This window comes from Streptomyces sp. TAA040, assembly GCF_000424845.1.
Genome location: NZ_AUKR01000027.1, coordinates 1 through 46,814, shown reverse-complemented (window position 1 = coordinate 46,814; position 46,814 = coordinate 1). Strand labels below are relative to the sequence as shown.

General features: G+C 73.8%; 41 protein-coding genes and 2 pseudogenes. 32 read left to right on the top strand and 11 right to left on the bottom strand.

What is annotated here, in order from left to right; translation table 11 throughout:
• Together H300_RS32625 and H300_RS27995 are read left to right on the top strand one after the other, a co-directional pair.
• Window positions 1-370: pseudogene (locus H300_RS32625) on the top strand (hypothetical protein); the annotation flags it as partial.
• A 23-nt stretch (window positions 371-393) separates the two neighbouring features.
• The gene (locus tag H300_RS27995) at window positions 394-1,323 is read left to right on the top strand and encodes a tetratricopeptide repeat protein (protein ID WP_486583952.1); all 930 of its coding nucleotides are present in this window, start codon (window positions 394-396) and stop codon (window positions 1,321-1,323) included.
• Window positions 1,324-1,560: 237 nt separating this feature from the next.
• Here H300_RS27995 and H300_RS0119525 read toward each other — a convergent pair whose 3' ends face one another.
• On the bottom strand, window positions 1,561-2,835 hold the full coding sequence (locus H300_RS0119525; RefSeq protein ID WP_028428759.1) for a DUF1015 domain-containing protein: 1,275 nt from the start codon (window positions 2,833-2,835) through the stop codon (window positions 1,561-1,563).
• Window positions 2,836-2,944: 109 nt separating this feature from the next.
• Between H300_RS0119525 and H300_RS27990 the strand changes: the two genes are divergently transcribed.
• Window positions 2,945-4,015 carry an HAD hydrolase-like protein gene (locus H300_RS27990; protein WP_078516144.1) on the top strand — a complete coding sequence of 357 codons (1,071 nt, stop codon included), beginning with the start codon at window positions 2,945-2,947 and terminating at the stop codon, window positions 4,013-4,015.
• A 36-nt stretch (window positions 4,016-4,051) separates the two neighbouring features.
• Here the strand turns inward: H300_RS27990 and H300_RS0119515 are convergent, their stop codons facing one another.
• A complete protein-coding gene (locus tag H300_RS0119515; protein WP_028428758.1) occupies window positions 4,052-4,918 on the bottom strand; it encodes a siderophore-interacting protein in 867 nt (288 codons plus the stop codon).
• 244 nt (window positions 4,919-5,162) lie between these two features.
• Window positions 5,163-6,200 (bottom strand): ABC transporter substrate-binding protein, encoded by a 1,038-nt coding sequence (locus H300_RS0119510; RefSeq protein ID WP_028428757.1) that lies wholly within the window; start codon window positions 6,198-6,200, stop codon window positions 5,163-5,165.
• A gap of 186 nt (window positions 6,201-6,386) precedes the next feature.
• Here H300_RS0119510 and H300_RS27985 point away from each other — a divergent pair, with 186 nt between their 5' ends.
• The 8 genes from H300_RS27985 (at window position 6,387) to H300_RS0119470 (ending at window position 14,733) form a co-directional block, all read left to right on the top strand.
• Entirely contained in the window at window positions 6,387-7,412 is a 1,026-nt protein-coding gene (locus H300_RS27985) for an iron chelate uptake ABC transporter family permease subunit (protein WP_037981102.1), read from the top strand.
• Window positions 7,409-8,437: an iron chelate uptake ABC transporter family permease subunit gene (locus tag H300_RS0119500; protein WP_028428756.1), complete on the top strand. Its 1,029-nt coding sequence runs from the start codon at window positions 7,409-7,411 to the stop codon at window positions 8,435-8,437. Before H300_RS27985 ends, H300_RS0119500 begins: the two co-directional genes overlap by 4 nt.
• Before the next feature lies 1 nt (window position 8,438).
• Window positions 8,439-9,356, top strand: a complete 918-nt coding sequence (locus H300_RS0119495) for an ABC transporter ATP-binding protein (RefSeq protein ID WP_486583951.1) — start codon at window positions 8,439-8,441, stop codon at window positions 9,354-9,356.
• A gap of 10 nt (window positions 9,357-9,366) precedes the next feature.
• Entirely contained in the window at window positions 9,367-9,633 is a 267-nt protein-coding gene (locus H300_RS0119490) for a hypothetical protein (protein ID WP_028428754.1), read from the top strand.
• A gap of 7 nt (window positions 9,634-9,640) precedes the next feature.
• The gene (locus H300_RS0119485) at window positions 9,641-10,462 is read left to right on the top strand and encodes a TlyA family RNA methyltransferase (protein WP_028428753.1); all 822 of its coding nucleotides are present in this window, start codon (window positions 9,641-9,643) and stop codon (window positions 10,460-10,462) included.
• Complete coding sequence (locus H300_RS0119480) at window positions 10,459-11,373, top strand: NAD kinase (RefSeq protein ID WP_028428752.1); 915 nt, start codon at window positions 10,459-10,461, stop codon at window positions 11,371-11,373. The genes H300_RS0119485 and H300_RS0119480 overlap by 4 nt, the downstream gene beginning before the upstream one ends.
• Before the next feature lie 209 nt (window positions 11,374-11,582).
• Window positions 11,583-13,331: a DNA repair protein RecN gene (gene recN, locus H300_RS0119475; protein WP_028428751.1), complete on the top strand. Its 1,749-nt coding sequence runs from the start codon at window positions 11,583-11,585 to the stop codon at window positions 13,329-13,331.
• Between the two features lie 250 nt (window positions 13,332-13,581).
• Window positions 13,582-14,733 (top strand): glycosyltransferase family 4 protein, encoded by a 1,152-nt coding sequence (locus tag H300_RS0119470; protein ID WP_028428750.1) that lies wholly within the window; start codon window positions 13,582-13,584, stop codon window positions 14,731-14,733.
• Between the two features lie 87 nt (window positions 14,734-14,820).
• Here the strand turns inward: H300_RS0119470 and H300_RS0119465 are convergent, their stop codons facing one another.
• Window positions 14,821-15,849 carry a LacI family DNA-binding transcriptional regulator gene (locus H300_RS0119465; RefSeq protein WP_028428749.1) on the bottom strand — a complete coding sequence of 343 codons (1,029 nt, stop codon included), beginning with the start codon at window positions 15,847-15,849 and terminating at the stop codon, window positions 14,821-14,823.
• Window positions 15,850-16,102: 253 nt separating this feature from the next.
• The gene (locus H300_RS0119460; RefSeq protein ID WP_028428748.1) at window positions 16,103-17,908 is read right to left on the bottom strand and encodes a glycoside hydrolase family 15 protein; all 1,806 of its coding nucleotides are present in this window, start codon (window positions 17,906-17,908) and stop codon (window positions 16,103-16,105) included.
• Window positions 17,909-18,246: 338 nt separating this feature from the next.
• On the opposite strand from H300_RS0119460, the gene pyrG reads away from it, so the two are divergent.
• The 14 genes from pyrG to der all read left to right on the top strand — a co-directional run bounded on the left by pyrG (window position 18,247) and on the right by der (window position 33,716).
• The gene (gene pyrG, locus H300_RS0119455; RefSeq protein ID WP_028428747.1) at window positions 18,247-19,896 is read left to right on the top strand and encodes a CTP synthase; all 1,650 of its coding nucleotides are present in this window, start codon (window positions 18,247-18,249) and stop codon (window positions 19,894-19,896) included.
• Between the two features lie 3 nt (window positions 19,897-19,899).
• A complete protein-coding gene (locus H300_RS0119450) occupies window positions 19,900-20,562 on the top strand; it encodes an NUDIX hydrolase (RefSeq protein WP_028428746.1) in 663 nt (220 codons plus the stop codon).
• 97 nt (window positions 20,563-20,659) lie between these two features.
• The gene (locus H300_RS27980; RefSeq protein WP_051270225.1) at window positions 20,660-22,684 is read left to right on the top strand and encodes a tetratricopeptide repeat protein; all 2,025 of its coding nucleotides are present in this window, start codon (window positions 20,660-20,662) and stop codon (window positions 22,682-22,684) included.
• A gap of 259 nt (window positions 22,685-22,943) precedes the next feature.
• Complete coding sequence (gene ald, locus H300_RS0119440; protein WP_037981096.1) at window positions 22,944-24,059, top strand: alanine dehydrogenase; 1,116 nt, start codon at window positions 22,944-22,946, stop codon at window positions 24,057-24,059.
• Window positions 24,060-24,427: 368 nt separating this feature from the next.
• Complete coding sequence (locus tag H300_RS0119435) at window positions 24,428-25,609, top strand: ParA family protein (RefSeq protein WP_051270224.1); 1,182 nt, start codon at window positions 24,428-24,430, stop codon at window positions 25,607-25,609.
• Window positions 25,606-26,181, top strand: coding sequence for a hypothetical protein (locus H300_RS0119430; RefSeq protein ID WP_028428743.1), 576 nt, complete (start codon window positions 25,606-25,608; stop codon window positions 26,179-26,181). The genes H300_RS0119435 and H300_RS0119430 overlap by 4 nt, the downstream gene beginning before the upstream one ends.
• A 128-nt stretch (window positions 26,182-26,309) precedes the next feature.
• Window positions 26,310-27,446 (top strand): segregation/condensation protein A, encoded by a 1,137-nt coding sequence (locus H300_RS27975; protein ID WP_078516143.1) that lies wholly within the window; start codon window positions 26,310-26,312, stop codon window positions 27,444-27,446.
• The gene (scpB, locus tag H300_RS27970) at window positions 27,443-28,168 is read left to right on the top strand and encodes an SMC-Scp complex subunit ScpB (RefSeq protein ID WP_078516142.1); all 726 of its coding nucleotides are present in this window, start codon (window positions 27,443-27,445) and stop codon (window positions 28,166-28,168) included. Before H300_RS27975 ends, scpB begins: the two co-directional genes overlap by 4 nt.
• Before the next feature lie 12 nt (window positions 28,169-28,180).
• On the top strand, window positions 28,181-29,335 hold the full coding sequence (locus H300_RS0119415; protein WP_028428742.1) for a pseudouridine synthase: 1,155 nt from the start codon (window positions 28,181-28,183) through the stop codon (window positions 29,333-29,335).
• Between the two features lie 97 nt (window positions 29,336-29,432).
• Window positions 29,433-29,636 (top strand): hypothetical protein, encoded by a 204-nt coding sequence (locus tag H300_RS27965; protein ID WP_037981073.1) that lies wholly within the window; start codon window positions 29,433-29,435, stop codon window positions 29,634-29,636.
• A complete protein-coding gene (locus H300_RS0119405) occupies window positions 29,636-30,724 on the top strand; it encodes a prephenate dehydrogenase (protein ID WP_028428741.1) in 1,089 nt (362 codons plus the stop codon). The genes H300_RS27965 and H300_RS0119405 overlap by 1 nt, the downstream gene beginning before the upstream one ends.
• Before the next feature lie 92 nt (window positions 30,725-30,816).
• The gene (cmk, locus tag H300_RS0119400; RefSeq protein WP_028428740.1) at window positions 30,817-31,518 is read left to right on the top strand and encodes a (d)CMP kinase; all 702 of its coding nucleotides are present in this window, start codon (window positions 30,817-30,819) and stop codon (window positions 31,516-31,518) included.
• Window positions 31,476-32,192, top strand: coding sequence for a lysophospholipid acyltransferase family protein (locus H300_RS0119395; protein ID WP_486583950.1), 717 nt, complete (start codon window positions 31,476-31,478; stop codon window positions 32,190-32,192). Before cmk ends, H300_RS0119395 begins: the two co-directional genes overlap by 43 nt.
• A gap of 54 nt (window positions 32,193-32,246) precedes the next feature.
• On the top strand, window positions 32,247-33,716 hold the full coding sequence (der, locus tag H300_RS0119390) for a ribosome biogenesis GTPase Der (protein WP_028428738.1): 1,470 nt from the start codon (window positions 32,247-32,249) through the stop codon (window positions 33,714-33,716).
• 91 nt (window positions 33,717-33,807) lie between these two features.
• Here der and H300_RS0119385 read toward each other — a convergent pair whose 3' ends face one another.
• Together H300_RS0119385 and H300_RS0119380 are read right to left on the bottom strand one after the other, a co-directional pair.
• Window positions 33,808-34,062, bottom strand: a complete 255-nt coding sequence (locus tag H300_RS0119385; protein WP_028428737.1) for a hypothetical protein — start codon at window positions 34,060-34,062, stop codon at window positions 33,808-33,810.
• A gap of 121 nt (window positions 34,063-34,183) precedes the next feature.
• Window positions 34,184-34,975 (bottom strand): hypothetical protein, encoded by a 792-nt coding sequence (locus H300_RS0119380; protein WP_028428736.1) that lies wholly within the window; start codon window positions 34,973-34,975, stop codon window positions 34,184-34,186.
• A 108-nt stretch (window positions 34,976-35,083) separates the two neighbouring features.
• Between H300_RS0119380 and H300_RS31610 the strand changes: the two are divergent.
• From H300_RS31610 to H300_RS0119360, 4 genes and pseudogenes are all read left to right on the top strand, one after another.
• Window positions 35,084-35,542, top strand: a pseudogene (locus tag H300_RS31610) (transglycosylase family protein); the annotation flags it as partial.
• A gap of 493 nt (window positions 35,543-36,035) precedes the next feature.
• A complete protein-coding gene (locus H300_RS27955) occupies window positions 36,036-36,953 on the top strand; it encodes a hypothetical protein (protein ID WP_051270222.1) in 918 nt (305 codons plus the stop codon).
• Window positions 36,954-37,000: 47 nt separating this feature from the next.
• On the top strand, window positions 37,001-37,975 hold the full coding sequence (locus tag H300_RS0119365) for a helix-turn-helix transcriptional regulator (RefSeq protein ID WP_028428735.1): 975 nt from the start codon (window positions 37,001-37,003) through the stop codon (window positions 37,973-37,975).
• 321 nt (window positions 37,976-38,296) lie between these two features.
• Window positions 38,297-38,512, top strand: a complete 216-nt coding sequence (locus tag H300_RS0119360) for an I78 family peptidase inhibitor (protein WP_028428734.1) — start codon at window positions 38,297-38,299, stop codon at window positions 38,510-38,512.
• Between the two features lie 130 nt (window positions 38,513-38,642).
• On the opposite strand, the gene H300_RS27950 is transcribed toward H300_RS0119360, so the two are convergent.
• Together H300_RS27950 and H300_RS0119350 are read right to left on the bottom strand one after the other, a co-directional pair.
• Window positions 38,643-39,644: a phosphatase PAP2 family protein gene (locus tag H300_RS27950; protein WP_486583949.1), complete on the bottom strand. Its 1,002-nt coding sequence runs from the start codon at window positions 39,642-39,644 to the stop codon at window positions 38,643-38,645.
• A 334-nt stretch (window positions 39,645-39,978) separates the two neighbouring features.
• The gene (locus H300_RS0119350) at window positions 39,979-41,274 is read right to left on the bottom strand and encodes a glycosyltransferase family 39 protein (protein WP_028428733.1); all 1,296 of its coding nucleotides are present in this window, start codon (window positions 41,272-41,274) and stop codon (window positions 39,979-39,981) included.
• Between the two features lie 180 nt (window positions 41,275-41,454).
• On the opposite strand from H300_RS0119350, the gene H300_RS27945 reads away from it, so the two are divergent.
• Both H300_RS27945 and H300_RS0119340 read left to right on the top strand, forming a co-directional pair.
• On the top strand, window positions 41,455-43,233 hold the full coding sequence (locus H300_RS27945) for an MFS transporter (RefSeq protein ID WP_051270221.1): 1,779 nt from the start codon (window positions 41,455-41,457) through the stop codon (window positions 43,231-43,233).
• A 44-nt stretch (window positions 43,234-43,277) separates the two neighbouring features.
• Window positions 43,278-44,465, top strand: a complete 1,188-nt coding sequence (locus tag H300_RS0119340; RefSeq protein WP_028428732.1) for an acyl-CoA dehydrogenase family protein — start codon at window positions 43,278-43,280, stop codon at window positions 44,463-44,465.
• Between the two features lie 59 nt (window positions 44,466-44,524).
• Here the strand turns inward: H300_RS0119340 and H300_RS0119335 are convergent, their stop codons facing one another.
• Window positions 44,525-44,971: a cell division protein SepF gene (locus H300_RS0119335; RefSeq protein WP_028428731.1), complete on the bottom strand. Its 447-nt coding sequence runs from the start codon at window positions 44,969-44,971 to the stop codon at window positions 44,525-44,527.
• Window positions 44,972-45,596: 625 nt separating this feature from the next.
• On the opposite strand from H300_RS0119335, the gene H300_RS0119330 reads away from it, so the two are divergent.
• Window positions 45,597-46,511 carry a trypsin-like serine protease gene (locus H300_RS0119330; RefSeq protein ID WP_028428730.1) on the top strand — a complete coding sequence of 305 codons (915 nt, stop codon included), beginning with the start codon at window positions 45,597-45,599 and terminating at the stop codon, window positions 46,509-46,511.
• Between the two features lie 102 nt (window positions 46,512-46,613).
• On the opposite strand, the gene H300_RS0119325 is transcribed toward H300_RS0119330, so the two are convergent.
• Window positions 46,614-46,814 (bottom strand): transposase (locus H300_RS0119325; RefSeq protein WP_028428729.1); only part of this gene is annotated, 201 nt, incomplete at its 5' end.

Here is a 46,814-nt window from a genome sequence, read left to right as displayed (position 1 = left end):
AGCCGTGGTGGTGGGTTCCGTCGGGATGAGCGTGGGTCGTCGCGCGATGATCGTGGTCCGCGGCGTGATGACAGCCGTGGTGGTGGGTTCCGTCGAGACGACCGTGCGCCGTCCCGCGACAGCCGTGGTGGCGGGTTCCGCCGAGACGACCGGGGGCCCAGCCGGGACGACCGGAGCGGGCGTCCCGCCTACGGCGGGCCTCGTCGGGACCGTGACGACCGGGGCCGTTCCGGGGACTTCCGTGGCCGGCGTGACGACCGGTCGGGCGCACGCGGTCCCGGAGGCGGTGGCTACCGGCGGGATGACCGCCAGGACGACCGGCGGATGGATCGTGAGCCGATCCGCCGGCTGCCCATCCCCGATGACGTGACCGGGGAGGAGATCGACAAGGACGTGCGGCAGGAACTGATGAGCCTGCCGAAGACCCTGGCCGACGATGTCGCCCGGAACCTGGTGATGGTGGCCAAGCTGCTGGACGAGGCGCCGGAACAGGCTTACGCCTACGCGAAGGTCGCGCTGCGACTGGCGTCCCGGGTCGCCGCCGTACGGGAATCGGCCGGATTTGCCGCCTACGGGGTGCAGAAGTACGGAGAGGCGCTCGCCGAGTTCCGGGCTGCCCGGCGGATGACAGGCGCCCACTACCTGTGGCCGGTGATGGCCGACTGCGAGCGCGGCCTGGGTCGGCCCGAGAAGGCGCTGGCGATGGCCGGGGAACCGGAGGTCGGCAGGCTCGACAAGGCGGGCCAGGTGGAGATGCGACTCGTGGCCGCCGGAGCCCGGCGCGACATGGGCCAGACCGACGCCGCCGTGGTGACGCTGCAGAGTCCGGAACTGGCCTCCCACTCCGTCCAGCCGTGGTCCGCGCGTCTGCGGTACGCCTACGCTGATGCCCTGTTGGAGATCGGGCGCGAGGACGAGGCCCGCGAGTGGTTCGCCAAGGCGCTGGAAGCGGACCAGGGCGGAACCACCGACGCGTCCGACCGCCTCGCCGAACTGGACGGGATCGAGTTCACCGACGCGCTGGACCCGGAAGCCGAGGACGACGAAGTGGCCGTCGTCTCCGCCGAGCAGGCCGCAACGGTCGCATCCGCCCAGGGCGCGGCGGTCGTGGCCGAGCGCGGGACTGAGGCAGCCAAGGTCGTGGAGGACTCGTCTGCGGGCGACAGCGCCGACGACCCGAAGGGGAGCGCGACGGAGGACGGAGTCCGGGAAGCCGAGGAGCAGCACACTCTCGCGGAGGCCCCGGCCGCAGAGCCCGCGGAGGGGGCGCCCCTCACCGACGGGCCCGCAGACGCGTCGCCGGAGGGTCGCCGCGACAGCTGAGGGGGCGACGGTCCCGGGGCGGCTGCTGCCCGTCCGCAGGTCCGGGGCGGAGAGGTGCCTCCGCCCCGGGGCCTGCGGCGTTCCCTGCCACGGCTTCCCACTGCGCCTCTCGCAGGCGTCCGCTCCACGGCACCCGCCGGTGCACCGACGACCGCCCCGTCGCCGAAGCAGCGTCCGGCTCTGCCTCGCCTCGCTGCCGAAGCCCCACCCGCTGCCGAAGCCGCGCCGCTGGGGCTCTCAGGCCTCGTCGTCGAGGGTGCGCAGCACCAGGCCGGTTGCCGGCTTCGGGCCGAAAGAGGTGGACTTGCGTGGCATCGTGATATGTCGGCGGGCGAGTTCGCGGACGGTCGCCTCCTCGGCCGCCCGCATCAGGACGGCGCTGCCGCCGGTCTGCTGGGCCCGCGAGAGAGCCCCGGCGGCGGAGTGCAGATAGGTGATGGCTCTCGGGTTGTCCGGCACTCCCCAGACCGCGGTGAGCAGTACGGAGTGCAGCACAGTGGCGTCCAGTGCGCGCCAGGCCGCGGGCCGGTCGTGCCGCACGGCCCGCGCCAGCAGCTCCGGATCGGGGCGGTCCAGGAGATGGAACGACCCGTTCCCGGCCGACAGGAGGAAGGCGTTGCCCTCGGCCGCCCCGAGTGCGGCGAGCGCGTCGTCCAGTCTGTCGGCCACCGGCCGGATGCGGAAGGCACCGTCGAGCTCGGCCAGTGCCCGTGCGGGCGGCACCTCGGGCAGCACCCGGTGGATGGCCCGGACCTCCAGCGGGTAGCGGGCCGTGTCCACGAGCAGCACCAGCCCGTGGTTCCACGCCGGACGCTCCGGGTGCTCGGCGCGCAGCCGCAGATAGGTCGCCCAGCGGTGGTGGCCGTCGCCGATCAGCGCGTGCCGGGTGGCCAGGTCGGCGCCCGCAGCGGCCAGCTCGACCGGGTTCGTCACCGCCCAGAGCCGGTGGGTGAGACCGTCCCCGGTGGTGGTGGTCAGCAGCGGTTTCCCGGACGCGGCCCGTTCGACGACTCCGGCGGCCCCGGAGCTGTCCCCGGTTCCGTCCCCGCGGTAGGAGAGCAGCAGGGGTTCGAGGTTGGCGGCTGTCTCCCGCATCAGCGAGAGCCGGTCCTCGACCACCTCCGGCACCACGTCCTCGTGCGGCAGCACTACGCCGTCCTCCGGCGGTGTCAGCTCCAGCGCGCCGATCAGGCCGCGCTGGAGGACGTCGGTGTCCCCGTGGCGCTGCTCGTACACGTACAGGGCGGGCTCCGGGTCGCGTACCAGGACGCCCTCGTCCTGCCAGGCGCGCAGCATGTCCGCGGCCCGGCGGTGACCCGCCGCGGGGTCTGTGGCCGGCGGGAGGATCAGCCGGACGATGTTGTACGGGTCGGAGGTCTCCAGTTGCAGCACTCCGTCTGGTCTGACGACGACGTCGTAGGGCGGCGAGGTCACGGCCGCGAGGCTGCCGACCCGTTCCGGGGCGTAGCGGAGGCCGCGGAAGGGGCGGAGATGGAGGCCGTCGGCATGCATCCCAGAATGCTAAGCCCGCACTCCGGGCGGACCGCGGGGCGGGTGAGAGGATCGCGGTCGGCCCGGAGCGCGGGCAGGGACGACGAAGAGCGCGAGGAGTCGAACAGCGATGCTGCGAACATCCCGGGAACCGCTAGGGCGGGCCTACGACACCGCACTGCTCGACCTCGACGGGGTCGTCTACGCCGGCGGTGCGGCGGTTCCCCACGCGGTGGAGGCCCTGGAGCGGGTGGGGGGCGACGGCATGCGGCTGGCCTATGTGACCAACAACGCGGCCCGCACCCCGCAGACCGTGGCCGACCACCTGGTCCGGCTCGGTGTCCCCGCCGCGGCGGAGGACGTCGTCACCTCCGCGCAGGCGGTGGCCCGGCTGATCGCCGCCCAGGTGCCGTCCGGCGCGCGGGTGCTCTGCGTCGGTGGCGAGGGGTTGCGGGCGGCGCTGGCCGAGCGCGGACTCACCGCGGTCGACTCCGCGGATGACGATCCGGCGGCGGTGGTGCAGGGGTACGGAGGCACCGATCTGCCCTGGGGACGTCTCGCCGAGGCCGCGATCGCGGTGGGGCGCGGCGTGCCGTGGTTCGCCTCGAACGCCGACCTGACCATTCCCAGCGGTCGGGGGATCGCCCCGGGGAACGGGGCGGCTGTCGAGGTGGTGCGGATCGCCACCCGGCACCTGCCCGAGCCGCCGGAGCCGCAGGTGGCGGGCAAGCCCGAGCCGCCCATGCACCGGGAGACGGTGCTGCGCACCGGCGCGCGGCGCCCGCTGGTGGTCGGCGACCGGCTGGACACCGACATCGAGGGCGCGCACCGGGGCGAAGTCGACTCCCTGCTGGTGCTGACCGGGGTGACCGACGCTGTCCAGTTGCTGGCCGCGCCGCCGCTGCACCGTCCGACCTATGTTTCGGCGGACCTGCGCGGGCTGTTGAGCGCCCAGCCTGCTCCCGAGGCGGTCGCCGACGGCTGGGTGTGCGGCGGCTGGACCGTCCGCTCGGGCCCGTCGTCCGGCCCGGAACTCTCCGGCGAAGGTGAGCCGATGGACGGACTGCGGGCGCTGTGTGCGGCGGTCTGGACCGCGGCGGATGCCCCTGCCGGGCGGCCCTCCGGCTCCACTGGTCCCGTGGGCGGGACCGGCGAAGGTGCTCCGCTCGCGGCCCGTGCGCTGCGCCGTCTGGGCCTCTGAGGCCCGAGGAACCGGGCGGCCGGGGCGGACGTCCGGTCAGTCGTCGCGCTCAGCGTCCGCCGTCGCCTGGGCGCGCAGCTCCTCCTCGGTGGCCCCGAGGCGCCAGTAGCCGACGAAGGTCACCGAGCGCCGGTCGAAACCGCGTTCGTCGAGCAGGTGGCGGCGCATCGTGCGTACGCCGCCGGCCTCCCCGGCGAGCCAGGCGTACGGCCGGCCGGCGGGGAAGCGCGTCGCGCGCACCGCGTCGAGCAGCGGCTCGGAGCGGCGGCTTCCTCGTCCGCCGTGCACGAGCCAGACCACCTCGACCTCGGGGTTCCGGGCCAGTTCCCGGCGGTCGGCCGCGTCCGGCACGGTGATCCACACCTTCGCCCGGGTGCCGGCGGGCAACTGGTCGAGGATGCCGCACACCGCCGGCAGTGCCGTCTCGTCGGCGGCCATCAGCACCCAGTCGGTCCGCTCCGGGGGGTGCCAGCAGATGCCCTTGTTCTCGGGAATGACGGGGCCGAGCAGGACGGCGGTGTCGCCTGCAGCCGCCCGGCCGGCCCACCGGGACGCGGGGCCGACGTCGCCGTGCAGGACGAAGTCCACCGCGACCTCGTCGGCGCCGGGGTGCTGAGCGCGCACGGTGTAGGACCGCATCACCGCCCTCACTTCGGGGTCCATGGCCCGCCACTGGGCGTACCAGTCGGGTCCGGCGTCGCGAGGGAGCACCGGCTCGGGCTGCCCCGGGTGCGGGAGGAACAGCGAGAAGCACTGGTCCCGGCCACCGGAGGCGAAGTCGCGGAGCTGCTCCCCGCCGAAGGTGACGCGGACGAGGGAGGGGCTCAGCCGCTCCGTCCGGACGACGCGGACGTCGAAGAAGCTGTAGGTGTCGGTGGCCGGTGTGGCGATCGAGGTGCTCACGGGGTGGGCTCCTTGGCGGGTCGGGCCGAGTGGGTAGAAGGGCCGCCGTGGGGGAGCGGGCGGGAGGGCTGCAGGCGGGGCCGGGCGGGCGTACCGGGAGCGGCGGGCGCCCTGCGGACGCGGTCCGTCCGGGCGGGCCCCGAACCCCGGCCTCGAACCCCGGCCCCGAACTCGGTCCGGGCCGGGAGACCCCGCCCCGGCCGGGGCCGGCCGCCCGGGCCCGGCCGGGTGCCCGCCGGGGCGGTCAGCCGAGCTTCTTGGCGTCCTGGAGCGCCTTGGCCAGGTTCTCCAGCAGCGGTGCGGCGCCCAGGTACGAGAACCGCGGGACCGCGTCCCAGGTGGCCACCTGGGACGCCTTGACGGCCGGCAGGTCGGACCAGGACGGCTTGGAGGTGAGGTCCTTCGGCTGGAGGCTGGTGGTCCGGTTGTCCAGGATGATCAGGTCGGCTTCGTACTTGTCCGCGTTCTCCCAGCTCAGGCTCTCGAAGTAGCCGCCCTCGTCGGTGTTGTCGGGAACGACGATGTCGACGCCGAGTTTCTTGAAGTACATCAGGTCGCCGGAGATCTCGGGGTTGGAGACGTAGAAGGTATCCGCCGCACCGGAGGCCGCGAGCACTCGCAGGCCCGCCGACTTGGCGGTCCTGCGCAGCGTCTCGGCGGCGGCTTCGAAGCGGGCCTTGGCGTCCGTGACCTTCTTGGCGCCGAGGTCCGCACCGAGCGACTCGGCGAGCTCGGCGTAGCGCTTGATCGGTTCGGTCATCGGCACCCGGCCGGTGGTGATCAGGACGCTCGGTGCGAGCTCGAGTATCTTGTCCTTGCTCTCGTCGGGCACGTACCAGTACGCGTCCGGGTCGTACATGTGGGTGACCAGCAGGTCCGGCTTCAGGGCGGCGTACTTCTCCACGCTGAACTCGCCCCAGACGTTGCCGATGACCTCGACCTTGTCCACGTCGAGTTCGCCCGCGGTCGGGTCCGGCTCGCCGTTCTTCTGCTTCGTCTCGCCGAAGACGCCGACCAGTTCGTCGTCCAGTCCGAAGTCGTGCAGCGCGGCGGCGGTACCGGTGAAGGCCACGACGCGCTCCGGGCGTGCGTCCGCCGTGACCTTCTCACCCCGGTCGTCCGTGAACGACCAGGAGTCTTCGCCGCTCCCGCTCCCGCTGTCCGCGCCGTCCGAGCCGCCGTCCTCGCCGCCGCAGGCGGTGACCAGAGCGCCCAGTCCGAGGGCGCCGCCGGCTGCGAGCACTCCGCGGCGGCTGAGACGGAAACTTCCGAGGTGCGACATAACGGTGCCTTCTTCCACTGGTGTTCGGCTTCGGCTGTGGCGGTACGGCGGGGGCCTGTGAGCCCGCCTCGCAGTTAGGTTAACCTAACCAAAGCTGTTGTCCGGCAGCCGGAGTCCCGTCTCCGCACGTCCCCGAGTGGAGCAGAGTCCGTGCCCCTGTTGAAGACCCGGCAGAAGCCGGGGCCGGTGGCCGTAGGGCCGCCCGATCCGGAACGGACGGCCGGACGGTACGCCCTCCGCGCCGTCGGGCTGCTCGCCGCACTGGTGGCGCTGCTGCTTGTCGTGGCGCTGAGCATCGCGGTCGGCGCGAAGCCGATGACGCTCGCCGAGGCGTGGAGCGGGCTGACCGACAGCACCTCCGCCACCTGGACCGTGGTGCACGAGATGCGGCTGCCCCGGACGTATCTCGGCCTGTTGGCGGGGTGCGCGCTCGGCCTGGCCGGCGGCGTGATGCAGGCGCTGACCCGCAACCCGCTGGCGGACCCGGGCCTGCTCGGCATCAACGCCGGGGCCGCCGCCGCGGTCGTCTCCGCGATCTCCTTCCTCGGGGTCACCGACTTCGCCGGCTACGTCTGGTTCGCCTTCGCCGGCGCCGCGACCGTCTCGGTGCTGGTCTACGCGGTCGGTGGCGGACGCGGCGCCACCCCCGCCCGGCTCGCCCTGGCCGGGACCGCGCTCAACGCAGCCCTGTTCTCCTACGTCAACGCCGTGCAACTGCTGGACAAGGCTTCCCTGGACCGGATGCGGTTCTGGACCGTCGGCTCACTGGCCAGCGCCGAGTTCGCCACGGTGGGCAAGCTGCTGCCCTTCGTGCTGACCGGTCTGTTCGTGGCGCTCGCCCTGGCCCGGCCCCTCAACGCGATGGCGCTGGGCGACGACTCCGCACGTTCGCTGGGGGCCGACCCGGCGCGCACCCGGAGGGGAGCCGTTCTCGCGGTGACGCTGTTGTGCGGGGCCGCGACCGCGGCCTGCGGGCCGATCGTCTTCGTAGGGCTGATGGTGCCGCACCTGGTGCGCTCGCTGACCGGTCCCGACCTGCGCTGGATGCTGCCCTACTGCGCCGTGCTGGCGCCGGTGCTGCTCCTCGGCGCCGACGTGCTCGGCAGGCTGCTCGCCAGGCCGGGCGAACTCCAGGTCGGCATCGTCACCGCCGTCCTCGGCGGACCCGTGTTCCTCTATTTCGTACGGCGACGCAGGATGGCAGCGGCATGAGTGTGATCCGGACGGGCGGTGTCTCGCTCCGCCTGCACCCGCGGCCCTTCCTCGTGGGAGCGCTGCTGGCCTGCGCCGCCCTCGCGATGGCGGTGCTCGCCCTCGGCACCGGGGACTACCCGATCGCCGTACCCGACGTGCTGCGCTCGCTGGCGGGCGCCGGCGAGCCGGCGAACGACTTCATCGTGCGCGAGCTCCGGCTGCCGCGCGCCGTCACCGCCCTGCTGGTCGGTGCGGCCCTGGGCCTGTCCGGGGCGGTCTTCCAGTCGCTGGTGCGCAACCCGCTGGCCAGCCCGGACATCCTCGGTTTCACCCACGGCTCCGCCACCGGCGCGCTGCTGGTGATCGTCCTGCTCGGCGGGAACAGCCTGGCCCTCGCCTGCGGCGCGCTCGCGGGCGGCGTCCTCACCGGTCTCGCGGTCTACGTCCTCGCCTGGCGCGGCGGCCTGCACGGCTACCGGCTGATCCTGACCGGCATCGGTCTCGCCGCCATCCTCACCGGTGTCAACGGCTACCTGCTCACCCGCGGCGACATCATCGAGGCCGGCCGCGCGGTGCTGTGGATCACCGGCAGCCTGGACGGCAGGGGGTGGGACGACGCCCTCCCCCTGCTGGGGGCGCTGACGGTACTGCTGCCGGTGGTCTTCCTCGGCTGCGCCCGCGCGCTGCGCATGATGGAGATGGGTGAGGACGCCTCGTACGCCCTCGGCGTGCGCGTGGAGCACGTGCGGCTGACGCTGCTCGCCGCCGCCGTCCTGCTGGCGGCGTTCGCCGCAGCGGCCGCCGGCCCGGTCTCGTTCGTCGCGCTGACCGCGCCGCAGCTCGCCCGGCGGCTCACCCGCGCCCCCGGGCCCAACCTGCTGCCCGCGCTGTGCACGGGCGCCGCGCTGCTGGTCACCGCGGACTGGCTGGCGCAGCGCGCCTTCACCGGCAGCGTCCTGCCGGTCGGTGTGGTCACCGGCGTGCTCGGGGGCTGCTACCTGGTGTGGCTGCTGGCCACCGAACGCAGGACGGGACGGATCTGACATGCGGCACACATCGAGGGACGGGACCGAGGACATGAGCCACTCCGCTGCGGACGGCCTCCGAAAGCCCGGGAACGACCAGGTCGGACGCGGCCCGGGCCCCCGGGACGGGCGGGGCGTTGACGGCGCCGGGCTGCGCGCCGAGGGCCTGACCCTCGCCTACGACCGGCGCACCATCGCCGAGGAACTCAGCGTCGCCATTCCCGACGACTCCTTCACTGTCATCGTCGGTCCGAACGCCTGCGGCAAGTCGACCCTCCTTCGGGCGCTCTCCCGGATGCTGCGCCCGAAGGAGGGGACGGTGCTGCTGGAGGGCGGCGACATCCACCGCACGCCCGCCAAGCAGGTCGCCCGCACCCTCGGCCTGCTCCCGCAGTCCTCCCTGGCACCCGACGGCATCACCGTCGCCGACCTGGTGGCCCGCGGCCGCTACCCGCACCAGGGGCTGCTGCGCCAGTGGTCCGGCGAGGACGAGCGGGTGGTGCAGGAGTCGATGGCCGCGACCGGTGTCGCCGACCTCGGCGACCGGTTCGTGGACGAGCTGTCCGGCGGGCAGCGCCAGCGGGTGTGGATCGCGATGGCCATCGCCCAGCAGACCCGGTTGCTGCTGCTCGACGAGCCCACCACCTTCCTGGACATCCAGCACCAGATCGACGTGCTGGACCTGTGCGCCAGGCTGCACGAGGAGCAGGGCCGCACCATGGTCGCCGTCCTGCACGACCTCAACCACGCGGCCCGCTACGCCACCCACCTGATCGCCATGCGCGAGGGGCGGATCGTCGCCCGGGGCGCCCCGGCGGAGATCGTCACCGCTCCCCTGGTCGAGGAGGTCTTCGGACTGCGCTGCCAGGTGATCGAGGACCCGGAAAGCGGGACACCGCTGGTCGTACCGGCGGCCCGGCGGCGGGTGGCCGTGTAGCGTCGGTCCCATGGACCAGGCAGCATCCGCCGAGGAGCCGGCGGAACCGCGGCAGCCGCCCGAGCAGGGCGCTCCGGAGCAGTCGGACGACGGCACGCCGCGGCCGCTCGGCGTCGGGATTCGGCCCACCGCGCACTCCGGGGTGGACACGGCGCTGCGGAGGCTGGCCGATACCGGCCACCTCGCCGTGCCCGGCCACCTGGAGGTGTACGAGGATGTGCACCGCGGTCTGCGCGACACGCTCACCGCGCTCGACCAGCACGACTCCGGGAGCTGAACCCAAGGTGGCAGGAGCACGACCCCGACGCAGCCGGCTCGACACCGAGCTGGTGCGCCGCAGACTGGCCCGCTCGCGCGAACACGCCGGCACCCTGATCGCCGCCGGCCGCGTCACGGTGCGCGGGAACACCGCCGCGAAGTCCGCCACCCAGGTCGAGACGAGTGCCCCGATCGTGGTGCTCGAGGACGCGGACGATCCGGACTACGTCTCGCGCGGCGGGCACAAACTGGCCGGCGCCCTCAACGCCTTCACTCCGCTCGGTCTCGCCGTCGAGGGCCGCCGCGCTCTCGACGCGGGCGCCTCCACCGGCGGCTTCACCGACGTGCTGCTGCGCGCCGGCGCCCGGCACGTGGTCGCCGCCGACGTCGGCTACGGGCAGCTCGCCTGGCAGCTCCGCGGCGATGAACGGGTCACCGTCAGGGACCGTACCAACGTGCGGGAACTGACAGCCGACACGCTGGGCGGGGAGCTGGTGGAACTCGTCGTGGGCGACCTCTCGTTCATCCCCCTCGGCCTGGTGCTCCCGGCGCTGGTGCGCTGCTGCACCCCGGACGCGGACCTGGTGCTGATGGTCAAACCGCAGTTCGAAGTGGGTCGGGAGAGACTGGGCAGCGGGGGAGTGGTACGCAGCGCGGAGCTGCGCGCCGAGGCGGTGCGGACCGTCGCGGACCGCGCCGCGAGCCACGGACTCGGCGTGCGCGGGGTGACGGCCAGCCCGCTGCCCGGTCCCTCGGGGAACGTCGAGTACTTCCTGTGGCTGCGCGCCGGGGCACCCGCACTCGACCCGGCGGACGTCGACCGTGCCGTGGCGGAGGGACCCCAGTGACCACCGGGAACAGCGAACGAACCGTCTTCCTCCTCGCGCACACCGGCCGTCCGGCCGCCGTCCGCAGCGCGGAGCTGGTCGTGCAGGGCTTCCTGCGCAACGGCATCGGCGTGCGGGTCCTCACCGAGGAGGCCCGCGACCTGCCGCTGCCCGACTCGGTCGAGGTGGTGCCGACCGGTCCGCACATCCTGCGCGGCTGCGAGCTGCTGGTGGTGCTGGGCGGCGACGGCACCCTGCTGCGCGGCGCGGAGTTCGCCCGCGCCTCCGGGGTGCCGATGCTCGGCGTCAACCTGGGCCGGGTCGGCTTCCTCGCCGAGGCCGAGCGCGACGACCTGGAGAAGGTCGTCCACCGTGTGGTGCGGCAGGACTACGAGGTGGAGGAGCGGATGACGCTCGACGTCCTCGTCCGCAACGGAGGGGTGGACGGCGAGCCGCTGCACACCGACTGGGCGCTGAACGAGGCCTCGGTCGAGAAGGCGGCCCGGGAGCGGATGCTGGAGGTGGTGACCGAGGTCGACGGCCGACCGGTCTCGGCCTTCGGGGGCGACGGCGTGGTCTGCGCCACTCCCACCGGCTCCACCGCGTACGCCTTTTCCGCGGGCGGCCCGGTGGTGTGGCCCGAGGTGGAGGCGCTGCTGATGGTGCCGATCAGCGCCCACGCGCTCTTCGCGAAACCGCTGGTGACCGCGCCGGACTCGGTGCTCGCGGTGGAGGTGCAGCCGCAAACCCCCAACGGCGTCCTGTGGTGCGACGGGCGGCGCTCGGTGGAGCTGCCGGCCGGGGCGCGGGTGGAGGTCAGGCGCGGTGCGGTCCCGGTCCGACTCGCCCGGCTGCACCATGCCTCCTTCACCGACCGGCTGGTGGCGAAGTTCGCCCTGCCCGTCACCGGCTGGCGGGGCGCGCCGCACTGAGGCCCGCAGTCGCCGGGACAGCGCGCCACGCGATCGGAGCTGCGCGAACGTCCGCGCGCGCGAGCCGCCGCCGTCCCCCTCCCGCGACCCCGGTGGGGCGGGGGAGGCAGGGGACGCAGGAAGGCCGCGACCGCCCTCCCGCACTCCGGGTGACCGTGACGTCACTCGGTGCGGGAGGCCCGGAGTAGGGAGGGGGCCGATAACCTCGTATGGTCGTATCCGTGTTGGAGGAGATGCGGATTCAAGCCCTGGGCGTGATCGAGGACGCCGCTTTCGAGTTGTCCCCCGGCTTCACCGCGGTGACCGGTGAGACGGGCGCGGGCAAGACGATGGTCGTGACCAGCCTCGGCCTGCTGCTCGGTGGCAGGGCGGACGCCGCCCTGGTGCGGGCCGGCGCCCGGTCCGCCGTCGTGGAGGGACGGATCGCGGTCGCACCGGACGCTCCCGCCGCGGTGCGGGCCGTCGAGGCGGGCGCCGAACTGGACGAGGGCGTGCTGCTGATCAGCCGGACGGTGTCCGCCGAGGGGCGCTCCCGTGCCCACGTCGGCGGCCGCGCCGCACCCGTCGGGCTGCTCGCCGAGCTCAGCGACGACCTGGTCGCCGTGCACGGCCAGACCGACCAGCAGGGCCTGCTGCGCCCCGCCCGGCAGCGGCAGGCGCTGGACCGGTACGCGGGCCGGGCGGTGTCGAAGCCGCTCGCCGCCTACACCGAGGCATACCGGCGACTGCGCGCGCTGGTCGCGGAACTCGACGAGATGACCGTGCGGGCGAAGGAGCGGGCGCAGGAGGCCGACCTGCTGCGGTTCGGCCTGGAGGAGATCGCGGAAGTCGAGCCCCGGGCCGGGGAGGACGTCGGACTGGCCGCCGAGGCCGACCGGCTCGGCCACGCGGAGGCGCTCGCCGCCGCGGCCACCACCGCGCACGCCGCGTTGGCCGGAGACCCCGCCGATCTGGAGAGCGTGGACGCCGCCACCCTGGTCGCGGGCGCGCACCGGGCTCTGGAGGCCGTCCGCTCTCACGACGGCGCGCTGGCGCACCTCGCCGACCGGCTCGGCGAGGTGCACATCCTGCTCGGGGACGTGGGCGGCGAACTCGCGGGCTACGCCGACAACCTGGACGCCGACCCGCTGCGGCTCGCGGCCGTCGAGGAGCGCCGCGCCCAACTGACCCACCTCACGCGCAAGTACGGCGAGGACATCGCCGAGGTGCTCGACTGGTCGGAGCAGAGCGGGGCCCGGCTTGAGGAGCTGGAGGGCGACGACGACCGCATCGGCGCCCTGACCACCGAACGTGACGCGCTCCGTGCGGAACTGGGCGTGCTGGCGACCGCCCTCACCGAGGCCAGGACGGAGGCCGCCGAGCGGTTCGCCGAGGCGGTCACCGCCGAGCTGGGCGAGCTCGCGATGCCGCACGCCCGGGTCACCTTCGCGGTGAAGCAGCACGAGGCGTCCGGCGCCGACGCGGGCCTGGACATCGGGGGCCGTTCCGTCGCCTACGGCCCGCACGGCGTGGACGAGGTGGAACTGCTCCTCGCCCCGCACCCCGGTGCCCCGGCCCGGCCGATCGCGAAGGGCGCCTCCGGGGGCGAGCTGTCGCGGGTGATGCTGGCCGTGGAGGTGGTCTTCGCCGGGACCGACCCGGTGCCCACGTACCTCTTCGACGAGGTGGACGCCGGGGTCGGCGGCCGGGCCGCGGTCGAGGTGGGCCGCCGACTCGCCAGGCTGGCGAGGTCGGCCCAGGTCGTGGTGGTCACCCATCTCCCGCAGGTCGCTGCCTTCGCCGACCGCCACCTGCTGGTGGAGAAGACCGACGACGGTTCGGTGACCCGCAGTGGGGTGCAGGCGCTGACCGGCGAGGCACGGGTGCGGGAGCTGTCCCGGATGCTCGCCGGACAGGACTCGCAGCTCGCCAGGGCGCACGCCGAGGAGCTGCTGGCGGCGGCACGGGCGGACGGCTGACCGGCCCGCGGCCCCCACTCCGCGCCACCCGCGGCCTCTCTTCCTCCCCCCGGCGGGCAGCGGCGTCGGCGGGTGGCGTCAGGCAGCATCCTGTTGTTCACCCGGAAGGGTGAATGCGTGCGGGGCGGCCCCGCACAGCGGCCCACCGGCCGGTGCCCCGGGGCCGCACGCCCTCCGGCGGCTGGCATCCTGGGCGGTGCGGCCCCAGGGGACGCGTCCCGCACACCCGCCCGAGTCCGAGGAGCATTCCGTGCCGAGCAGCAGCCAACCGTCACCGTCCCCGCACGGCCGGACTCCGCTGCACACGGTTCAGATCCTCGGCAGCGGCAACCCCGGCCCGGCCGCCCACGTCCGTTCGCTGGCCGCCGGGCTCGTCGCCCGGGGCGTGCGGGTGACGGTCTGCGCTCCCGCGGAGACCGGACCCGCCCACGACTTCACCGGCGTCGGCGCCCGGTTCGCCCCGCTCCAGGCCCGGACCGAGACGGGGGCGCTGGCCGAGCTCCGCGCCCGCTGCGCGGACGCCGACTTGGTGCATGCCCACGGTGTCCGGGCCGGCGTGCTGGCCACCCTGGTGCTCACCGGCCGCCGCCGGGTCCCGCTCGTCGTCACCTGGCACGCCAGGGCGCACGCCCCCGGCGGGCGCGCCCGGCTGGCAGCTCTGCTGGAGCGCCGGGTGGCCCGGGCGGCCCGGGTCGTCCTCGGGGCCAGCTCCGAGTTGGTCGAGCGCGCCCGCCGGCACGGCGCGCGGGACGCCCGGCTGGCGCCGGTGGCGCTGCCCGCACCGCGCGAGTCCGCGGAGCCCGGCGCCCCTCAGGCCGCGGAGGAGGACGAGCGGCAGAAGGTGCGCGCCGAGCTGGGCGCCGCCGGCCGGCCGCTGGTCCTCACCGCGGGGTGCCTGGAACCCGGGAGGGGCCGGCGCACCCTGCTTACCGCCGCCCGGTCCTGGCGGCACCTGGACCCGCTGCCCCTGGTGGTGGTCGCCGGGGACGGCACCGAGCGGACCGCGCTCCAGCGCCGAATCGACGAGGAGGAGCTGCCGGTACGGCTGCTCGGCTGCCGCTCGGACGTGGCCAGGCTACTGCCGGCCGCCGACCTGGTCCTGCTCACCGCGTACGGGGAGGCCCGTTCCCCGCTCGCCCAGGTGGCGCTGCACGCGGGCGTGCCGCTCGTCGCCGCGGCCTCGGCCGGACCGCACGAGCTGCTCGGGGAAGCCGCGTTCCTCGTGCCGTACGGCGACTCCGACGCCCTGGCGGACGCCGTGCGGACGCTGCTCACCGACCCGGCCCGCCGGGTCCGGCTCGTGGCGGCTGGTCTCGCCCAGGCGGCCACGTGGCCCACCGAGGAGCGCACGGTCACCCAGGTACTCAGCGTCTACGACGAACTGACGCCGGCCGGGAGCTGATCCCGGCCACGTCCGGCCGGCCCTCCCCGTGCCGCGCGGCACACGTCCCGGCCGTCCGGGCCGCCGGGGACCGCCCGCGGGGCCCGGTCAGGTCGAGTCGCGGACGACCAGCTCCGCCGGGGTGACCACCGGCGCCAGCCCGCTGCCGTCGCCGACCACGGCGAGGCGGCGCAGCAGGAGATCCGCCATCATGCCGCCCATCTCCTGCACGTCCTGGCGGACCGTGGTCAGCGCGGGGTCCGCCCAGGCCGCCGGCTCCAGGTCGTCGAAGCCGACCACGGCGACGTCCTGGGGGACCCGCAGGCCGCGCTCGCGCAGGGTCCGCAGCGCACCGGAGGCCATGAGGTCGCTGCCGGCGAAGACCGCGTCCAGGTCGGGCACCCGGTCCATCAGCTCACCCATGGCCCGCTCCCCGCCCTCGGCGGTGAAGTCGCCGTGCACGACGAGCGCCGGGTCGTTCCCGTACGGTTCCAGAACCTCCCGGTAGCCGGCCAGCCGGTCCACGGCGGAGGTCTGGTCGAGGGGGCCGGTGATCACACCGATCCGGCGCCTGCCCCGCTCCAGCAGGTGCTGGACGGCGGCACGGGCACCACCGCGGTTGTCGGTGTCCACATACAGCAGCTCGGTGTCCCCGACGGCGCCCGGCCAGCCGGGCCGGCCCCCGAAGACGGTCGGCAGGGCGGAGGCCGTCGCCATCGCGGGCAGTGGGTCGTCCAGGTGCAGGGAGAACATCAGCGCGCCGTCGACGTGCCCGCCGGACAGGTAACGGCCCACCCGCTCGTGGTCCGCGCGCTGCTCGGACAGCAGCAGGAGGAGCTGGATGTCGTGGCGGGCCAGCTCCCGGCTGATGCCGCGCAACTGCTGGGAGAAGAACGGGTCGGCGAACACCCGGGCCTCCGGCTCGGCGATCACCACGGCCACCGCGCCGGTGCGGCGGGTGACCAGGGAGCGGGCCGCCCGGTTCGGCTCGTAGCCCAGCTCTGCCACCGAGCGCCGCACCCGGTCGCACACCTCCTGGCGCACCCCGGCTCCGCCGTTGACCACGCGGGAGACGGTCGCGCGGGACACTCCCGCGTGGGCGGCGACCGCCTCAAGCGTGGGGCGGGGACCGTGCACGTCGAAACTCCTTCGTCAGGGGGAGACCGACGCTACCGCTGCCACCCGGCACCGTGCAGTCCCCGTGGTGAGAGCGCTCTCCGCACTCCGTGCCCGGTCGAGCCTATTCGATGGAGCGCACACCTAACCTGGTCCCGGGCCGCCCCTTCCGACTGATCACCGCGACGGCGCCGCCCGCCCGGCCCCGCGGGTGGGCGGGACGGGGCGGACGGCGCCGGTGCTTCGGTGTGCGCGGCCTGCGGGCGACGGGCGGTCAGCCGCCGTAGGCGCCGGAAGTGGTCAGGCGCAGGGCGGTGTCGATCAGCGGCACGTGGCTGAAAGCCTGCGGGAAGTTGCCCACCTGGCGCTGGAGGCGCGGGTCCCACTCCTCGGCGAGCAGCCCGAGGTCGTTCCGCAACGCCAGCAGCTTCTCGAACAGGGTGCGGGCCTCGTCGACCCGGCCGATCATCGCCAGGTCGTCCGCCATCCAGAACGAGCAGGCCAGGAACGCGCCCTCCTCGCCCTCCAGGCCGTCCACGCCGGGCGTGTTGCCGGCGCTGGTCGGGTAGCGCAGCACGAAACCGTCCTCGGTGGACAGCTCGCGCTGGATCGCCTCGACGGTGCCGATGACCCGCTTGTCGTCCGGCGGGAGGAAGCCCATCTGCGGGATGAGCAGCAGCGAGGCGTCGAGTTCCTGGGAACCGTAGGACTGGGTGAAGGTGTTGCGCTCCTTGTCGTAGCCCTTCTCGCAGACGTCCCGGTGGATCTCGTCGCGCAGGTCCCGCCAGCGGTCCAGCGGGCCGTCCACCTCACCGGACTCGATCAGTTTGACGGTGCGGTCCACCGCGACCCAGGCCATCACCTTGGAGTGCACGAAGTGCCGCCGCGGGCCGCGGACCTCCCAGATGCCCTCGTCCGGCTCGTCCCAGTGGTCCTCCAGGTAGCCGATCAGTTTCAGCTGGAGGAGGCTGGCGTAGTCGTTGCGGGCCAGGCCGGTCATGTGCGCCAGGTGCAGCGCCTCGGTCACCTCGCCGTACACGTCGAGCTGCAACTGCCCGGCGGCGCCGTTGCCGACCCGGACCGGCCCGGAGTTCTCGTATCCGGGCAGCCAGGTCAGCTCCGTCTCGCCCAGCTCCCGCTCGCCGGCGATCCCGTACATGATCTGGAGGTTCTCCGGGTCGCCCGCCACCGCGCGCAGCAGCCACTCCCGCCAGGCGCGGGCCTCTTCGTGGTACCCGGTCCGCAGCAGCGAGGACAGCGTGATGGCGGCGTCCCGCAGCCAGGTGAAGCGGTAGTCCCAGTTCCGGCTGCCGCCGATCTCCTCGGGCAGCGAGGTGGTGGGGGCCGCGACGATGCCGCCGGTCGGGGCATAGGTGAGGGCCTTGAGGGTGATCAGCGAGCGGACCACCGCCTCCCGGTAGGGGCCGTGGTAGGTGCAGTGGTCCACCCACTCCTGCCAGAAGGCCTCGGTCGCCTCCAGCGCGACCTCCGGATCGGGGCGCGGCGGCGCGTCCTTGTGGGAGGGCTGCCAGCTGATGGTGAAGGCGATCCGGTCGCCGGGGGCGACGGTGAAGTCGGCATAGGTCGTCAGGTCCTCGCCGTAGGTGGCGACATCGGTGTCGAACCAGACCGAGTCGGGCCCGGCGACGGCGACCGTGCGGTCCTCCACCTTGTGCACCCACGGCACCACCCAGCCGTAGCTGAACCGCATCCGCAACGAGGAGCGCATCGGCACCCGGCCGCTGATCCCCTCGACGATGCGGATCAGCTGCGGCGCGCCGTCGCGCGGCGGCATGAAGTCGGTGATCCGCACCGTCCCGCGCCGCGTGTCCCACTCGGACTCCAGGACGAGCGAGTCCCCGCGGTAGCGGCGGCGGTCGGCGTGCTTCGGCGCATCGCCGTCGGAGGGTGCGGGAGCAAGCCGCCAGAAGCCGTGCTCCTCGGTTCCCAGCAGGCCCGCGAAGACCGCGTGGGAGTCGAAGCGGGGTAGACACAGCCAGTTGGCCGTACCGTCCCTGCAGATCAGGGCTGCGGTCTGCATGTCCCCGATGAGTGCGTAATCCTCGATGCGCCCGGCCACGAGCATCTCCAGTCGAACAGCGGTGACGCCCCGCGGGACGTTCGTTCCAAAATTGCCAGTTCTGCCCGGACGATCCTCCGGGCAGGTTACGTCGCGGAAGCAGTGATCCGCTCGGTGGCTACGATAGGCCGCCGCGGTCGCCGACGTGACATCGTTGAGCCATTGACCGTCGGCGAGGTCCGTACACGGACGCGCAGCCTCCCTCCGACCGGCTGATACCCTGGTAGCCCGTGGAGCGGAGGGCGAAATCCCCCGAACCGCAGCGACGACACCCCACTCAACACGGTACGGGGTGCGGAGCTCAACCACCTCGCGACCACGGGAGCCCCCTCTTGGCCATGCCGCCGAAGTCCATGACGACCAAGCACCTCTTCGTCACCGGGGGTGTGGCCTCCTCGCTCGGCAAGGGGCTGACCGCCTCCAGCCTCGGGGCACTGCTGAAGGCCCGGGGCCTGCGGGTGACGATGCAGAAGCTCGACCCGTACCTGAACGTGGACCCGGGCACCATGAACCCGTTCCAGCACGGCGAGGTCTTCGTCACCAACGACGGCGCCGAGACCGACCTCGACATCGGGCACTACGAGCGCTTCCTCGACGTCGACCTGGACGGCTCCGCCAACGTCACCACCGGCCAGGTCTACTCCACGGTCATTGCCAAGGAGCGGCGCGGCGAGTACCTGGGCGACACCGTGCAGGTCATCCCGCACATCACCAATGAGATCAAGCACCGCATCCGCCGGATGGCGACCGACGACGTCGACGTGGTCATTACCGAGGTGGGCGGCACCGTCGGGGACATCGAGTCGCTGCCCTTCCTGGAGGCGGTGCGGCAGGTACGGCACGAAGTCGGCCGGGACAACGTCTTCGTGGTGCACATCTCCCTGCTGCCCTACATCGGCCCTTCCGGCGAGCTGAAGACCAAGCCGACGCAGCACTCGGTCTCCGCGCTGCGCAGCATCGGCATCCAGCCCGACGCCATCGTCCTGCGGGCCGACCGGGAGGTGCCCACCGCGATCAAGCGCAAGATCTCCCTGATGTGCGACGTCGACGACGCGGCCGTGGTGGCGGCGATCGATGCGAAGTCGATCTACGACATCCCCAAGGTGCTGCATGCCGAGGGTCTGGACGCCTACGTGGTGCGCAAGCTGGACCTGCCCTTCCGCGACGTGGACTGGACGCAGTGGGACGATCTCCTCGGCCGGGTGCACCGGCCCGACCACGAGGTGACGGTCGCGCTCGTCGGCAAGTACATCGACCTTCCCGACGCCTACCTCTCCGTGACCGAGGCCATCAGGGCCGGCGGTTTCGCCAACCGCACCCGGGTGCGGATCAAGTGGGTCACCTCCGACGACTGCCGCACCCCCGGCGGCGCGGCCGAGCAGCTCGGTGACGCGGACGCGGTCTGCATCCCCGGCGGCTTCGGCGAGCGTGGCGTGGACGGCAAGGTCGCGGCCATCACGTACGCGCGGGAGAACCGCGTCCCGCTCCTGGGCCTCTGCCTGGGTCTCCAGTGCATCGTCATCGAGGCCGCCCGCAACCTGCTGGGCATCGAGGGCGCCAACTCCACCGAGTTCGACCGGGCCACGGCCGACCCGGTGGTGTCCACCATGGCCGAGCAACTGGACATCGTCGCGGGCGACGGGGACATGGGTGGCACCATGCGGCTGGGCATGTACCCGGCGAAGCTCGCCGAGGACTCCCTGGTCCGCGAGGTCTACGGCGGCGAGCCGTACGTCGAGGAGCGTCACCGGCACCGCTACGAGGTCAACAACGCCTACCGCGGGGAGCTGGAGAAGAAGGCCGGACTCGTGTTCTGCGGTACCTCGCCCGACAACAAGCTCGTCGAGTACGTGGAGTACCCGCGCGAGACGCACCCCTACCTGGTGGCCACCCAGGCCCACCCGGAGCTGCGCTCCCGCCCCACCCGACCGCACCCGCTCTTCGCCGGACTCGTCAAGGCCGCCGTCGAGCGGCAGCAGGAGGCCTGAACCATGACCGGACCGCTGAGCGACACCCCGCAGGAATGGCGCGTGGTCCGCACGGACACCCCGTTCACCGGCAACAAGACCAGCGTGCGCACCGACGACGTCGAGATGCCGGACGGTTCGGTCGTCCGCCGCGACTACCAGGTGCACCCGGGATCGGTCGCGGTGCTGGCCCTGGACGAGCAGGACCGGGTGCTGGTCCTCAAGCAGTACCGGCACCCGGTGCGGCACCGGCTGTGGGAGATCCCCGCTGGGCTGCTGGACGTGCCCGGTGAGCACCCGCTGCCCGCCGCGGAGCGCGAGCTCTACGAGGAGGCGCACGTGAAGGCCGCCGACTGGCGGGTCCTCACCGACGTCTACCCCACCGCGGGCGGTTGCGACGAGGCGGTGCGGATCTTCCTTGCCACCGGCCTCTCCGACGCCGAGGGCGACCGCTTCGAGGTCTCCGAGGAGGAGGCCGACATGGAGATCGCCCGGGTCCCGCTGGGCGAGCTGGTGGACGGAGTGCTCGCCGGGGAGCTGCACAACAACTCCCTGGCCGTCGGCGTGCTCGCGCTGACCGCAGCCCGGTCCCGGACGGGCGGCCCCGGCGCGCTGCGCCCGGCGGACGCCCCCTGGCCGGCGCGTCCCTTCACCCCCGAGGCGGCAGGCGGCACCGCGCAGCGGTGACCCGCCCCGCGGGGGCGAGTCCCCGGCGGGACGCGGCCGGGCACGATGTGGCGTGCTGATCCACGGCGGAACGGGACGCAGCCCTTAGTCTCGGTCTGTGACTGATCAGGCGGTGCAGAGCAGCGACCCGTCGGCGACCGTCGGCGACCGTAACCTTCTCGGCCGCGAGCGTGAGCTGGAGGAGCTGCGCGCCGATCTCGAACGCGTCGGCCTGGACACCCTCGCGGGCAGGTCGGTGCCGCGGTCCCGGGTGCTGCTGATCGCCGGGCAGCCGGGTTCGGGCCGGAGCGCGCTCGCCGAGGAGTGCGTGCGGCAACTGGCGGAGGGCTACCGGGATGGCGTCCTGCGCGCCACCCTGACCGACCCGGACGGCACCCCGGTCCCGATCGGACGCGCCGCCCGGGATCTGCTGGACGGCCTCGGCGTCCCCGGGCCGGCCGGCGCGGGCGAGGAGGAGCTCACCGACGCCCTGCGCACCGCGCTGGAGCGCCGGCGCACGATTCTGCTCCTCGACGACGTGGCCTCCGCGGAGCAACTGGCCGAACTGCTGCCCGAGACCCGCAACTGCCTGGTCGTGGCCACCGGCCAGGGCCCGCTCACCGGCGTGCCGGAGGTGCGGCCGTGCACGCTGGGCGCCCTCGACCCGGCGGCCGCGGTGCGCCTGCTGGCCCGGCGCGCGGGGAGCGAGATCCGGATCACCGTGGACCCTCGGGCGGCCGAGTCGCTCGCGGAGAGCTGCGGTCACCACCCCGCCGCTCTGGCTCTGGCCGGAGGCTGGCTGGCCGCCCACCCGCAGTCCTCCGTCCTCGACGCCGTCCGCGGGCTCGCGGAGTCCGCCGACGAGCCCCGCCCCCTGGTCCGGGCGTTCCGGCTGGCCCACCGTTCGCTGACCCCGGCAGCCGCACGGGGCCTGCGGCTGCTCTGCCTGGCGCCGGGCGGTTTCGTCGACGCGCCACTGCTCTCCGCGCTTGCGGGTTGCGCGGTCCCGGAGGCCGCGCGGATGCTGGAGGACTTCGCCCGGCTCGGGTTGCTGCATCCGCTGGGGGAGGGGGCGTACCGGGTACCGGGCTGCCTGAATCCGCTGCTGCGCGCGCGGGTGGAGGCCGCCGAGCGCCCCTCCGAGACCCGGGTGGCGCGGGCCCGGCTGCTGGAGCGCGAGGTCCGGCTGCTGCACTCCTGCTGGGCGGTCACCCAGCCGGAGGGCGGCGAGGCCCGGCGGGAGCTGTCCGAGCAGCCGCGGTCGCTGCGCTTCGACGGTCCGGCCGACGCGGCGCGGTGGCTCGACTCCCGGCTCCCGGCGCTGATGGCCGCGGCCCGGCTCGCCGTGCTCGACGGCGAACTGGATACGCTGGCGCGCCGGTTCATCGCCGCTCTGGCGCGTGCGCTGAACGCGCACCGGGCGCCGGAACGCGTCGCTCCCGAGCAGTACCGGCTGCATGAACTGGTCCTGGAGGTGGCCGAGCGCCGCAGCCTGCACCGGGAGCGGGCCGCCGCTCTGCTCAACCTCGGCGACCTGGACGCCCGTACCGGGCGGCTGCCGGAGGCGCTGAGCCGCTACCGGGCCGCGCTCGCGGCGTCGCGCGCGGGCGACGCGCCGGACCCGCAGGCCAGAGTGCGGGCGATGGATTCGCTCGGCGGCACGTACGCGGAACTGGAGGACTGGACGCGGGCCGCCGACTGGTACGGCCGGGCGCTGTCGCACTGCCAGACCCACGGCGACGTGGAGGGGGCGGCCCGGCTGCACGGCCGTCTGGGGGCGGTCCTGCTCTACGCGGGCCAGTGGGGGGAGGCGCTGCGGGCCTGGCGGGCGGCGGCCGCGGCACACCGCAGATCGCGGGCGCCGCAGGCGCAGGCCCGGGCGCTGAGCGAGGTGGCCCGTGTGCAGGAGCACGCGGGCCGGCCCCGGGAGGCGGCGGCCACCTGCTTCGACGCGCTCGCGGTGGCCGAGCGGGCCGGTGACCTCCGGTTGCAGGGAGCGCTGCGGTTACGGCTGGCGGACACCTGCGAGCGCCTGGGCGAGACCGGCACCGCAGTGGCGCATCGGGCGGAGGCCGGACGACTGCTGGAGGCAACAGCCGATTCCTCCCCGACAGCTGAGGCGAGCCCCTCGGGGGACCTGTGAATCACATGTCCGGATCGCATCAGATCGACTCTTTGTAAGGCTGGACACGAGCAGATCCTTCATTAGACTGGTCTGGCCGCGGTGATCCTCCATGCTTTCGTAAAGTCTGCGGTACCGGAAATGTCTGCGGTACCGAAAATGTCCACCGTGCCGGCCATGGGGGTTCGCCGGGTCCCGCGCCGTCTCCGTTCCGGAGCGGACGACCGGGCTCCGGCTGCGGTGGCCACCCACACCCTCGAAGTCAAGGACCGTGATCGACGTGAAGGTCGGAATCCCCCGCGAGGTCAAGAACAACGAGTTCCGCGTCGCCATCACCCCGGCCGGAGTGCATGAGCTGGTGCGCCACGGCCATCGGGTCCAGGTCGAAGGCGGGGCCGGTCTCGGCTCGTCGATCACCGACCAGGAGTACGCGGACGCGGGCGCCGACGTCCTCGACACCGCGGACGAGGTGTGGGCGACCGCAGACCTGCTGCTCAAGGTGAAGGAGCCGGTCGCCGAGGAGTACCACCGGCTGCGCAAGGGGCAGACGCTCTTCACCTACCTGCACCTCGCCGCGTCGCGGGAGTGCACCGACGCGCTGCTGGAGTCCGGCACCACGGCCATCGCCTACGAGACGGTCGAGTCGGCCCACCGCGCCCTGCCGCTCCTGGCTCCGATGTCCGAGGTCGCCGGCCGGATCGCCCCGCAGGTGGGCGCGTACCACCTGATGCGCTCCGCGGGCGGCCGCGGGGTGCTGCCGGGAGGCGTCCCCGGGGTGCACGCGGCCCGTGCGGTGGTCATCGGCGGTGGCGTCTCGGGCTGGAACGCCACCCAGATCGCGGTCGGACTCGGCTTCCACGTCACTCTGCTGGACAAGGACATCAACAAGCTCCGCGAGGCGGACCGGATCTTCGGCACCCGGGTCAGGGCGATCTCCTCCAACGCCTTCGAGTTGGAGAAGGCGGTGCTGGAGGCGGACCTGGTCATCGGCGCGGTGCTGATCCCCGGCGCCAAGGCGCCGAAGCTGGTCACCAACGAGCTGGTCTCCCGGATGAAGCCGGGAAGTGTGCTTGTCGACATCGCGATTGATCAAGGCGGCTGCTTCGAGGACTCCCGACCCACCACCCACGCGGAACCGACGTTCCGGGTGCACGGCTCGGTCTTCTACTGCGTCGCCAACATGCCGGGAGCGGTCCCGAGCACCTCGACCCACGCCCTCACGAACGCCACGCTCCCGTACATCGTCGAGCTGGCGAACCGCGGCTGGGCGGAGGCGCTGCGCGGGGACCCCGCGCTGGCCGCTGGCCTCAACACCCATGAAGGCCAGGTCGTCTACGGTCCCGTGGCGCAGGCCCACGGCCTGCCGCTGGCCGAGTCGGCCGCCCTCCTCGGCTGAGCCGCCACGACGCCGTTTGGGCCGGACGTCAAGCGGCTGCGTCAATCGGCGCCACGGCAGCTCACCGGTCGGACCTCGCGCACGGGGTGCCGGCCGGTGAGTTGCCGTGTGTCGGCGGACCGCTCCGCGAAACCCGTCGTCGGCCCGCCGGGAACATCACCTTTCAACCTGTTCGCGGCCCTCGGGAGGCTTGCAGCGGGGCGCCTTTGACCCTTGACAACCCGATGTTCCCTTCCCGACACATCGTGCCGTCTCCGGCGGATTGTGTTGCTGCGGAGCCCCGGCACGCCATAGAGTCGCCAATCGTCGGCATGGTGCACGCTGACCTGTCTAGAAATTTCCTGGTCACCAAGGAGGTAAGACGACTTGTGAATGAGTCGACATTTACTCCCGGGGGTGGTCAACCAGGAGCGCCTGCGCAGGGCCAAGGGTCCGCGGGTCTCGAGGCCGTCGGCTCCGTCGCTGTCCGCACCTTCACCGCCCACCAGGACCACACGAGCATGACAGCCCACCAGAGCACGGACGGACCCCACGTGAACGCCACGGCCGGCGGCCGCCAGGACGGTCCGAGCGACCGCCTCGCCGACTACCAGGACCCGCAGTACGGCGAACTGCCCGAGGGTCAGTTCTACGATCCGGACGCCGAGTTCGAACCGGACCCCGAGTACGCCGCCACGCTGGCCCCCGACGCCGCTCGGCAGCGCCGGGAGCGGGTCGGACCCACGGGGCGGACGCTGCCGTACTTCCCGATCCCGGGACCGGTCTCCCCACCGGGTCCCGCGAAGATCATCGCGATGTGCAACCAGAAGGGCGGGGTCGGCAAGACGACCTCGACCATCAACCTGGGCGCCGCCCTCGCTGAGTACGGACGGCGGGTCCTGCTCGTCGACTTCGACCCGCAGGGAGCCCTCTCGGTGGGGCTCGGGGTCAACCCGATGGAACTGGACCTGACGGTCTACAACCTGCTCATGGAGCGGGGGATGGCCGCGGACGAGGTGCTGCTGAAGACGGCCGTCGCCGGCATGGACCTGCTGCCCAGCAACATCGACCTCTCCGCCGCCGAGGTGCAGTTGGTGAGCGAGGTGGCGCGGGAGTCCACGCTCCAGCGCGCGCTCCAGCCGCTGCTCCCGGACTACGACTTCATCGTGATCGACTGCCAGCCCTCGCTGGGGCTGCTCACGGTCAACGCCCTCACCGCGGCGCACAAGGTGATCGTGCCCCTGGAGTGCGAGTTCTTCGCACTGCGCGGGGTCGCGCTGCTCACCGAGACCATCGAGAAGGTCCAGGAACGGCTCAACCCGGAGCTGGAACTGGACGGTATCCTGGCCACTATGTACGACTCGCGCACCGTGCACAGCCGCGAGGTGCTGGCGCGGGTGGTCGAGGCGTTCGACGAGAACGTCTACCACACGGTGATCGGACGCACTGTCCGCTTCCCCGAGACCACCGTGGCCGGGGAACCGATCACCACCTACGCCTCCAACTCCGTCGGTGCCGCCGCCTACCGCCAGCTCGCCAGGGAGGTGCTCGCCCGGTGCCCCGCCGAGTGAGTCTTCCGGCAGCCGACGAACTGTTCCGCACCACCGGGGGCGCGGCCGTGCAGCCGTCCTCGCCGCAGCAGCCGCCCTCCCAGGCACCCGGCGCCCGGGTTCCCGCCCCCGGCGGCCCCCGGGACGGCTCCGGGTCGAACGACGCGTCCTCCTCCGGCGACGCTCCGGGGACCGGTGCGGAGCACACCGGCCGTCAGGAGCCCCCGCGCGCACCGGGCGCGTCCCCGGATACGGCTCCCGGGCAGGAGCCGGGTACGCAGTCACGCAACGGGCGCGGGAACCAGCAGCAGGTGTCCGCGGCCAGGACCCGGCAGCCGGCGGCCGCTCCGCGCCGCGGCCGCTCCGCACCGCGCCGCCCCAGCGGCAGGGAACGCCACGACGAGAAGATCACCGTCTACGTCTCCGCCGAGGAGCTGATGGACCTGGAGCACGCCCGGCTGGTACTGCGCGGTGAGCACGGCCTCGCCGTGGACCGCGGCCGGATCGTCCGCGAGGCCGTCGCGGTCGTCCTGGCGGACCTGGAGGCGCGGGGAGACGCGAGCATCCTGGTGCGCCGGCTCCGCGGCCGGTAGGCACCCCCGCCCCGGAGAGGCTCCGCGGCGGCCCGCCCACCGCAGTGCAGCGGCGTGCGGACGTCCGGTTCCGCCCGGGGCGGGGCGAAGGGCCGGAACCGGGGGCAAGCGGGGTAATCTGCCCCGCGATGACCGAGACCGAGGCAGCCCACGCGCAGGGGCCCCGGCCCCGCAGGGCGCTGGGGCGCGGCCCCCTGCCCCCGGCTTTCCCGGGCCCCGCCCCCGACCCGCCGGGCCCCGCCCCCGACCCCGGCCCGGCGCCGGCCGCCGGGAGGGGCACCGCGCCGGGTTCGGGGCCGCCGCCCGCGCAGGAGCCGCGAGCGCCCGCCCCCGGCGCTGCCGGGGAGGTGCCCCCGGTCGGGGACCGGTCCGCGACCGAGGAGGCGTGCGCGGCCGACGACGGCCGGTTCACGGTGGTGCTGGACAACTTCGAGGGCCCCTTCGACCTGCTGCTCCAGTTGATCTCCAAGCACAAGCTGGACGTGACGGAGGTCGCGCTCTCCCGGGTGACCGACGAGTTCATGTCCTCTCTGCGCGCCATGGGGCCGGACTGGGACCTGGACCAAACGACCGGGTTCCTCGTCATCGCGGCGACCCTGCTCGACCTGAAGGCCGCCCGCCTGCTGCCCTCCGCCGAGGTGGAGGACGAGGGGGACCTGGCACTGCTGGAGGCGCGGGACCTGCTGTTCGCCCGGTTGCTCCAGTACCGTGCCTACAAGCGGGTCGCGGATATCTTCGCGGAGCGCTGGGCGAGCGAGGCCCGGCGATTTCCGCGGACAGTCGGCCTGGAGCCGCAGCACGCGGCGCTGCTGCCGGAGGTCGTGATCAGTGTCGGGCCGGAGGGCTTCGCGCGGCTGGCGGTGAAGGCGATGCAGCCCAAGCCCGTCCCGCAGGTCTACGTCGACCACATCCACACACCCCTGGTGAGCGTCCGCGAGCAGGCGGAGGTGGTCGTCGCCCGGCTGCGGGAGCGCGGTGAACTGACGTTCCGCGTCCTCACCGAGGACGCGGGGGACACGCTCACCGTCGTCGCGCGCTTCCTCGCCCTGCTGGAGCTCTACCGGGAGCGGGCGGTGCTGCTCGACCAGGAGGAGCCGCTGGGTGAGCTCACGGTTCGCTGGAACGGTGCGGCCGAGTCCGCGCCGCGGGTGACCGGCGAGTTCGACCGCGCCGCCCCGGCCGATCCCGCGACGGCCGTCGGGGCGTCCGGTCCCGGCGACCCGAACGCCGTAGCCGGCCTTCCGACCCACCGGAGCGAATCATGACCCACCCCGCCGGACCCCCCGCCGGCCCGGACGGGCCCGCCGCGCCGCCCGCTGCGGGCGGGCTGCCCGGCCCGCGGGCCGGAGCCCCGGACGTCGGGGAGGGCGCGGACGCCCCGGACGTCGGCACGGTCGCCGAGCTGCCGCTGAAGCCCGCGCTGGAGGCGGTGCTGATGGTGGTCGACGAGCCGGCGACCGAAGCGCACCTGGCCAAGGTGCTCCAGCGCCCGTGTCGGGCCGTTGCGGAGGCGCTCCGCGCGCTCGCGGACGACTGCACCCGGCAGGGCCGGGGGTACGAGCTGCGGTTGGTGGCCGGAGGATGGCGCTTCTACGCCCGCGCGCAGTACGCCGACGCAGTCGAGGCCTTCGTCCTGGACGGCCAGCAGGCGCGTCTCACCCAGGCCGCGCTGGAGACCCTCGCCGTCGTTGCCTACCGCCAGCCGGTGAGCCGCTCGCGGGTCTCCGCGGTGCGCGGCGTGAACTGCGACGGCGTGATGCGGACCCTCCTGCAGCGCGGTCTGGTGGAGGAGGCGGGCACCGAACCCGAAACAGGTGCGATCCTGTATGTGACGACGCACTACTTCCTGGAGCGGATGGGGCTGCGCGGCCTGGACGAGCTGCCGGAGTTGGCGCCCTTCCTGCCCGAAGCGGACGCAGTGGAAGGCGAGAGCCGGGAGGGCGTGCCGTCGTTCGACGTAGACGACAGCGGCGATTCCCAGACCTAAGACGGAACTTTGATGCGAAGCAGCGGCAGTAACAGCAACCGGAACAACCGGGGCGCGGGCAACAGCCGCGACGACAGGCAGCAGCGTTCGTCCGGGCGGCCCCGCCCGGAGGAGCGGCGCCACCGCACCGGCGGCGCCGGCGGGCCCGCCAAGTCCGGCGGGCCCGCCGCGTCAGGCCAGGGCCCCACCAAGTCCGGCGGACCGGCCAAGAGCGGGGGCCCCGCCAAGTCCGGCGGGCCGGCCAGGGGCTCGGGAGGTCCCGCCAAGTCCGGCGGGCCCGCCAAGAGCGGGGGCGGCCCCGCCAAGGGTGCGGGCACGCCCGCGCGCGGCGGGCGCAGGCGTACCGAGCCGAGCCGCCCCCGCGAGCTGGAGGCGCAGATCGAGGAGCGCAACCGCGCCCGCTACGACACCCCGCGTCCGAAGACCCCGAAGACCTTCGGCGACCAGGAGGGCGAGCGGTTGCAGAAGGTGCTCGCCCGGGCCGGCATGGGCTCCCGCCGGGCCTGCGAGGAGATGATCGAGCGGGCCAGGGTCGAGGTCAACGGCCGGATCGTGCGGGAGCAGGGCGTCCGGGTCGACCCGGCCAAGGACGAGATCAAGGTGGACGGGTTGACCGTCGCCACCCAGGCGCACCTCTTCTTCGCCCTGAACAAGCCCGCCGGCGTGGTCTCCTCCATGGAGGACCCGGAGGGACGGCAGTGCCTCGGCGACTACGTGCAGAACCGCGAGACGCGGCTGTTCCACGTGGGTCGGCTCGACACCGAGACGGAGGGGCTGATCCTGCTCACCAACCACGGAGAGCTGGCCCACCGGCTCACCCACCCCCGCTACGGCGTGCAGAAGACCTACCTCGCGGCCATCCAGGGCCCGATCCCGAGGGACCTGGGCAAGCAGCTCAAGGACGGCATCAAACTGGACGACGGCTACGCGAAGGCGGACCACTTCAAGGTGGTGGAGAACACCGGCAAGAACTACCTGGTCGAGGTCACCCTGCACGAGGGCCGCAAGCACATCGTGCGGCGGATGCTGTCGGAGGCGGGCTTCCCCGTCGACCGTCTGGTGCGGACCCGGTTCGGCTCGATCCCGCTCGGCGACCAGAAGTCCGGTTGGCTCCGGCGGCTCACCAACCCGGAGGTCGGCATGCTGATGAAGGACGTCGACCTCTGATCCCCCGGGGAGCGCCGCGGCGAGACCGCCGCGGCCGGGACCGGAGGCCGGGGGCGGGGCCCCTGCCGGGAGTTCCGGCAGAGCACGAGGAGCGGTGATGGCGGTGCGGGCGGTGCGTGGCGCGGTGCGACGGGCGCGGGACGACGCGGAGGAGACGCGCGCCCGGGAACCGGACACCGCGGGCGCGACGCCGCGCGCGGCGCGTATCGTCGCTCCTGTCGAGACCGACCCGACCAAGGCAGCCGTCGACCGAGTGCACCTCGGCGCGGCCACCGCACTCCGCGAGGACCTCACTCCGTAATGCGCACCGCACTCGTCATCGGCACCGGCCTCGTCGGCACCTCCGTCGCGCTGGCCCTGAGCGCCCGCGGTGTGCGGGTGCACCTCGCGGACCGGGACGCGTCCCAGGCGAAGACGGCCGCGGCCATGGGCGCCGGCACCGTGGAACCGCCCCCCGGGCCGGTGGACCTCGCCGTGGTGGCCGTGCCGCCCGCGCACATCGCGGCCACCGTCGCGGACGTGCAGCGGCGCGGTGCGGCCCGGGGCTGCCTGGACGTCGGGAGCGTCAAGGGCGGCCCGCGCCGGGAGCTCGCCGCGCTGGGCTGCGACCCGGCCGGCTACCTCGGAACCCATCCCATGGCCGGCCGCGAGCAGTCCGGTCCGCTCGCGGGGACTGCCGAACTCTTCGAGGGGCGGCCGTGGGTCCTCACCCCGGCCCCGGAGACCGACACCGAGGTCCTCAACCTCGCGCTCGAACTGGTGGCCCTGTGCAGGGCGGTGCCCGTCGTGATGGACGCGGACGCGCACGACCGCGCGGTGGCGCTCGTCTCGCACACCCCGCAGCTGCTCTCCAGCCTCGTCGCCGCGCGTCTGGAGAGCGCCGACGAGACGGCGGTGCGGCTGTGCGGGCAGGGCATCCGGGATGTCACGCGGATCGCGGCCTCCGACCCCGCGATGTGGGTGGACATCCTCGCCGCCAATCCCGGCCCGGTCGCGGACGTGCTGGACGCAGTGGCCGCGGACCTGGACGCGACGGTCCGCGCGCTGCGGGCGCTGGAATCGGCCGACGAGTCCGCGCGTGACAAGGGCGGTGCGGGCATCGTGGACGTGCTGCGCCGGGGCAACGGCGGCCGGGCCCGGGTCCCGGGCAAGCACGGCCAGGCGCCGACCGCCTACCGCACGGTGGCGGTGCTGATCAGCGACCGCCCGGGCGAGCTGGCCCGCATCTTCGCCGATGCAGGACAGGCCGGGGTCAACGTCGAGGACGTCCGCATCGAGCACGCCACCGGGCAGCAGGCCGGCCATGTCCAGCTGATGGTGGAACCGGGTGCGGCGGGCCGCCTCGCCGAGGCGCTGCGCGGCCGGGGCTGGGCGCTCCGGCAGCAGTAGCTTCCCGGTAGCCTGGTGCGGGGCGGCTCCGCTCCGCGACGCCCCGAGTCCCTCGGGGCCCCCTTCCTGGTTCGAGAAAGGTTCCTGTCACCGTGGAAAGCGCTCCGGCACCCGTTGTCGTCGCCATTGACGGCCCCTCCGGCACGGGCAAGTCCAGCACCTCCAAGGCCGTGGCCGCGAAGCTGGGACTGAACTACCTCGACACCGGGGCGCAGTACCGGGCGATCACCTGGTGGATGCTCTCGGCCGGCATCGACGTCGACGACCCCGCCGCCGTCGCCGCGGCCGCCGACAAGCCCGTCATCGTCTCCGGCACCGACCCCGGTTCGCCGACCATCACCGTGGACGGAGCGGACGCCTCAGCGCCGATCCGCACCCCCGAGGTGACGGCGGCTGTCAGCGCGGTCAGCGCCGTCCCGGAGGTCCGGGCCAGGATCACCGGGCTCCAGCGGGCGATCGTGACGGGCGCGTTCCGCGGCATCGTGGTGGAGGGCCGGGACATCGGGACCACGGTCCTTCCGGACGCCGGACTGAAGATCTTCCTCACCGCCTCTCCCGAGGCCAGGGCGGCCCGACGGGGAGGAGAGCTCGGCGCGACCGCCGGAGCGCCCCGGGTGGACCTTGACGCCACGCGGCAGGCGCTGCTCCAGCGGGACCGCGCGGACTCCAGCCGCAAGACCTCGCCGCTGGCCAAGGCCGAGGACGCGGTCGAGGTGGACACCACCGAACTCTCCCTGGAACAGGTCGTCGAGTGCGTGGTCACCCTCGTCGAGGACAGGCAGCGCACCGCGTGAGCCGCGCCATCGCGGTCCCGATCCCCGGGCCGCCCGTCCCCAGCGCCCGTGGGGCCGCGTTCGGGCGCGGCATCGGGATCAGTCTGATGTACGGGTTCTTCCGGCCCCGGCCGCTGGGTGCCTGGCGGATGCCCGCCTCCGGCCCGGTGATCCTGGCCGGCAACCACGCGCACAACATCGACGGGCCGATGATGATCGGCACCTCGCCCCGCCCGCTGCACTTCCTGATCAAGAAGGAAGCCTTCGTCGGCCCGCTGGCCCCGTTCCTGCGCGGCACCGGCCAGGTCCGGGTGGACCGCTCCGCGGCCGACCGGGCGTGCGTCACGCAGGCGCTCTCGGTGCTGTCGGCGGGTGGCGTGCTGGCCATCTTCCCCGAAGGCACCCGGGGCGAGGGGGACTTCGCCTCGCTCCGGTCGGGCCTGGCCTACTTCGCCTTGCGCTCCGGCGCCCCGGTGGTGCCGGTCGCGGTGCTCGGCAGCACCGAGCGCCGGGGACGCCTGATACCGGCGATGCCGCCGCTGCGCAGCCGGGTCGACGTGGTCTACGGGGACCCGTTCGACGCCGCCGACGGCAGTGGCCGGCGGACCGGCAAGGCACTCGACGCCGCGACCGTGCGCATCCAGCGGCGCCTGGGCGACCATCTCACCGAGGCGAAGCGGCTCACCGGCCGCTGAGCCGCCCGCCCGAACACCCGGGTAACCGAGCCACGTACACAAGGACAGGACTTCATGGACGACCAGAACAATTCCGGCGGCGCGCACGGGCACGGTGAGCTCGGCGAAGCCGAGTACTCGGAGTTCATGGAGCTCGCCGCGGAGGAAGGCTTCGACGCCGAGGACATCGAGGGGGCGCTGGCGGAGTCCGGGCACGGACGGCTTCCGGTGCTGGCCGTCGTCGGACGTCCCAACGTGGGGAAGTCCACCCTGGTGAACCGGATTCTGGGCCGCCGCGAGGCAGTGGTCGAGGACCGCCCTGGTGTCACCAGGGACCGGGTCACCTACGAGGCGGAGTGGGCCGGCCGCCGCTTCAAGGTGGTGGACACCGGCGGCTGGGAGCAGGACGTCCTGGGTATCGACGCCTCGGTCGCCGCGCAGGCCGAGTTCGCCATCGAGGCCGCCGACGCCACGGTGTTCGTCGTCGACGCCTCCGTCGGGGCGACCGACACCGACGAGGCCGTGGTGAAGCTGCTGCGCCGGGCGGGGAAGCCCGTGGTGCTCTGCGCCAACAAGGTGGACGGTCCGGCGGGCGAGGCGGACGCGGCGATGCTGTGGTCGCTCGGCCTGGGCGAGCCGCAGCCGGTCTCCGCCCTGCACGGCCGGGGCACCGGCGACATGCTCGACGAGGTGCTGAAGGCGCTCCCGGAGGCGCCGGAGCAGACCTTCGGCACTCCCCTGGGCGGTCCGCGTCGGGTCGCACTGATCGGCCGTCCGAACGTCGGCAAGTCCTCCCTGCTGAACAAGGTCGCCGGGGAGAACCGGGTGGTCGTCGACGCACTCGCCGGCACCACTCGGGACCCGGTGGACGAGCTGATCGAACTCGGCGGCAAGACGTGGAAGTTCGTCGACACCGCGGGCATCCGACGGCGCATCCACCTGATGGAGGGCGCCGACTACTACGCCTCGCTGCGCACCGCGGCCGCGCTGGAGAAGGCGGAGGTCGCCGTGGTGCTGATCGACGTCACCGAGCCGATCAGCGTGCAGGACACCCGGATCATCTCGATGGCGGTGGACGCCGGCCGGGCCCTGGTCATCGCTTACAACAAGTGGGACGACCTCGACGACGAGCGGCGCTTCTACCTGGAGCGGGAGATCGAGCGGGACCTGGTCCAGGTGCAGTGGGCCCCGCGGGTGAACGTCTCGGCCCGGACCGGACGGCACATGGAAAAGCTGGTCCCGGCCGTCGAGACGGCGCTGGCGGGCTGGGAGTCGCGGGTACCGACCGGGCGGCTCAACGCCTTCCTCGGTGAGATCGTGGCCTCGCACCCGCACCCGGTGCGGGGCGGCAAGCAGCCGCGGATCCTGTTCGGCACCCAGGCGGGCACCCGGCCGCCGCGGTTCGTGCTCTTCGCCTCCGGCTTCCTGGAGGCCGGCTACCGGCGGTTCGTCGAGCGCAGGCTCCGTGAGGAGTTCGGCTTCGCCGGCACCCCGGTGCACATCTCGGTGCGGGTCCGGGAGAAGCGCGGCCGCAACAAGAGCTGACCGGCCCGGCTCTCCGCTCGACGGAGACGGGTGGCCCCGCCGCTCGGCGGGGCCACCCGTGGTGCCCGCCGGGCCCCGGCGGGATCAGCGGTCACAGCCCGTGGCGCCGCCGGTCGTCCCCGGGAGCCGGTGGCAGCGCGGGAAGCGCCGCCGGGCGGCCCCGGCGGTCGTCGTACCACGAGGTGGCGACGCCGGTGCCTCGCACCGTGCCGAACCCGTCGAAGCTCAGGCCCTCCTCGCCCGACCGGTCGCCGGGCAGGGCCCGGAAGAGGCGCTGGTACTCGGCGTACAGCGCGTCGTAGATCGGTGTCGCCGACGGGCCGTGACCCTCCTGCGCGGGGCGCATCCCGGGGATCTGACCGTGGCGCGGGTACGAGTGGCGGGCTCGGGGAGATTCGTATGGCTGCACGCTGTTGCCAACGAGGCCGGGGCCCCGCTGGATGCGGGGCCGGGCCGGCCAATGGTGCTCAGGTGCCGGCGAGCGGCATCCGGGCGGCGACCAGCACGCCGCGCTTCGCCGCCTGCTCCAGGGAGTCCCGCAGCATGTCCTCGCGCGGCTGCTGGCCGATGGCACCGGCCGGGGCGGCGTAGACCAGCACGGTGTTGGTCCTGCCCGCCGACTGCCGCCACTCGTCGGTCACCGACAGCGGCTGGTGCGCCTGCCACCAGGAGTTGGACTTGCCGGTCTCCGGCCCGGGCTGGAGCACCGCGTGCAGCTTGCCCATGGCCAGCAGCACCGACCAGCCCTCGATCGGGCCCGGCTGCACGGCGACGTCGGCGACCGGGTGGAAGCCGGCCTCGGTCAGCAGTGGCAGGAACGCGTCCGTGCCGTCGTCGGCGTCGGGACGCGCGATGGGTCCGGTGGGCTCGACGACGATCGCCGGGTGGAGCTGCTCGTCGATGAGCACCTGGCCGCAGGTCACGCCGAGCACCGCCTGGCCGTCCGCCGAGGCCGGTGCGGCGGCGGGCGCCGGGCCCTGGGCCTCGGCGGTGATGGTGCGCACCGCGCCCTGGATCTCGTCCTCGGTGACCTTGACGATCTGCGAGGGGATGCACTGGGCGTGCGCGAAGGCCAGTACGGCCGTCTCGTCGCCCACGAAGAGCACCGTGCTGGTGTGTTCCGTGCCCGTGTCGCCGGGGGTGCGGCACGAGGTGCAGTCGTAGGCGCCGGGGGCGGTCTCGCCGGCCAGCAGCCGCGCCGCTTCTTCTTCGCCGATCTCGGCGCGTACGTCGTTGCTGACGTCGAGCATGGGGGACACAGGGACTCCTGGTGTTCGGTTCTGTTTCGTGTGCACAACGGCGGATCCGCGTCCGCGGTCACGCAAACCGAACGGTCCGTCCGCCGCCGACGGTTGCGCGTGCGGGCCATGCGCCGTTTTCGGTCAGCCGCGGTCGGAAGGCGACCACTGCCGGAAGATTCGGGTGACGTGCCGAACCCGCCGGACGGACTGCATACGGCCGAAACCTCGCGGGACACCTCCCACGACGTCGCTTCCTCCGCGGAGGAAGCGACGGGCGGCTCCTCTCGTGAGGCGATACCAAAGAACCGATGCAGCATCAGCCGGGGGCTGGTCGCGGCCGGGGTCCTCCGGCTTGCGGTGCTGTCCGCGCCCCCGGAGGCCTCCGCGCACCCCCGGCAGGCCCCGAGCGCGTGCTCCTCCGGCGGATCGCCCTGCGACTGCCTGGCCCGGTGTGAGAGCAGCGGCCGCTGGGACATCGACACCGGCAACGGCTTCTACGGCGGCCTCCAGTTCCGGCAGTCGACCTGGGAGGAGTACGGAGGGCGGCAGTTCGCCCGCCGTGCCGACCTCGCGACCCGTGCGGAGCAGGTCACGGTGGCCGAAGGCGTCCTGGCCGGCCAGGACTGGGGCGCTTGGCCCGCCTGCTCGCTGGAGTGCGAACTGACCACCGAGTCCGGAGCCCGGCTGCCGAGGCACGTCGTCCGGCCCGGGGACACGCTCTGGTCCGTGGCACGCCGGCACGCCGGCACGGGGTGCCCGGTGGCTGGGAGGCGCTCCACCGGGCGAACCGCCCGCTCGTCGGACCCGATCCCGACCGGCTCTGCCCGGGGACCGCGCTCCTGCTCCCGTCGACCCCGTCCGCCGCGGGCGGCAAGGACCGGACCGGGGGAGCGGTGCGAACCGAGAAGTTGTGAGACAAGACTCGTTCTTCCGGTCAACCGCGCAGCCCTGAGGAGTGTCCTTCCAGGAGAAGGGCGGAGAGCGGACGCGCTCATCCGCAGGAGCGAGAGATCCGGAGAACGATGTCCACCACCGCCCGACCGGTGCCGTGCCGCGGCGAGCAGGCCGCGGAACCGGCGTGGCTCCGGTGACCGCCGCCGGGGGCCCCTGGAACCACCGTGCCGGAGAGCCGGACCCCCCGCGTGCCGACTGCACCGCCGATTCCGCGGGCGGCCTGACCTTCGACATCGCCGCACCCGGGGCGGAGGAGCGCTGGGACGCCGCGCTGTTGCTGCGCCGCCGGGGCACCGAGCAGCCGGAGACCGTCAGGCTTCCGCTTGTTCCTGCGGGCGCCGGCATGCTCCGGGCCGTGCTGCCCAGTACCGTGCCGCTGGCGGAGGGGCGCTGGAACGCCTACCTGGCGCTGGGGGAGGAGCACCCGCGACGCCTGGTGCCCGGCCGCACCGCGCTCGACCCGCTGATCGGCCGGGTCCCCCGCGCGGGTCGGACCTGGCTCGGGGTGCGCATTCCGTACCGCACCCGGCATGGCAACCTGGCCCTGCGGGCCTGGTTGCGCTGGCCGCACGCCGAGGCGGCCGGGTTCCGTCTGGAGGGCGGAACGGCTCCGGCGCTGGTGCTGCACGGCCGGCTGCACGGTGCGGAGCTCGGCGCGGGCAGCCTGCTGGAAGCCAGATCCACCGAGGCGTCCGCACCCGGTGCCACGGCCCCGGTGCGTGCCGAAGGCGACGGCTTCACCGTCCGGCTCCCGGTCGGCGCGCTGGCCCGCCACGAGCCCGGAACCGAGTGGCAACTGTGGCTGCGCGCCGCATCCGGGGCGGACCCGGTCCGGGTCGCCCGGATCTTCGACGTCGACCCGGACAAGCGCTTCACGGACCGGTGCGCCGGGCTGCCCGCGGGCGGCGGAGCGGTGCTGCGGCCCGCCTTCACGGCGGACAACGACCTCTCGCTGCGGGTCGAGGAGGAGCCTGCCGACCACCGCGGCGCCGCGGCGCCGGCCGACACGGCTTCGCACTGTGCCGGGAGCCCCGAGGCCTGAACCGGGCGGCCCCCGGGCCGTCCCCGCGCCCTGGCAGACTCGGGTGCATGGTGGAGACCTCGGCGCGCCTGCTGCGCCTGCTGTCATTGCTCCAGGCCCAGCCGGAGTGGTCCGGGGCGCGACTGGCAGAGCGCCTGGGAGTGACGGGCCGCACGGTGCGTCGGGACGTCGAACGGCTGCGCGCCCTGGGGTACCCGGTCCACTCCGCGACCGGGACGGCGGGCGGGTATCGGCTGGGTGCCGGAGCCCGGCTGCCGCCGCTCCTGCTCGACGACGAGGAGGCGGTTGCCGTCGCGGTCGGGCTACAGGGCGCGGCCGGCGCGGGGGTCCGGGGTGTGGAGGAGGCCTCGGTGCGGGCCCTGGCCAAACTGGAACAGGTCCTCCCGCACCGGTTGCGCCGTCAGGTCGCCGCACTCGACGCCTACACGGTACCGATGCGCCGGGCGCACTCCGGTCCCGAGGCCGATCCGGCCACGCTCACCGAACTCGCCCACGCCTGCCGGGACCGCCGCACGGTCCGCTTCGACTACCGCTCCCACAGCGGCGGCACCTCGCTCCGGACGGCGCAGCCGCACCGGTTGGTCAGCACCTACCTGCGCTGGTACCTGGTCGCCTGGGACACCGACCGGGCGGACTGGCGCACTTTCCGTGCCGACCGCATCACCCTGCGGCCGCCGCACGGGCCGGTCTTCGCCCCGCGCACCCCGCCGGCCGAGGACCTCGGGGCGTACGTCTCGGAGCGTGTCTCGACCGGGCCGTACCGGGCGCGGGGGACGGTGCTCCTGCACGCACCGATCGCCGAGGCGGCCCGGTGCATCCCGCCGTCCGTCGGCGTCCTGGAGGCCGTCGACGAGTGGCGCTGCCTGCTGCGCACCGGGGCCTGGAACTGGGAGCAGTTGGTGGTGCACATCCTGGTGGCCGGGGTGGACTTCGAGGTCCGGGAACCGGCCGAACTGCGGATGCACGTCGCCGCCCTGCGCGACCGGCTGGGGCGTGCGGCTCAGCCCTCGGAGGCAGGCTGACCCCCGGGCGCGGGGGCCGCCCGGGGGTCCGGGGTTTCGCCGACCACCCGGACACCGCAAAGGGCCTTTGGTATCCAGCCGGACAAGGGTCGGGAGCGGGAATTCAACCGGGCATTCGAGGGGTTCGAACAGAGGTGAGAAGCGCTGTTCCGGAAGGAATGCGAAAGGAATCCGGCGGTATTCTCCTGCCTGCAGCAGGGGTCGCGGGCGGCCGGTGCGTACGTCTTCCACCGACTGCGCACCGTTGTGACACAAGCGTGACGGTGCGAGGACCGGGCCGCTACTTCCGGGTGCTCCGGTTGAGGTCGTACGGTGGTTGCCATGTCACAGGAACCGGAAGGCCCAGCACCGTCGACCGAGGAAACCGCCGCCTACATCGGTCTGTCCGAGACCGATGCGCAGGACCTGGCGCACCGTCGGGGGTGGGCGACGGTGCGGGCGGTGGCACCGGACTCCATGATCACGATGGAGTTCCTGGAGGGGCGGCTCAACTTCGCCGTCTCGGACGGGGTGGTCGTCCGCTGCTGGAAGGGCTGAGCGGAGCGACACTCCGGGGCCCGGTCGGGCCCCGGTCGGGCCCGCGGCCCGGAAGCCGGGGCCGCCGCGACGCCGGGCCACTGCGCCCCGCCGGGGCCCGCACCCCGCCGGTGCGGTGCCGCCGTCCCTCTCAGAACGGTGGGCGACCCGTCCGCTCGCTCCAGCGGTGCGTGCTCTGCGCGGGCCGCTCCGGCTGTGGCCGCCGCGGTCCGGCCGGAGCGGCGGGGGAGCGCTCCGCACGCAGCGGCTGCGGACGCGCCGCGTAGTAGAGCCGCCCCTGCGAGACGCCGGACGTGCCGCGCGGGCCGGGGGCGCCGTCCCGAGAGCGGTCGGGCGCCGGTCGAGCGGCCAGTGACGGACCCGTCCCGACCGGCGCCAGTGCCCGTGCCGCCATCCGTGCCGCCTCCCGCAGGCGCGCCCAGTAGACCGCGATGTGCTCCTCGACCCGGGCGATCACCGGCTCGTTCCACGGCAGTGCCAGCAGGATCAGCAGTCCGGCGGCCCATCCGAGCAGGACGTCGCTGATCCAGTGGGTGCCGAGGTAGACGGTCGTGGTCCCCACCCCGAGGGCGAAGACGGCGGCCAGGACCGACAGCCAGCGCCTGGCCCGCGGGGTGCTGGCCAGGTAGGCGAGCACCCCCCAGGTGACCACGGCGTTCGCGGTGTGCCCGGACGGAAATATGTCCCCGGTCAGGAACATCTCGTTGGAGCCCATCTCGGTCGCGTAGTGCGGTCCTTCCCTCCCCATCCCCAGCTTGGCCGCGCCCACGGTGACGTTCAGCAGCAGCAGCGAGACGGCGAGCACCAGCAGCGGGCGCACCGTCCGCTGGCGCCAGGACCGCCAGCCGAGCCAGGCCGCGACGAGCACCGCCGTCGGCCCGCGCTGGCCGAGCACCACGAAGTAGTCCAGGAAGGGGTGGAGCTCCGGCCACTGCTTGTAGGGGCGGAAGAGCATCGCCTGCCAGTCCAGCCGGACCAGGACTGAACTGCCCAGCACCGCCGCCACGATGGCGGCGTACAGGCCCAGGGTGGTGGCGAAGAGCGTCCTGCGGGTGACGCTCATCCCGGGGACCGGGGTGGTGGGCGGCGCCGGCTCCTGCTCCAGGCGGGCGAAGATACGGTCGGTACGCACCCAATCGACATTACAGCGGGTGATGGCTCTCCCAGGTCCGGGCACGGTCTTCGTAATGCCGATGTGATGTGCAATCCGCCTCGTCGGAGGTGTCCGGGGCAGGGAATCGGTGGGAATCGGTGGTGCCGAGTTCTGATATCGCAGGATTATTCGGCGGGTTGGTCCGGCGCCTTTCCCGGTGCGACTTCCGTAGTCCATCGGTGATTAACCCGGCCGGTGCGGGGCCCGTGGCCGTGGCCGCTTCCGTGCCGACCAGGGCCGGGCGCGGCCGTCCCGCGGGACCGTGCCGGGAACGAGCGCTCCCGCGCCGCCGCCGGGCGACCGCGGCACACCGTCAGGGCGGGCCGGAGCCGTGCAGCCACATCGCGCCGTAGAGGGCGCTGCCGAGGGCGAGGGCGGCCACCCCCACGGCCGCCGCGACCGGTTGCGCGCGCGCCAGTCGGACCGCGGGCGGGATCAGCAGCGGGAAGGCCGGCAACAGCAGGCGCGGCTTCGAGCCGAGATACCCCTTGGCACCCAGGGCGAGCAGCAGCACCGTCCCGGCGTACGCCAGCAGCGGGACGGGCTGCCGCTGCCGGACGCACAGCACGGCCAGCCACGCCAGCAGCCCGAGCCCGAGCAGGACACCGGCCCCGGCCGCCGCGCCGGGCCACCCGTGGCCGAAGCGCCCGACGGTGAACCGAGCGAAGGCCAGGCCGCCGTCGAACCCGTTGCCCCACTGCCCCTGCACGTCGAGGTAGCCCAGCGGACTGCCGGTCTCCACTCCGACCCGCGCCACGTGGCCCAGCCAGCCCAGCGGGGCCAGCAGCACCCCCAGCAGCATCCGGTGCCGCACGGTCCCCGGCCCCCCCGCGCCTTGCTGCCCGCCGTCCGCCGTCGCGCGCGCCGCCGGCGGCGCAGGGGCGCCCGGCCGAGCGGCCGAGGAGGTCCGCTGCCCGGGCAGGACGGTCCGGGCAGCGCGTCGCCGGGCCCGCTCGCGCCGCCACTCCAGCGCGGCGGCCGCCCAGACCGCGGTGACCACGGCGGCGCCGACCGGGCGGGTGAGGCCCGCCGCGAGGGCGAGGGACCCGGCCCACACCCAGCGGCCCGCGAGGACGGCGTGCACCGCCCAGACGGCCAGGGCGGTGAACAGCGACTCGCTGTACGCCATCGACTGCACGATGCCCACCGGCAGCGCCGCCCACAGGACCGTGAGTATCACCCCGGTCCGGGGCCCGTGCAGCTGGTCGCCGACGGCGAAGATGCCGGCGGCCGCGGCCAGCGAGGCGACCGCGCTGACGAGCACCCCCGCGTCCCCGGCCGACAGCGGCGAGACCTGCGCGGCGAGTCGCTCCAGCCAGGGCAGCAGAGGGAAGAACGCCAGGTCGGGGTGGACGGTGCCGTCCGCCAGGCGGGCGGTGTGGCCGTAACCGTCCTCGGCGATCCGGGCGTACCAGATCGAGTCCCAGCGGGCGGAGAGCAATCGGTACCCGTCGCGGCCGGTGGCTGCCGACCACCCCGCGAGCACCGCCAGCCCCAGTAGCCGCACCGCCGCGTAGGCGGCCAGCGCCTGCGCAACCGGGGGCAGCCGGACCCCTCGTCCGAGCCGTCGGGTTTCCGCCGCGCGCGGTGCGGCAACAAGATCGCTCACAGGGCGATTATGTCGCCCGCCGCACCGGCCGCGGCCGGTGCGGCGGGCCGGGGGAGCGGGGGACCTGCGGGTCTCGCGTACTCTTTCCCCGTCACTCGCCTGCCGCACCGGGCTGGACGCTGCTGCCTTCGCGTCCGGCGTTCCCCCCGGTCCGGAGCAGGCGCAGGAGGAGGTGCGTACATGCCGGGGACCACCGCCGTGGACCGTGAGCGGGCAGCGGGCGCCGGGGCCCGCTCCGTCGACCGGGACCGCCCCGCCGGCCGGTGGGCGGTGCTGGTCATGCTGTGCAGCAGCCTGCTGCTCGTCGCGATCGACGCCACGGTGCTCCACGTCGCGGTGCCGGCGGTCTCCGCCGACCTCCGGCCCGGGGCGATGGAACTGCTGTGGATCGTGGACGTCTACCCGCTGGTCTGCGCCTCCCTGCTCATCCTGTTCGGCACGCTCGGCGACCGCACGGGACGGCGCCGGGTGCTGCTGATCGGCTACGGCATCTTCGGGTCCGCCTCCGCGCTGGCGGTCGTGGCGGACTCGCCGGGCACACTGATCGCCGCGCGGGCCCTGCTCGGGGTCGGCGGGGCGATGATCATGCCGGCGACCCTCTCCATCCTGCGCCAGGTCTTCCCCGACCGCCGGGAGCGGGCGATGGCGATCGGCGCCTGGAGCGCGGTGGCGGCGGTCGGCGCCGCGCTGGGCCCGCTGGCCGGCGGGCTGCTCCTGGAGCACTTCTGGTGGGGCTCGGTGTTCCTCGTCAACATTCCGCTGATGCTCGTCAGTATTCCGCTCGGCCGGTGGCTGGTGCCGGAGTCCACCGGCTCCGGGAGCGGCCCCTGGGACGTGCCGGGGGCGCTGGCCGCCGCCGGCGGGCTGTTCTGCCTCACCTTCGGGGTGAAACGCGTGGGCGGCGGGGAACTGCTCCACCCGCTCACCGCGCTGCTGGTGCTGACGGGCGGCGCGCTGCTCGCCTTCTTCGTGGTCCGGCAGCGCCGGAGGAAGCACCCGCTGATCGACTTCTGCGCCTTCGCCCGGCCTGCGTTCGGCACCGCGGTCGGCTGCATCGTGCTCACCGTGCTGGCCCTTGTCGGACTCGCCCTGATCGCCGCCCAGTACCTCCAACTGGTGCTCGGTCTGTCGCCGCTGGAGACCGGGCTGCGACTGCTGCCGCTGTCGGTGGCGGCCGTCGCCGCCGGTCTCGCGGGACCGTGGCTGCTGCGACTGCTGGGGCCGCGCGCGATGGTGTCGCTGGGTTTCCTGATGACCGCGGCCGCCGTGCTCAGCCTCGCTCCGCTCGGAGAGCACGACCGGCCGGCACTGCTGCTCGGCGGCTTCGTTCTGCTGGGCTTCGGACTGGAGACCACCCTGTTCGGCTGCTACGAGTCGATGCTCAGCGACGCGCCGCCGCAGCAGGCCGGTGGGGCCGCCGCCGTCGGCGAGACCGCCTACCAGTTGGGCGCGGGACTGGGCATCGCGGTGCTGGGCAGCGTGATGAACGGTGCCTATGCCGCCGGGCTGGCCCGTTCCGACGCCGTTCCCGGCACGGTCGAGGAGGAGGCGAGCCACTCGCTGGGTGAGGCGGAGGTGGTGGCCGACCGGCTCGGTGGGGAGGCCGGCGAACTGGTCAGGGAAGCGGCACGGACCGCCTTCGGCCACGGCCTGCAACTGACGCTGCTGGTCAGCGCCGGACTGCTGTTCTGCGGGGCGCTCGCCGCGCTGCGGCTGCCGCGATCGGCGGAGGCGCACGGGGCACCGGCCGAGGACCCGGCCGAGGGGGACGGCGGTGCGGCGACCGCGACGGAGCATCCGCGGCCCGCGGACGGCACCGCTGCGGCGCAGGCCGCCCTGGTGCCCGCCCAGTACTCCGGCGGGCCGTGGTCCGGTCCGCGGACCGGACCACGGCCCGCCGACGGTCCGGCTCCGGACACCGGCAGTTCCCTCTTGTCCGGTCGGGTTACCCGGCCGTAACGTCGGACGCCGCACGAGCCGATCACCCCGCCGGAGGCCGACCGATGTCCCGCAGCACCCCGCCGCCGTTCAGCGTGTCCGACCCGCTGGGCCTGGACGACCTGCTCTCCCCCGAGGACCTCGCGGTGCGCGACACCGTCCGGGCGTGGGCCGGGGACCGGGTGCTGCCGCACATCGCCGACTGGTACGAGCGCGGTGAGCTGCCCGACGTCCGCGGCCTCTCCCGCGAACTCGGCGGGCTCGGCGCCCTGGGCATGCCGCTGCGGGGGTACGGCTGCGCCGGCGCGTCCGCGGTGCAGTACGGACTGACCTGCCTGGAGCTGGAGGCGGCCGACTCGGGGATCCGCTCGCTGGTGTCCGTCCAGGGTTCGCTCGCGATGTACGCGATCCACCGTTTCGGCTCGGACGAGCAGAAGGAGCGCTGGCTCCCGGCCATGGCCGCGGGCGAGATCCTCGGCTGCTTCGGGCTGACCGAGCCCGACCACGGCTCGGACCCGGCCGGTATGCGCACCCGCGCCCGCCGGGACGGCGGGGACTGGGTGCTGACCGGCCGGAAGATGTGGATCACCAACGGATCGGTCGCCGGAGTCGCGGTGGTCTGGGCCCGCACCGAGGAGGGGATCCGCGGCTTCCTGGTACCGGCCGGCACTCCCGGGTTCTCCGCGCCGGACATCCACCGCAAGTGGTCGCTGCGCGCCTCGGTCACCAGCGAACTCGTCCTGGACGAGGTCAGACTGCCGGCCGATGCGGTGCTGCCGGGGGCCACCGGGCTGGGCGGTCCGCTGAGCTGCCTGAGCCACGCCCGCTACGGCATCGTCTGGGGGGCCATGGGCGCGGCGCGGTCCGCCTTCACCGCCGCGCTCGACTACTCCCGTACCAGGGAGCAGTTCGGCCGGCCCATCGGCGGCTTCCAGCTCACCCAGGCGAAGCTCGCCGACATGGCGGTGGAGCTGCACAAGGGCCTGCTGCTCGCCCTGCACCTCGGCAACCGGATGGACGCCGGGACCCTCCGCCCGGAGCAGGTCAGCTTCGGCAAGCTCAACAACGTGCGGGAGGCGATCGAGATCTGCCGGACCTCCCGGACGATCCTGGGAGCCAACGGGATCTCGCTGGAGTACCCGGTGATGCGGCACGCGACGAATCTTGAGTCGGTGCTCACCTACGAGGGCACGGTGGAGATGCACCAGTTGGTGCTCGGCAAGGCGCTCACCGGGCAGGACGCCTTTCGCTGACGGTCCGCCGGCCGGAGGCCGACCCTCCGGGGACCCCCGGGTCGGCCGCCGACCGGTCGTCAGCTCTGGTTGAAGAAGCCGCCCTCGGCCGCGCGCCGGTCCTCGCCGCTGACCACCTGGTAGTCGTTCGGCGTCAACAGGAAGACGCGGGTCGCGACCCGTTCGATGGAACCGCGAAGGCCGAACGTCAGCCCCGCTGCGAAGTCGATCACCCGCTTGGCGTCCGGGGACTCCATGCCCGTGAGGTTCACGATGACCGGGACCCCGTCCCGGAAGAGTTCGCCGATGCCGCGGGCGTCCCGGAACCCGTCGGGTGTCACGGTGGCGATCCGGGTGCCCTGGCCCTGTGCCGATTCAGCGGTCGCCCGGACGCGCGGGTCGGTGACCCACGCGTCACGAGCGGCGTCTCCGGGTTCCGGCCCCTCGGCGTAGTCGTCGTCGTAGTAACGCATCTCGCTGTCGTCGACGAGGCCCAGCCAGGCACTCGCCTTGCGCACCGATCCCATGGACGCCTCCTCTCGCATGCGGTCTGTGCCGTCCGCACTACCTATCGTCGTTCATGATGCGGATGATGCGCCAAGCCGATATCCACTCCGGCGGCGATTCGTGACAGTTCTGGTGCACAGTGCCAGGCCCGCGAACAGGGATTCTGCGGTATACGGGTGGTGACGGAGAGAAAGATCATCGCTTCCCGCCGCGCGGGTGAGGGGGACGGGCAATCGGGTGAGGCCGCGCGGCCGGGTGATACCTCGTCATCGTCCGGAGCAGAAACGGTAATGCCGAGGAGTGGAAAAGCACAGTGTCCGGAATCATCGTCCCCCGCGAGCCTGTTGGGCGCGCCGGACGCGCCGTGCCGCGCACCTGCTCATCCGTACGCCCGTTGACCGCACCGGGAACGCCCCCGCCGCGGCGGGCAACACGCTGGCACACGGCGTTCCGGCCGGTCCGCGCGCGACCGGGCGATGATCGGCCGTACCGATGAGCAGGTGCCCGGCGCGGCCGGCCGGTCCCGCTGTCCGGCGGACGTGCCCGGGGACCGCCCCGCGGCCGGGCAGGGGCCGGGCAGGGGCCGGGCGTCGCACAGGACCGCTCGGACGTCGGGGATACGCCGGAACACTGCAGGAGGCAGACGTGCGGAGCACACGCAGGACCCCCCGAGGAGCCCGGGCCGGGCGGTTGGCCGCCCTGGGCCTGGCCGTTCTCCTGCCCGCGGGGCCGGCTCTCGCCGCCTCCGGGCCCGGAGGGCCGGCGCCGGAGTCCTTCACCGGCGCGCAGCTTGACCTGGCGTCGGAGGCGGTGCGCGTGGCGGATGTCGCGGGCACCGCCTGGCACGTCGACGAGGCGGCCAACCGGTTGGTGGTCACGGTCGACAGCACGGTCGACGAGGTGGACGTCGACCGGCTCAGGCAGGTGGCGGGCCCTCGGTCCGGGGCGATGCGATTCGAACGGACCCCGGGTGTCCTCGCCCCGCTGGTGAGCGGGGGCCAGGCCGTCCACACGGAGGAGGGGCGCTGCTCGCTCGGCTTCAACGTCCGCGGGGACGGCGCCGACGGGTTCCTCACCGCCGGGCACTGCGCGGTCGGCTCCGACACCTGGTACGCCGACGCGAACCGGGCCGAGGAACTCGGCGCCACCGAGGAGAGCAGTTTTCCGGGCGACGACTACGCGCTCGTGCGGTACTCCGGCGAGGACACCGAACGGCCCGGGACGGTCGACCTGCACAACGGCCGTTCCCAGGACATCACCGAGGCGGGGGAGGCCACCGTCGGCCAGGCCGTCCGCCGCAGCGGCAGCACCACCGGGCTGCGCGCGGGGGAGGTCACCGGGCTGGACGCCACGGTGAACTACGGCGACGGCCGGATCGTCCGCGGGCTGATCCGCACCGACATCTGCGCCGAGTCCGGGGACAGCGGCGGGCCGCTGTTCGCCGACGGCACCGCGCTCGGGCTCACCTCGGGCGGCAGCGGGAACTGCCGGACGGGCGGTACCACCTTCTTCCAGCCCGTCTCCCCGGTGCTCGAACGCTTCGGGGTGGACGTGTACTGACGCCGTGTCGGCAGGGTCCGGGGAGGTCGGCGGTGACGTGCGCCACTCGCGGGATGGAAGAGAGTACTCCCCTTTTTTGGGCTCTCCTGCCGTATGTGTGGGTCACTCTGTGGCGGGTTGGCGGCCGGGGGGGGTGGGTTTGTCTCCGGCGAGGGTGAGCATGACGAGGGCGATGATGGCGTCTGCGGTGTGGAAGCCGAAGCCGCGGCGGATGATCAGGCGGGTCTTGGTGTTCGTGGACTCGATCAGGCCGTTGCTCATGCCGGTGGTCAAGGCGGCACGGATGGCGTCGTGGTGGCGGCG

Bases quoted from the DNA above. Each gene is read 5' to 3' on its own strand.
- pyrG (WP_028428747.1), top strand. From the start codon at position 18,247: ATGCCGCCGAAGTCCATGACGACCAAGCACCTCTTCGTCACCGGGGGT.
- H300_RS27965 (WP_037981073.1), top strand. From the start codon at position 29,433: ATGGCGGTGCGGGCGGTGCGTGGCGCGGTGCGACGGGCGCGGGACGAC.
- H300_RS0119525 (WP_028428759.1), bottom strand. From the start codon at position 2,835: ATGCATGCCGACGGCCTCCATCTCCGCCCCTTCCGCGGCCTCCGCTAC.
- H300_RS0119340 (WP_028428732.1), top strand. From the start codon at position 43,278: ATGTCCCGCAGCACCCCGCCGCCGTTCAGCGTGTCCGACCCGCTGGGC.
- H300_RS0119365 (WP_028428735.1), top strand. From the start codon at position 37,001: ATGGTGGAGACCTCGGCGCGCCTGCTGCGCCTGCTGTCATTGCTCCAG.
- recN (WP_028428751.1), top strand. From the start codon at position 11,583: ATGGTCGTATCCGTGTTGGAGGAGATGCGGATTCAAGCCCTGGGCGTG.
- H300_RS0119405 (WP_028428741.1), top strand. From the start codon at position 29,636: ATGCGCACCGCACTCGTCATCGGCACCGGCCTCGTCGGCACCTCCGTC.
- scpB (WP_078516142.1), top strand. From the start codon at position 27,443: ATGACCCACCCCGCCGGACCCCCCGCCGGCCCGGACGGGCCCGCCGCG.
- der (WP_028428738.1), top strand. From the start codon at position 32,247: ATGGACGACCAGAACAATTCCGGCGGCGCGCACGGGCACGGTGAGCTC.
- H300_RS0119335 (WP_028428731.1), bottom strand. From the start codon at position 44,971: ATGGGATCGGTGCGCAAGGCGAGTGCCTGGCTGGGCCTCGTCGACGAC.
- H300_RS0119495 (WP_486583951.1), top strand. From the start codon at position 8,439: ATGCGGCACACATCGAGGGACGGGACCGAGGACATGAGCCACTCCGCT.
- H300_RS27945 (WP_051270221.1), top strand. From the start codon at position 41,455: ATGCCGGGGACCACCGCCGTGGACCGTGAGCGGGCAGCGGGCGCCGGG.
- H300_RS27975 (WP_078516143.1), top strand. From the start codon at position 26,310: ATGACCGAGACCGAGGCAGCCCACGCGCAGGGGCCCCGGCCCCGCAGG.
- H300_RS0119385 (WP_028428737.1), bottom strand. From the start codon at position 34,062: ATGCGCCCCGCGCAGGAGGGTCACGGCCCGTCGGCGACACCGATCTAC.
- H300_RS0119360 (WP_028428734.1), top strand. From the start codon at position 38,297: ATGTCACAGGAACCGGAAGGCCCAGCACCGTCGACCGAGGAAACCGCC.
- H300_RS0119500 (WP_028428756.1), top strand. From the start codon at position 7,409: ATGAGTGTGATCCGGACGGGCGGTGTCTCGCTCCGCCTGCACCCGCGG.
- H300_RS27990 (WP_078516144.1), top strand. From the start codon at position 2,945: ATGCTGCGAACATCCCGGGAACCGCTAGGGCGGGCCTACGACACCGCA.
- H300_RS0119450 (WP_028428746.1), top strand. From the start codon at position 19,900: ATGACCGGACCGCTGAGCGACACCCCGCAGGAATGGCGCGTGGTCCGC.
- H300_RS0119490 (WP_028428754.1), top strand. From the start codon at position 9,367: ATGGACCAGGCAGCATCCGCCGAGGAGCCGGCGGAACCGCGGCAGCCG.
- H300_RS0119415 (WP_028428742.1), top strand. From the start codon at position 28,181: ATGCGAAGCAGCGGCAGTAACAGCAACCGGAACAACCGGGGCGCGGGC.
- H300_RS0119510 (WP_028428757.1), bottom strand. From the start codon at position 6,200: ATGTCGCACCTCGGAAGTTTCCGTCTCAGCCGCCGCGGAGTGCTCGCA.